Origin of the sequence: Mesorhizobium sp. B1-1-8 (assembly GCF_006442795.2) — a bacterium.
GTDB lineage: Bacteria > Pseudomonadota > Alphaproteobacteria > Rhizobiales > Rhizobiaceae > Mesorhizobium.
The window spans coordinates 4,120,019-4,177,689 of the sequence record NZ_CP083956.1; the positions used below are offsets into that span (position 1 = coordinate 4,120,019).

The 57,671-nt window shown below is 63.5% G+C and carries 34 protein-coding genes and 2 pseudogenes (1 of these 36 cut by a window edge); 6 read left to right on the forward strand and 30 right to left on the reverse strand.

The genetic code is table 11. The features are described from left to right. The 3 genes from FJ974_RS20090 to FJ974_RS20100 form a co-directional block, all read right to left on the reverse strand. Positions 1-844 carry the 5' portion of an ABC transporter permease gene (locus FJ974_RS20090; protein WP_226891639.1) on the reverse strand. 101 nt of this gene lie to the left of the window's left edge, so 844 of the gene's 945 nt are visible here — the first part of the coding sequence; its start codon is at positions 842-844; its stop codon lies off the left edge, out of view. 210 nt (positions 845-1,054) lie between these two features. Continuing rightward, complete coding sequence (locus FJ974_RS20095) at positions 1,055-2,020, reverse strand: sugar ABC transporter substrate-binding protein (protein WP_181177266.1); 966 nt, start codon at positions 2,018-2,020, stop codon at positions 1,055-1,057. 95 nt (positions 2,021-2,115) lie between these two features. Beyond that, positions 2,116-3,162, reverse strand: a complete 1,047-nt coding sequence (locus FJ974_RS20100; RefSeq protein WP_140537751.1) for a sterol desaturase family protein — start codon at positions 3,160-3,162, stop codon at positions 2,116-2,118. 193 nt (positions 3,163-3,355) lie between these two features. On the opposite strand from FJ974_RS20100, the gene FJ974_RS20105 reads away from it, so the two are divergent. From FJ974_RS20105 to FJ974_RS20115, 3 genes are all read left to right on the forward strand, one after another. After that, on the forward strand, positions 3,356-4,390 hold the full coding sequence (locus tag FJ974_RS20105) for a LacI family DNA-binding transcriptional regulator (protein WP_140537749.1): 1,035 nt from the start codon (positions 3,356-3,358) through the stop codon (positions 4,388-4,390). Between the two features lie 150 nt (positions 4,391-4,540). Continuing rightward, entirely contained in the window at positions 4,541-6,001 is a 1,461-nt protein-coding gene (locus FJ974_RS20110) for a phospholipase D-like domain-containing protein (protein ID WP_140537747.1), read from the forward strand. 25 nt (positions 6,002-6,026) lie between these two features. Next, on the forward strand, positions 6,027-6,830 hold the full coding sequence (locus FJ974_RS20115) for an endonuclease/exonuclease/phosphatase family protein (RefSeq protein WP_140537745.1): 804 nt from the start codon (positions 6,027-6,029) through the stop codon (positions 6,828-6,830). Positions 6,831-6,836: 6 nt separating this feature from the next. Here the strand turns inward: FJ974_RS20115 and FJ974_RS20120 are convergent, their stop codons facing one another. The 9 genes from FJ974_RS20120 to FJ974_RS20160 all read right to left on the reverse strand — a co-directional run bounded on the left by FJ974_RS20120 (position 6,837) and on the right by FJ974_RS20160 (position 19,041). Then, complete coding sequence (locus FJ974_RS20120; protein ID WP_140537743.1) at positions 6,837-8,792, reverse strand: glycoside hydrolase family 127 protein; 1,956 nt, start codon at positions 8,790-8,792, stop codon at positions 6,837-6,839. 27 nt (positions 8,793-8,819) lie between these two features. Then, a complete protein-coding gene (locus FJ974_RS20125) occupies positions 8,820-9,677 on the reverse strand; it encodes a carbohydrate ABC transporter permease (RefSeq protein ID WP_140537741.1) in 858 nt (285 codons plus the stop codon). Next, positions 9,677-10,603 (reverse strand): carbohydrate ABC transporter permease, encoded by a 927-nt coding sequence (locus FJ974_RS20130; RefSeq protein ID WP_140537739.1) that lies wholly within the window; start codon positions 10,601-10,603, stop codon positions 9,677-9,679. The genes FJ974_RS20125 and FJ974_RS20130 overlap by 1 nt, the downstream gene beginning before the upstream one ends. 367 nt (positions 10,604-10,970) lie before the next feature. Beyond that, positions 10,971-12,218, reverse strand: a complete 1,248-nt coding sequence (locus tag FJ974_RS20135) for an ABC transporter substrate-binding protein (protein ID WP_140537737.1) — start codon at positions 12,216-12,218, stop codon at positions 10,971-10,973. A gap of 88 nt (positions 12,219-12,306) precedes the next feature. Beyond that, complete coding sequence (locus FJ974_RS20140; RefSeq protein ID WP_140537735.1) at positions 12,307-13,362, reverse strand: LacI family DNA-binding transcriptional regulator; 1,056 nt, start codon at positions 13,360-13,362, stop codon at positions 12,307-12,309. Between the two features lie 337 nt (positions 13,363-13,699). Further along, positions 13,700-14,380, reverse strand: coding sequence for a hypothetical protein (locus tag FJ974_RS20145; RefSeq protein WP_140537733.1), 681 nt, complete (start codon positions 14,378-14,380; stop codon positions 13,700-13,702). Then, positions 14,377-17,529: a class I SAM-dependent DNA methyltransferase gene (locus FJ974_RS20150; RefSeq protein ID WP_226891641.1), complete on the reverse strand. Its 3,153-nt coding sequence runs from the start codon at positions 17,527-17,529 to the stop codon at positions 14,377-14,379. The genes FJ974_RS20145 and FJ974_RS20150 overlap by 4 nt, the downstream gene beginning before the upstream one ends. Positions 17,530-17,605: 76 nt before the next feature. Then, positions 17,606-17,932 carry a hypothetical protein gene (locus tag FJ974_RS20155; RefSeq protein ID WP_210240727.1) on the reverse strand — a complete coding sequence of 109 codons (327 nt, stop codon included), beginning with the start codon at positions 17,930-17,932 and terminating at the stop codon, positions 17,606-17,608. Between the two features lie 461 nt (positions 17,933-18,393). Next, positions 18,394-19,041 (reverse strand): class I SAM-dependent methyltransferase, encoded by a 648-nt coding sequence (locus FJ974_RS20160; protein ID WP_140537728.1) that lies wholly within the window; start codon positions 19,039-19,041, stop codon positions 18,394-18,396. A gap of 413 nt (positions 19,042-19,454) precedes the next feature. Here FJ974_RS20160 and FJ974_RS20165 point away from each other — a divergent pair, with 413 nt between their 5' ends. Both FJ974_RS20165 and FJ974_RS20170 read left to right on the forward strand, forming a co-directional pair. Beyond that, the gene (locus FJ974_RS20165) at positions 19,455-20,093 is read left to right on the forward strand and encodes an outer membrane protein (RefSeq protein WP_140537726.1); all 639 of its coding nucleotides are present in this window, start codon (positions 19,455-19,457) and stop codon (positions 20,091-20,093) included. Between the two features lie 353 nt (positions 20,094-20,446). Then, entirely contained in the window at positions 20,447-20,986 is a 540-nt protein-coding gene (locus FJ974_RS20170; RefSeq protein WP_140537724.1) for a dihydrofolate reductase family protein, read from the forward strand. A gap of 180 nt (positions 20,987-21,166) precedes the next feature. Here FJ974_RS20170 and FJ974_RS20175 read toward each other — a convergent pair whose 3' ends face one another. From FJ974_RS20175 to FJ974_RS20260, 16 genes and pseudogenes are all read right to left on the reverse strand, one after another. Further along, positions 21,167-21,454 (reverse strand): hypothetical protein, encoded by a 288-nt coding sequence (locus FJ974_RS20175; RefSeq protein WP_140537722.1) that lies wholly within the window; start codon positions 21,452-21,454, stop codon positions 21,167-21,169. Between the two features lie 112 nt (positions 21,455-21,566). After that, positions 21,567-27,029 (reverse strand): beta strand repeat-containing protein, encoded by a 5,463-nt coding sequence (locus FJ974_RS20180; RefSeq protein WP_226891307.1) that lies wholly within the window; start codon positions 27,027-27,029, stop codon positions 21,567-21,569. An 86-nt stretch (positions 27,030-27,115) separates the two neighbouring features. Beyond that, complete coding sequence (locus tag FJ974_RS20185; protein ID WP_140539312.1) at positions 27,116-28,417, reverse strand: HlyD family type I secretion periplasmic adaptor subunit; 1,302 nt, start codon at positions 28,415-28,417, stop codon at positions 27,116-27,118. A 1-nt stretch (position 28,418) separates the two neighbouring features. Beyond that, positions 28,419-30,137, reverse strand: coding sequence for a type I secretion system permease/ATPase (locus FJ974_RS20190; protein WP_413468361.1), 1,719 nt, complete (start codon positions 30,135-30,137; stop codon positions 28,419-28,421). Positions 30,138-31,221: 1,084 nt separating this feature from the next. Continuing rightward, positions 31,222-32,559, reverse strand: a complete 1,338-nt coding sequence (locus FJ974_RS20195; RefSeq protein WP_140539313.1) for an HlyD family type I secretion periplasmic adaptor subunit — start codon at positions 32,557-32,559, stop codon at positions 31,222-31,224. Next, positions 32,556-34,229, reverse strand: a complete 1,674-nt coding sequence (locus FJ974_RS20200; protein WP_226891309.1) for a type I secretion system permease/ATPase — start codon at positions 34,227-34,229, stop codon at positions 32,556-32,558. Before FJ974_RS20200 ends, FJ974_RS20195 begins: the two co-directional genes overlap by 4 nt. A gap of 206 nt (positions 34,230-34,435) precedes the next feature. Next, a complete protein-coding gene (locus FJ974_RS20205; RefSeq protein ID WP_226891310.1) occupies positions 34,436-38,188 on the reverse strand; it encodes a beta strand repeat-containing protein in 3,753 nt (1,250 codons plus the stop codon). 94 nt (positions 38,189-38,282) lie between these two features. Continuing rightward, positions 38,283-39,152: pseudogene (locus FJ974_RS30425) on the reverse strand (cadherin repeat domain-containing protein); the annotation flags it as partial. Continuing rightward, a complete protein-coding gene (locus FJ974_RS20225) occupies positions 39,149-40,498 on the reverse strand; it encodes a cadherin repeat domain-containing protein (protein ID WP_226891313.1) in 1,350 nt (449 codons plus the stop codon). The pseudogene FJ974_RS30425 and the gene FJ974_RS20225, both read right to left, overlap by 4 nt. 56 nt (positions 40,499-40,554) lie before the next feature. After that, on the reverse strand, positions 40,555-45,525 hold the full coding sequence (locus tag FJ974_RS20230; RefSeq protein ID WP_226891643.1) for a beta strand repeat-containing protein: 4,971 nt from the start codon (positions 45,523-45,525) through the stop codon (positions 40,555-40,557). A 261-nt stretch (positions 45,526-45,786) separates the two neighbouring features. Further along, positions 45,787-45,930 (reverse strand): annotated as a pseudogene (locus tag FJ974_RS30430) (calcium-binding protein); the annotation flags it as partial. A gap of 474 nt (positions 45,931-46,404) precedes the next feature. Further along, positions 46,405-47,322 carry a patatin-like phospholipase family protein gene (locus tag FJ974_RS20240; protein WP_140539214.1) on the reverse strand — a complete coding sequence of 306 codons (918 nt, stop codon included), beginning with the start codon at positions 47,320-47,322 and terminating at the stop codon, positions 46,405-46,407. Then, positions 47,319-48,578, reverse strand: a complete 1,260-nt coding sequence (locus tag FJ974_RS20245; RefSeq protein WP_413468315.1) for a M16 family metallopeptidase — start codon at positions 48,576-48,578, stop codon at positions 47,319-47,321. Before FJ974_RS20245 ends, FJ974_RS20240 begins: the two co-directional genes overlap by 4 nt. A 278-nt stretch (positions 48,579-48,856) precedes the next feature. Further along, positions 48,857-50,218, reverse strand: coding sequence for a M16 family metallopeptidase (locus FJ974_RS20250; RefSeq protein WP_140539216.1), 1,362 nt, complete (start codon positions 50,216-50,218; stop codon positions 48,857-48,859). A 119-nt stretch (positions 50,219-50,337) separates the two neighbouring features. Beyond that, the gene (rsmD, locus tag FJ974_RS20255; RefSeq protein WP_140539217.1) at positions 50,338-50,892 is read right to left on the reverse strand and encodes a 16S rRNA (guanine(966)-N(2))-methyltransferase RsmD; all 555 of its coding nucleotides are present in this window, start codon (positions 50,890-50,892) and stop codon (positions 50,338-50,340) included. Next, positions 50,873-52,870: a pseudouridine synthase gene (locus FJ974_RS20260; protein WP_140539218.1), complete on the reverse strand. Its 1,998-nt coding sequence runs from the start codon at positions 52,868-52,870 to the stop codon at positions 50,873-50,875. The genes rsmD and FJ974_RS20260 overlap by 20 nt, the downstream gene beginning before the upstream one ends. Positions 52,871-53,149: 279 nt before the next feature. Here FJ974_RS20260 and FJ974_RS20265 point away from each other — a divergent pair, with 279 nt between their 5' ends. After that, positions 53,150-53,611, forward strand: coding sequence for a nucleoside deaminase (locus tag FJ974_RS20265; RefSeq protein WP_140539219.1), 462 nt, complete (start codon positions 53,150-53,152; stop codon positions 53,609-53,611). 77 nt (positions 53,612-53,688) lie between these two features. Here FJ974_RS20265 and FJ974_RS20270 read toward each other — a convergent pair whose 3' ends face one another. Beyond that, entirely contained in the window at positions 53,689-54,363 is a 675-nt protein-coding gene (locus FJ974_RS20270) for a hypothetical protein (protein WP_140539220.1), read from the reverse strand. Positions 54,364-54,567: 204 nt separating this feature from the next. Next, on the reverse strand, positions 54,568-57,546 hold the full coding sequence (gene ileS, locus FJ974_RS20275; RefSeq protein WP_140539221.1) for an isoleucine--tRNA ligase: 2,979 nt from the start codon (positions 57,544-57,546) through the stop codon (positions 54,568-54,570). Between the last annotated feature and the right edge of the window lie 125 nt (positions 57,547-57,671).

The window sequence follows — 57,671 nt, forward strand, 5'->3', positions numbered from 1 at the left end:
TGCCGACATTGGGATCCAGGCTGGTGAAATAGATGCCCTGGTTCACGATCGAAAAGGTCAGCGTGCCGAACACGATGCCGACGATCGAGCCGAAGCCGCCCGTGAGCAAGACGCCGCCGATGACGACGCACATGATGGAATTGAAAATGAAAGACTGCCCCGCCAGAACCTGCGCGCTTTGGTAGACCATCACCTCGCTGACCCCAACGAAAGCGGCGCTGAAGCCGGACAGCATGAACAGGCCGATGGTGAGCCGCTTGGTCGGGATGCCGACATTGCGCGCGCTCTCCTTGTCGCCGCCGAGCGCATAGATCCAGTTGCCGACGGGCGAGACATGCAACAGCCAGAACAGGCCAATGACGAACACCACCCACCACAGAATCGTCACCTGGAACATGCCGCCGAGATAATCGCCGAGTATCTGCTTGGTGAAAGGATCCGGCACGAGCGAGACGCCGGTGCTGCCGGCGATCTTGACGGTGAGGCCCAGCGTCAGCCCCATCGTGCCGAACATGGTGCCGATGGTGATGATGAGCGACGGGATGGTCGTCCTTGTCACAAACAGCCCATTGATGAAGCCGACCGCGAGGCCAAGGCCAAGCGCTGCCGTTATGCCGAGCCAATCAGGCAGGCCATAGTGGCCCGAGACGATGGCAGCCGTGAGTGACGCCGCAGGGATCACCGCGCCGACCGAGATGTCCAATTCCCCGGCGATCATCAGCAGCCCTATCGGCAGCGCAATGATCCCGATCTCGGAAGCGATATTCAGCCAGCTCGCGGCACCGGCCGCGGAGAAGAAGCCGCTGCCGCCGACCACGCCAAAGAAAAGCAGGACCGCGAGCATGCCGAGGAACGAGCCCGACTCCGGTCGCCGCGCCAGCCGGCCGAGGGCCAGTCCGGACTGCCTGCGGTCCGGCGCTGGAATTGATGTGGACGTCACGGGATGTGCCATTGGGGTAATCCGCGAACACACGGCCGGCCAGGATGTGGCCGACGCCGAGAGAGGGAAAAGGGGCCGCCCGCAGCAAAGGCGAGGACGGCCCAGGCGGGAGGATTATCGCGTCCCTGCTTTCACGCCGGCGATGGTGGCGTCGACATTTGCCTTGTCGATGATGCCTGGTCCCGTCAGGATCTCGCGGGTGGGCACCGACAAACCATAGTTGACGTGGCCGTTCAGGATTGCAACCGCGAGATAGCCCTGCAGATAACCCTGCTGGTCGATCGCGCAGTCCTGCTGGCCGCCCTTGATGTTGTTCAGGATGGTCTCGTCGAAATTCATGCCGCACAGGTGCACTTTTCCGACCTTGCCGGCCTGGGTAATGCCGTTCATGGCAGAGTTCGCATCGACGTTGCCGATCGTGAAGACGGCGTTCACATCCTGATGCTGCAGCAGGTAGGCCTTCACCGCCTGCGCGACGGCCGTGGCCGAGCCGAAGGAGGTGGCCGGCAACGGCAGCACATCGGCTTCGCCGCCGCCGTTCTTCATCCCCTCTTTGAAGCCACCGCAAAAGGCCTCGATGTTGGCGGCGCCTGGCAGCGTGTTGATGCAGACGCCTTTCTTGTTGCCGGCCTTGGTGAGGTACTCGCCGGCCGCGACGCCGCCTTTATAGTCGTCCGAGCCGACATAGTTCATGGCGCCGAGACGATCGGCCGCTTTCAGCCCGCCGGCATTGTAGATAAGCAGCGGAATGCCTGCGTCTCTCACTGCCTTGAACGCAGGGTCCATGGCTTCCGGCACCCAGTCCGGCCCGACGATGGCGTCGGCCTTCTGGTCGATGGCCTGGCGGATCAGTTCGGCGGCGTCGACACCCAGATTGTCGTAGTTCTGCGGACCGAGCCAGGTGACCTTGCCGCCTTGAGCCTCGACCACCTTGCCGGCGTCTTCGGCGCCGCGCTTGACGATCGACCAGAACGGATCGTCGGGCTTGCCGCCGACCACGAATATGTTGGCGGCGAGCGTCGCGCCGGTGCTGAACCCGATCAGCATCGCCGTCGAGACGAGTGTCTTGAAAAGCTTCATGGTATTCCTCCCAGATTACCCCGCAGGGTTTCAATAAAAGTCTTCCTGTTCCGGGCCCGCTCCTCACGGGCTTAGCCGAAACAGCGTTTGCTTGGTTATTCCGCCGGCATTCCGGACGCCGGATCACCGCGGCCTTCCTGGCGGCCTCGCATCTTTTCCTTCTTCTTGCGGAAGCGCGCCTTCATGGCCTCGTCGGCCTCTTTGCTGCCGTCGTGCCAGGTCCCGAACAGCTTATCGAGGGGCACCAGCCCATCGCCGCCGTAATTTACCTCGAAATACTTGTGGTGCAGGTAGTGTATATAAGAATGGCTATCGAGGTTAACTTTGTCGGTGATTTCGAATATTTCAAAACCGAGGTGTCCGTTGACCGCGCCGAAACCCGCTCCGTGCAGCGTGAAGTAGGCGCAGACAGGGTTGGAAGGGATCAGCAGGTGCAGCCAGGCTTCGGCATGATAGAGAAACCCTTCGACCGGGTGCATCGACAGCGACGACCACGGGCTCGGATTGATCGAATTGTGATGGACCGAATGCACCCATTTGTAGAGCGGCGGCCAATGGATCGCCCTGTGCAGGAAGAAGAAATAGACCTCGTGCACGGCCGGCGCGACAAGCACCAGAAACGATAGATAAAGCCAGTTCGTAGTCCAAGGCAGCCAAACCGCCCAGCTGTTTGCATAGGCCCACAGCATCACGATCTCGACCACCGTCCACAGCGGTATGGTGACGAAAAACGAGCGGGCGAAATTGTCGATGTTCTGGCTTTGGAACCAGAACACGTCGGACGGCGCGTCCGACGGAAATTTCGGATTGTATTTGAAACGGTTCTGCTGCTTGCGCTGGACGTAGTAGCGCAGCTCGAAGAAGCCGTAAAAGAGAAAAATCCCGGCGGCGTTGAGGCCGTATAGCCAAAGGTAGTTGAGCAACGAGAAGCGCGCGAGGCTCTGCCAGCTCGGGATAAGCAGATTTACCCAAATGAGCGCCGTCGCGAGATGGAACGTGTTCCACGGCCAGAAGAATTCGGGGATCCACGCCACCACCTTCCTCGCATTGAGCGGACGGTGCCAGATCGGCGCCGGCTCGGCCCGCCGGTGCGGGGCCCAATTGCCGCGTTTGTCGCGGGTTCCATACTGAAGGTCATCCATCGCGACAGCGCCTCCTCGCCTAGATCCGCCTGGGGTTTGGGGTTCGGACCTTGCCCTGAGGCTCAGCCGACCGAGCCCTCACTCGGCGCAATTCATATCGGAGGGTTGATATTTGGAGAAGGCAGAAATAATATCAAAATTGCATTTGTATCATTTAGTTTCAATCATGATGATACGACAGGGATGGACGTTCATGAAGCGGCCGACAATCCACGATCTCGCTACCGCGGCAGGGGTATCGGTGGCGACGGTGAACAGAATTCTGGGTGGCACCGTTTCGGTTCGGCCGAAAACTGTCCAACGCGTGCAGAGCGCGGCGGAAGAAATTGGCTTCTACGGTGTCGGGGCGATTGACGATCGAGCTCGAAAAATATCGCCGCATTACCGATTGGGTTTCCTGCTCCAGCAGTCCACCCGTGACCTCTACCAGCTGTTCGGAAAGAAGATCGTCGCCGCCTGTCGCGAGCGGCGGGACGAGGTCATCGACCCTGTCGTCGATTTTGTGGATATTTTGACACCGGAGACAATTTCGAACCGTCTTATCGCGCTCGGCGAGGAATGCGACGCTGTCGCGGTGGTCGCGGCGGATCACCCGATCGTTGGCCAAGCCATCCGTTCCCTGAAGGAGATGGGCAAACCGGTCGTCTCCTACATCACGGATCAATCCGCGCCGGAAAGGGCGGCTTATGTCGGCACCGACAATTGGAAGCTTGGGCGGACCGCGGCCTTCCTGATCACGCAAACGACCCACGGCCCAGGTCGCATTGCGGTTTTCATAGGCAATCACCGGTACCAGTGCCAGGATGTCTCTGACGCCAGCTTCCGCTCCTATCTGCGTGAGCACGCGCCTCGGCTCACGGTCGAGGAAAGCCGCCCCACCCACGAGGAATCGAGCGAGGCATACCGTATGGTGACAGAGCTTTTGGAATCGACAAATGATCTCGTCGGCATTCTGATCGTCGGCGGTGGAATAACCGGAGTACTTCGTGCCTTGAAGGAAGTGTCCCCGGAGAGGCGGTCGGGCATCAAGGTTGTTTGCCGTGACATTGGTCCCGAAACTCGAAAGGGGCTGTCCGAAGGCCTGATCACCGCAGCTCTTTGCCATCCACTCGAAGCTGCTTCTGCCCTTCTTGTGCAGACAATGATCGATGTGATCGGACCGCAGAGACCATTGGCCACCCTTCAGCGGTCGATACCTTTTGAGATCGTCACGCCGGAGAATATCTGATGGAAATGTCTGCTACGGAGTCGCCGTCGGCATGCCACGACCCGAATGAGGAATGTCCGCTTTAAGGCGAGCACCCGCAATGAACCCGCCCCAAACTTCTGCTGAACCGCCGCATTGCCTTCCGCGACGACCCGCACAATAGTCGGGACGATGTTTGAGGCGATAGCGAGTCACTGGTCCACGCTGATCCTGATCCTTTCCCTGGCCATGGCGGCTGTCGGCATCGTCCACGCCATCATGACCAAGGAAGACGTGCGGGCCGCCACCGGCTGGGTGGGCGTGATGCTTTTGTCGCCCTTCCTCGGCGCGATCATCTACGCCATCGCCGGCATCAACCGCATTCGCCGCGCCACGATCAGCGCCATGCGGCCGATTGCCGGCGAGGCCGCCGAGGCAAGGCACGACCGCGACGTGGCGCTGGAGGCGCTGATCGGCGCCGAGTACGGCGAGCGCTTTATCGGCCTCAAGACACTTGGCGACAGGGTGACGCGGCGCGCGCTGACTTCGGGAAACACGATCGCCGTCCTGAAGACCGGCGACGAAGCCTACACGGCGATGTGCCGGGCGATCGACGGGGCGAAAAGAAGCGTCCTGCTAGAGACCTATATCTTCGACAATGATGCGGTCGGACAGCTCTTCGCCCAGACACTTGGCAACGCCGTCAAACGCGGCGTCGCCGTGCGGGTGCTGATCGATGCCGTCGGCGTGCGCTATTCGGTGCCCAGCATCCTCAAGCATCTCAAGGAAGCGGATGTCACCGCCGACCTTTTCAACGGCAATATCGTCATGGGGTTGAGGCTTCCCTATGCCAATCTGAGGACCCACAGGAAGATCCTCATCGTCGATGGCGCGGTGGCGTTCACCGGAGGGATGAACATCCGCAAGGGATTCTCCGCCGAATTCGCCGGTTCCGACAGCTCCAGGGATACGCATTTCGAGGTCACCGGGCCGGTGGTGGCCGACCTGTTCTCGGTGGCGGCCGAGGACTGGCGCTTCGCCGGCAACGAGGCGCTGAAAGGCGATATCTGGCAGGTCGAGAGAGCCTTGCCTCCGCCCGGGCAGCCCATGCTGGTGCGCGCGGTGGCGACAGGACCCGATGCCTCGAACGAGACCAACCACAAGTTGCTGATGGGGGCGTTTTCGGTTGCCCGCAAATCGATCCGCATCATGTCGCCCTATTTCCTCCCCGATCGGGAGCTGATCAGCGCGCTGACGACGGCCGGCCGGCGCGGCGTCGAGATCGACATCGTCGTGCCGGCGGTGAACAACCTCTTCCTCGTCGACCATGCCATGACGGCGCAATTCGACCAGGTGCTGAAGCATTATTGCCGCGTCTGGCGCCATGAAGGCGCGTTCGACCATTCGAAGCTGATGTCGATCGACGGCGTCTGGGCCTATATAGGCTCCTCCAATCTCGATGCGCGCTCGCTCAGGCTGAATTTCGAAATCGACATGGAGGTTCTGGACCCAAATTTCGCCGCCGAGATCGACGCGCGCATCGAGTCGGCGATCGCCACGGCCAAACCGGTGACACTGCAGGGATTGAAAGATCGGCCGTTCGTCATCCGCGTTTTCGACCGTTTGTTATGGCTGGGATCGCCCTATCTTTAATGCAGACAAAAAGAGCACCAGGCGCATGGAAATAAACGGACGCAACCTCCCGGAGACGGTGCTTCTGTCGATCCGCAGCAGACATGCGCGCAAGGCAAAAGCGACGCCGCGCAAGCGGGTCAATGATGCCGAAATGGTTGTCGCCTCCTACAACGTCCATAAATGCATCGGCACCGACCGCAAATTCGACCCCGACCGCACCGCGCGCGTTATCCGCGAAATCAGCCCCGACGTCATTGCCCTGCAGGAGGCCGACAACCGTTTCGGCGACCGCGCCGGGCTGCTCGACCTTGCCCGCCTCGAAATGGAAACGGGCCTGGTGCCGGTGCCGGTTTCCGGAAACGGCAAGGGGCACGGCTGGCGTGGCAATGTGCTTCTGTTCAAGCGCGGCAGCACGGTGCGCGACGTCCACCAGATCAAGCTGCCGGGCCTGGAGCCGCGTGGGGCGCTGGTCGCCGAGATCGACCTCGACGAAAAACGCACGCTGCGCGTCATTGCCGCCCATCTTGGCCTGCTGCGCCGCTCGCGCTCCGAACAGGCGCGCGTCGTGCTCGACATCATGAACAGCGCCGATGAGCGGCCGACGCTTTTGCTCGGCGACCTCAACGAATGGCGGCTGGGTAATCGCTCGGCGCTCAACACGCTGCACACCACTTTCGGCCCGACGCCGCCGGCGGTCGCCACCTTCCCCTCGGGGCTGCCGGTGCTGGCGCTCGACCGCATCATGGCCAACCGCAACGGCATGATCTCGGCGGTGGAAGCGCACGACACGCCGCTGTCGCGCGTCGCCTCCGACCACCTGCCGCTGACGGCTTTCGTGCATTTGTAACCCGGCTTACCCCTCCCGCAGCCAGACCAGCATCTCGCCGGGATCGCGATTGTCCCAGGCGAAATAAGGAACCGCCTTGAGTTTCGTCTCTGCGGCCGTCGGCGGCTCGGGGCGGTAGAGATCGCTGCCCCAGTTGTCCGTCTCGGCCCGACTGCCGATGGCTGAAAGGGTGACGATGCCGCCGAGCAGGTTCGGCTCGGCATGCGCCTCGATGCTTGCCGTGCGCGGCAAGGCGATGCGGTGCAGGCCGCCACCATTGTCGGTTTCCTCGACACAGTAAATCAGCGGCCCGCGCGCCAGCGCGACGCGGCCGATATCCTGGCGCACTTGCGGGTTGGCGAAGAGGCGGGCCATTGACATTTCGAGGTCGAGCTCGATCCGGTCGCCCTGGCGCCATTCGCGGCGGATGGCGGCGTAGCCGCCGCTCGTCGCCTGGTCGAGATCGACCGGCTTGCCGTTCACCCGAAGCGCGGCCTTGCGGCACCAGGCGGGCATGCGCAGGTAAAGCGTGAACTCGACCGGCGCCTCGGCCTCGATCGCGATCGAGACCGCACCGTCCCACGGGTAATTGCTGGTCTGGACAAGGCTGACCGGCCGGCCGGCGATTTCGAAGCGGGCGGTGGAGTCGCCATAGAGATGCACCGCCAGCGCATCATCCGACAGGCCGTAGAAATAGCTGCCGATGGACGCCACCATGCGGCCGATATTGGGCGGGCAGCAAGGGCAGCGATGCCATTTCCAGCGGTGGTGGCCGCCCCGGCTTTCCAGCGGGTTCTCGTAGAAGAACAGCGAGCCGTCGAGCGACAGGCCCGAGATCGAGCCGTTGTACAAAGCCCGCTCCATCATGTCGGCGTAGCGGGCGTTCGGCCCCATGCCGAGCATGCGGCTTGCCCAGAACACCAGGCCGACGGAGGCGCAGGTCTCGGCATAGGCGGTTTCGTTGGGCAGGTCGTAGTCATTGGTGAAGCCCTCATTGTCGGCGGACGGGCCGAGACCGCCGGTGACATAGAGGCTCCTGGTGGTGAGATCGTCCCACAGCCGCTCGAGCGCCACCTTGAGGGTGTCGTCGCCATATTCGGTGGCGATATCGGCCATGCCGGAATAGAGGTACATCGCCCGCACCGCGTGGCCGACGACCTTGTCCTGCTCGCGCACCGGCTTGTGCGACTGGTTGTATTCGTAGGTCTTGAAGTGGAAATCCTTGGGGTCGGCGCCGCGCGCCAGCGCCTCCTCGTCGAAATAATGCGGCTGCTGCCCGCGCTGGTCGATAAAGTACTTAGCCAGCTCCATATATTTGCGTTCGCCGGTGACGCGCGAGAGCTTGACCAGCGCCAGCTCGATCTCCTCATGGCCGCAATAGCCTTTTTTCTTGCCCGGCTCAGGGCCGAACATCGAGGCGATGTGGTCGGCAAAGCGGCTCATGATGTCGAGCAGCTTGCGTTTTCCGGTCGCCTGGTAGTAGGCGACGGCGCCCTCGATCAGATGGCCGGCGCAATAGAGCTCGTGGCAATCGCGCAGATTGGTCCAGCGCAGGCCGGGCTGGATGCGCTGGTACCAGCTCGACAGATAGCCGTCTTCCTGCTGCAGCTTGCCGTACATGTCGATGACGGCGTCGATCTTCTTCTCCAGATCGGGATTGCGGCGCCGGTAGAGCGAATAGGCGGCGGTCTCGATGGTCTTGCCCCAGTCGGAATCCCAGAACATCTGCGTCGTCACGGTGCTGGCGGTGAAACCGTCATTGACATGGAACGGGATGACGACGCCCGGCGACGGCACATCCGGATCGATCTGCTCCAGCATGCGCGCCTCGACGCAGCGGTCATAGAGGATGCCGGCGGTCTTGGCGGCGACCGCGTCGACACGGTCGCCCCAGAAACCGCGGACATCGACTTGCGGCACAGGCAACGGCCGGAACGCGAGCTTCGGCTTGGCGCCGGTCTGGGCGGGTTGCGGTGCGGTCATGACGTCACTCCATTCGAATTCAGGGAATTACTTGACGGCCCCGGCCATCAGGCCGCGGATGTAGAAGCGCTGCAGCGCCAGGAACAGGATCAGGCAGGGCACCATCATCACCGTGACGCCCGCCTGGACAGCACCCCAGTCGATGGCGCCGAAGCGGCCGGACTGAAGTGCCGTCATCATCACCGGCAGGGTGAACTTCGATTGGTCGGTCATCAGCACGAGCGCGGCGAGGAACTCGTTCCAGGCGCCGAGGAAGGCGAACAGCGCGATCGTGACGACCCCTGGCCAGACCAGCGGCAGCATCACCTTCAAAAGCATGGTGACGTTGTTGGCGCCGTCCATGCGCGCCGCCTCCTCGATCTCGCGCGGCACGGCGTCGAAGGCATTGCGCATCATGAAGATCGAGAACGGCAGCTGCAGCGTGACGTAGACGCAGACCAGCCCGGTCAGCGTGTTGTGCAGACCGAGCCTGGTCAGCACCAGGAAGATAGGCGTCAGGATCGACTGGAACGGGATCATGATCGTCGACAGGATGAGGATGAAGAAGAAATCCCTGAAGGGAAAGCGGAAGCGCGAGAAGCCGTAGCCGGCGAGCACGCTGACCAGCACCGACAGGATCACCGTCATCACCGAGACATAGATGCTATTCTGCGCCGAGGCCCAGAGCCCGTCGCCAAAGGTGTTCAGCGTTTGATAATTCTCGATCGAGAAGCCGGTGGTCGGCCAGGGCGGCAGCGGCGGCTGGCGCGCTTCCTGCGCCGGCTTGAAGGTGGAGAGCACGGTCCACACGATCGGCGCCAGGAACAGCACCGAGGCGATCACGCCGGTGGAGTGCCTGGCGAGGCTGAAGGCTGCCTTGCGGTTCTGCGACATCGCCTCGGCCATCAGTCGAGCCCCTCGGGTTTGCGCAGCAGCCAGAGCTGAATGAGGCTGAGCGCCACCAGGATGACCAAAAGCACCATGGAAAGTGCGGCGCCGTAGCCTAATTTGAATGACACGAAGGACTGGTTGAAGATCCAGTAGACCGCGGTCAGCGTCTGGTTGCGCGGGCCGCCGCGCAAGATGATGTAGAACTGGTCGAAGGCAAGGATCGAGCCTGCGACCGACAGGATCAGCGCCAACGCCAGCGTGCGGCGCATCAGCGGCAAGGTGATCGCCCTGAACCTGGCGAAAGGCCCTGCCCCATCAATGACGGCCGCCTCCTGCAAATCCTGCGGGATCGACTGCAGGCCGGTCATCAGGATGATCATGGTGAAGCCGGCGACCTTCCACACCACCATGGCGATGATCGACCAGAAGGCCGGCTGGAAGGTGGCGAGCAGGTTGAACTTCTTGTCGATCAGGCCAAGATCGTAGGCGGCCGGGCTGAACAGGCCGGAATCGACATTCAGGAGCCACGACCAGAGCAGGCTCGCCGAGGCGAAGCCGACCACCGCCGGCATGAAGAAGGCGGTGCGGTAAAGGTTGGTCAGCGGACGCGGACGCTCGATGAAGATCGCCAGCGGAAAGGCGACGGCGAAAATCGCGATGGTGACGATCACCGTATAATAGGCGGTGAACCGGAGCGCGTTCCAGAAGCGGGTGTCGCGCAGGATGGCGAAGTAATTGTCGAGGCCGACGAAGGCATGCTCGCCCATCAGAGGCCAGTTGTGAAGCGACATCCACGCCGTCATGCCAAGCGGGATGACGAAGAAGACGGTGACGAGGGCCACGGCCGGCAAGACATAGAGCAGGCCCACCCATTGCCGGCGGCCGGCGCCGACGAGCTTTCTGGCGCGTACCGGAGCGGAGGTTGCTGCGATGGTGGTCATGGCCGGCCACTCGCCTCCCCTTCTCCCCTTGTGGGAGAAGGTGGATCGGCGCGCAGCGCCGAGACGGATGAGGGGTGTTCCAGCGGAGTGAGACGTTGGCTTTCCCTGGAGCACACCTCATCCGACCGAGCTTCGCTCGGCCACCTTCTCCCACAAGGGGAGAAGGGGGAGCCAGCCCGCCGGCGCCCCGAACTGCCGACCGCAATCCGGTTGCCCATCGAGATGTATAAGTGTTGTCTCAACACGATAATCCCTGTCATTCAGCGATACAGTCCCCGGCCGCCCGGCCAGGGAGACGGGGCGGGCGGCCGGTCAGAGCCTTGGCGGCGAGGCGTTGCGCAATCCTCGCCGCCGGCTGGCCCTGGTGTTACTTGTTCGGCGCCTGGTCGATGATCGATTGCATGGTCTCCTGCGCGTTTTTGATGGCGCCGTCGACATCGTCGCCGAAGAACACCTCGTTGACCATCTGCGTCCACGGGCCGTTGGCGGAGTTGATCAGGTCGTTGAACACCACCGAATAGGGCGTCTTGCCCTTGGCCATCGCCTCGGCCGCCACCTGGTAGCGCGGGTCGAGGTCCTTCAACGCCTCCTTGGCGATGTCGCCCCGCACCGGCAGGCTGCCATATTTGGCAAGGATGGTCTGGCCCTCCAGCGAATAGGCGAAGTCGAGGAACTGCTTCACCACCTCGATCTTCTTGGTGCCCTTGGTAACGACAAAATTGTCGCCGCCGGCAAAGGACGACCAGCCGCCATCCTTGCCCGGCAGGAAGGTGATGCCGTAGTCGACATTGGGATATTGCGTGTTGAGCGCGCCGATGGCGAAAGCGCCGGACGGCGAAATGCCGATATTGCCGCCGGCGAAGGCAGCGAAGAAGTTGGCGCCGGTGTCGGTCTGGGCGCCTTCCGGCACCAGGCCCTTCTTCACCATCGAGCGGTAGAGGTCGATGGCGCCGCGCAGCTGCGGGCTGTCCAGCGTCGCCTTCGAGCCGTCCTCGGACAGGATGTCACCGCCGGAGGCCCAGATCAGCGGCGTGAAGGTGAAGATATTGCAGCCGCCGCAATTGCCGGAAAAGTAGAAGCCCTTGATGTCGCCGCCGAGCGCGTCGACCTTCTCGGCGTCGGCCTCGATCTCGGCCCAGTTGGTCGGGCCCTTTTCAGGGTCGAGCCCGGCCTGCTTGAACAGCTTCTTGTTCCAGATCAGCACCGAGGCGTCGGCAGAGAAAGGCAGGCCGTAGATGCGGTCCTTATAGGTGCCGGTCTTGACATGCGCCGGCGACAAGCTGGCGAAGTAAGGCAGGGATTTCGCCCAGTCGGTGATGTCCTCCAGTTGGCCCGCGGCGGCGAAGGACGGCGTGTAGATCAGGTCGAGCGAGAGCGCGTCGGGCGCGGTGCCTCCGGCGGCCGCCGCGCCGTATTTCGGGATGATCTCGGCATTGGGGATGATGTCGAGCTTGATCTGGTCCTTATGCGCCTTGTTAAAGGCATCGACGATGCGCGGCATGAAATTCGAGCCGTCGGCGCGCACCCAGATGTTGGCGGTCTCGGCGGACGCCGCCTGCAGGCCGCAGCCGATCATTGCGGCGGCGAGCGCCAGTTTGGCAATCATGGTCTTCACTTTATTCCTCCTCATGGTTCTCCTCCCAGTTTTAGTCGTGCCACCCGCGGGGGTCGGATGCGTCACGGCCGTTTTCTTCCTTCACGTCTCAGCCGCCCACTGGACGGCCGCATGACTGACGCACCACCAGCCGGCACGGCAGTTTCCGGATGCCCGGCGCGGCCGGCTGGCCGCCCACGAGCGAAAGCAGGGCGAGCCCGGCCTCGCGGCCGAGCGTCGAAAGATTCATGTCGACCGAGGTGAGCGGCGGGCGCGTCGCCTCGGCCACGATCTCCCAATTGTCGAAGCCGATGACGCCGACATCGTCGGGCACACGGATGCCGCGTTCGCGTAGCGCATCGATGACGCCGCGGGCGATCTGGTCGTTGCCGCAGAAGACGGCGTCCGGCCACCCTTCCCTGCCTCGGCCGTTGCCGAACAGTTTCGCCACTGCATCGTGGCCCCAGGCTTCCGACCAGGCGCCCAGCAGCGGCTCGCCGACCGGCAGGCCGTTCTCCCTGAGAACATCGCGATAGGCCTCAGCTCGCGCGTGCACCACGGCGAAGCTCGCCGGGCCGCTGACATGGGCAATGCGCCAGCGCCCGAGCCGCAAAAAGTGCTCGACCGCCAGCCGCGCGCCGCCGGCATCATCGGAGACGAGGCCGACCGCGCCGGGATCCGGCTGGGTGAAGGCGTAGACCACGGGCACGCGCAGGTCTGCGAGATCGACCGGCAGGTGGCGGTCGATGCGTTTTCCCGTGGCGATGATGCCGTCGACGCGCTTGTCGAGCATGGCCTCGACATGCAACTGGGCGAGCCGCATGTCGTCCTCGACATTGCACAGGAACACCGACACGCCATTGTCGACCAGCGCATCCGAAACGCCGGCCATCAGCGGCAGCGAGAAGCGGCCATAGGTATCGTTGGTGAGCAGGCCGACGGTGAAGGAGCGCTTGCGCAGCAGGCTCTGCGCCAGGCCGTTCGGCCGGAAGCCGAGCAGCCGCGCCGTCTCGCGAATGCGCTCACGCGTCTCCGCGGTCATGCGCCCCTGCCCGTTCAGCGCCTTGGAAGCCGTCGCCACGCTGACGCCGGCCGCGGCGGCCACCTCGCGCAGGGTGACCGGGGTCTTGGCGGAGACTGGCGCTGGCTCGGCGTCGGCGGACATAGGCGCGGTGGATTCCCCCCCGTTGGGAAAAGGTTTTCTCTTATCGGCCTGCGCGGTGATGACCTGGTGAGGTCAGCGGGCGCGGTGCGGGTTGGGAAAAGGTTTTCTCAGAGGGAGATTAGGGGAAGGTGGCGGGGTTGGCAAGGGGATGATAAGCAGCCGACACGGTTGTTCGTCAATGACCGCTTTCGCCATAAGCGGTCATCGCCACCAGTTCTCGGGGACAGGAGAATGTCCTCCTTTTGGAAAGATTTTCCGTCACCGAGCCTGTACACGAGCGTTTAAGGACTATAGGCGCCGGCATCATGATCTCCTCACCTATCGGCCTGTTGGCAGGCTAGCAACTTGCTGTAGAAACCACGGGCCAGAAGACATGCACCAATACGATCCGATGAGGACCGCCAGCCTGTGCATGCTCGCTTTCGTGTGCCGAGCCGAGGCGCCACCGAGGCGCAGGCTTGAGACCCTGATCTGATCCATATCGTTGCGTTAGACGCTCGTTAATGTTCTCCACCGTCCGAGTAATTGGCCCGACCCGTTCCAGTCCCGCCATGACTGCAAAACCATGACCGCGCGCATAAGCGCCGGTTACAATTCGATCTACTCCTTCAGTAACATATTCATCATCGAATCGGCGATTGTCCGCTTCAAGGTATTTGCATTCTATGCAAAGATAATCTCCGCGGCGTCCAACTTGCTGGCTGAATAGAATGCGGATGTCCAAGCGGCGGAACGCGACGACTCGCCCATCCGCATCGACGATCGGCAACTCACCCTGATGCTCGATGTGATAGCGGAGGCCTCCCGTCGCGTCGCGGGCGTCTTCGAAACACGATGCTAATTGCCGCGTGAACCGTGGTTCTAGATGACGTACATCACCAAGTAGCGCTGTAGTAGCTGTGACGGCCTCGTTCATTGCGGCAAGAACGCGGCGTAAAATTTGCGGCTGAACACGATAAAAGTTGTTAGCAAGAGTTGCTGAACCGGTGGCGCCAAGATGGTCACTAAGGACGCTCACGCTATCGCACCACCAAAATCTACGCTCTCCACAGGTTGCATCAGGTCAGCGAGCACGCGATCACCATCTGTCCACGCGGCAGCCGGCGTGAAACAACGGTAACGTGCCGGCTTTGCAACAATCAGCGTGTCCTGCACATAGAGGCGCAGACTGCGAAGCGCCTTGAGATAAGGCAACTCGGATCCACCCAACGCAGCCGAAAGGTTCTCAGGCGCAACTTCTGAGAGAGACGCAGAAATAGGATTAGAGATTTCTGCATATCTTCGGCTCAAGCTGAAGCGTATAACCACCATATCGTTGGAGGCAGGCGCGTAGTATTGTGGAATGAGCGCGAGATCGTTCGGATCATCGGCATATTCGTTGAATGCTTGGCATAAGTTGCGCGCATAGGCCATGATTTCTGTGTCGGTAGGGGCAATGTCCATGGACGCCCGGTCGTTGTGCGTTTCAAAAATGACCGCGCGAGCACGACGAACCGCATCCCCAAGCAACGCTCGTTCTGCAGGAACTAAGCCGCAGATTTCGTAGACGAGTAAGTCAAGCCTGTTCAGGACAGAGCTTGGTGCCGACGTGGTTGCCAACTCGCCTTCAATGTCGACAAGTTGCTTGAGCTCCGCGGAGCTCAGAAGGTCGAGGCGAGGGAGTCGAACATTATCTAGATCGACACGCTCAACCTTTGTTTGTTTGATGCCGAGTGTACAGCCAATGAATGCCAGTTGATATGCAATAAGCGAAGAATTCATCACTGCGCTGAATGCACGGGCAAATGTTTCTCCCACTCCGGCGTACGACACTCCAATAAAAGACTCATTATAGACGACGTCTCGCTTGTCGAATGCCGCCGTGTACCGACCTCGTTCCAATGCTGCGGTCAGCCCCCCTTCGGGAAGAATGACCAGCGGGCCAGCATACCGCTCACGGCTGTATGCGCGGTAAGCGCGGTATGCCTCGAATTGGGGGAGGTTGCGCTCAACGCGCATCGCGCGGAAATCGCGGGTGGTCAACAAGGGCAAACCTCGAAGATGGTCGGCGGAGTATTTGCTGCCCGGCTGATAGCCCTGCCCTGCGGGGAGACCGAATTCCGATAGCATTGCCGCAAAGGTCACCGTGCGTTTGTTTCGTGCGAGCCGTTCTAGGAACCACGAGTCGCGCTCCTCGCCGTAGGCGGCAGTCTTAAGCAGCTCCGGACGTGTTGCGAGCAACGTTAGACGCATACCCTTCGCCGGATCTGCTGGAAGCTCGAAAATGCCCGTATTCTGAAACGTCGGCGTCCACGGTAGGTTGATTACGGTCACCGTACCGGCGTCAACAGGCAAGCAATTGGAGAAGAAAAGCAGAGCCGGACCGGCTGCGGCTTTGGCTTCGCCCTGCTCAGCCTCGTACTCTTGGAATAGTCGAGAAAGCCGCAATTGGGCGAGGTTTACGAGACTGACGTTCGGGAATGCGCGAAACAGTTGATCTCGCCGCTCTGCAGCGCCGCGTTCGAGGCTAAAGAAGGGCGTGGCCTTCATTACCAGCGCAAGTCGTGTGTCAGGGTTCGAGAAATCGAGGCAGCGCCACAGAAAAGCCCAGTCGTTCGAGCGTGGCGGAAGGGGAACACCAGCACGACGAGCGTACGTAATGCCAGATCGGCGTTCAGGCTCAGCTTCGACCTGCTCGGAATCCTCTCCGCGCGCAGTAGCCTCCCGCTCTCGCTTCGCTAGAGTTTTATCAGCATGTTTGGCTTTGGGGTCGTGGGTCCAAGGTGGATTCCCGACGATGGCGTCAAACCGTGTCTCACCTAAAAGTCCGCTATCATCGAGACGCGTGGATAAATGTGGGTTGAACGTACTGGTGGGAAACAACACTCGATTGTGGAGAGGTTCGAACTTCAAGCAATCAAGCGCATCGAGCCCGCGTGGCGGTGCGGGGTCGAGTTCGAGAAGTGCCAGGTAAAGACTGAAGGCGGCGACCGAAAGAGCAGCCGGACTGATATCTACACCGCGGATTTGACACATGAGGGTGTCGCGGACCAGGTCGCGGGTTAGTGGCATCTCGCGGGAGCGGAGCCAAACAAGGCGGCGCAGGCTTTCCACCAGAAACACACCTGATCCGCAAGCTGGATCTAATATGCGAGCCGACGGGGCAAGGCTCTCGAATACTGGGTCAAGAACAAGGTCGACCAGATTGATTGGTGTATAGTGAACGCCGAGCTTTTGCTCGCCGTCGGTGTCCGCCATGTGGACAAATTTCTCGTAGATCGAGCTGATCAGTTCGACTGGGATTGCATCAAAGCGAAACGGAAATAATCGTCCTTGTTTGTCCGAAATATTAAAATGGCCGAAGAAGTCGCTTAGCGGCGTCAGAAGCGTCGCGGAATGGCCGAGTTGCTCACGTTCGGCCGCCTCGTCCTCAATTGGGAAGAGGTCACCGTTGAACGTAGTTCGGATCCAACGAAAAAGTGCATAAGTGTTGTCGAGATTCTGCAAAATACTGTGCAGCCTGCTGCCGCCGAAGCGAGCTTCGAGCTCGGTGTCCAGTACATAGCCACGATGCACAAGATATTGGAAGAAGATACAGCGGCCGACAAGCTTCTGCGCCAGAGCAGATCGGACACCTCGCCTAACCAGATCGCGGAGGAGCGCGGTTAGTTCATGTAGAAGGATGTTATCTATTCGTGAACGCCGATCGACGGGGCGCGCGAATTCTGAACGCCAGAACCCACCCATAGCTACATGACGGCGTCCGCAAACCGCGCCAACCTGCGACAACGCAGTTTCGATGTCGACAGAGAGTGGGAACTCACCCAGCAAAGGCGTTTTATGCCCAAAGGCTTCCGGTGGTTGATACGCATTGTAGATTCGGACATATTGCGGTGTTGTTACCCACAGAAGCGGAGCGACCCCAAAATTCCATGCTAGACGGTGCCACTCGGTTTCAAGATCGGACGTCCCATCAGATGACTTGAACACGATGACCGGTGCGGTTCCAACTTTGAACACGGCCTCGGCCCCCAATCCGCCTTGGTTGCTCGACATCAACGGTGCCACGCGCGCGCCATCGCCCGCGGACAGACGCTCGCGGCCTGGGAGAACGAGACCTTCCGACGGCGTGCCGTCCGGCTCGAGATAGCCGACGCCTTTGAGGACCAACGCGGCAAGTGGGGTCATTGCGTTCAAAGCAACGACCCTTCTTGCGCGCACAGTGGTAGATGCCCGACACGCGCCGCTGAGTTCTCTTGAAATGTCATGACCGGCTCCGCTGGCTCGCGACGACAGAGGGCGGGAATTGGAAGTGACCTTGCATTTCCTCGATCTCAACTGCAGTCAGATTTCTGCGCAGACGTCGGACGATCTCGGCACAAGGCACTATGAGAGTGGGCGTGTCCAATACAGGCCGCATCACTGCTTCCATTGCAGAGACTTTGGCGGACTCGATCCCAATCTCGACGCAGCATGATTCTAAGACTAACCAAGACAGACCGTGGCAGGCTTCGACAACTTCGTTGAGCCGTTGAGCAATAGTTCCGATACGCAATCCAAAAGTGCGAACGATTTCGACGATCACTGCCATCGCAACAACGTCCCCTGGGGTGAACGTCGGGCTATGGCCTTTGTGTCTCGACAGGGCTGGAAGCGCGTCACGCCATGTCCGGAAAGTTTCCACCGGGATGTCAAGTAGCTCGCGAATCTGTCCTTGTGTGTAGCGCATACCACAAATTAGCTCGGCTTTCGTCCCGAGACAATCCGTTGTAGGGGACGGGATTGTTCCCTATGCGTTCGCTGTCGCACTTACAGCGACGGGCTTATGTTGAGACCCACGTCGGCATCGCCCGCCATTCCACTCCACCCCGCTTTCTGATTGAATACCGCCTCCGCCCTACTCTGGAGCATCACCCATCTCTCCTGACCCCTTTATCCCCCTGCGCCAACGCTTCCTCGCCCGTTGCGCCGATCGGCTCACGGAGCTGAAGGCCATCGCGCGTGAGGGGGCCCCTGCCCGGTTCTTCCTTCGCGGGGCGGATGGAAACTCGCCTATAGCTTCCTGAAAAACCCCGACAGAATGTTCGGGCCCGCTTCGCCGGGCCGCAGCCTGATCCCGTCCTCGAATCCGTTCAGCGTCACGCGTTCGAAGCCGTTGTGCGCAAGCAGCGCCACCAGCGAGTCGCGGTCGAAGTGGTGCAGGTGCTCGTTGGGGAGACGCATACGCCAGGTTCGGAACCACGCGTCGCCGTCGGCGCCGAGCTCACGCCAGCGGCAATAAGGGACGGCGACGGCTAGGTGCCGGGTCTTTAGGCGGCCGAGGAAACCCAGATCCGGGATGTGCTCGAGCACATCGAACATGGCGACGAGATCCCACGAGCTGGCGAGCGCCTCGTCCCAATCGACGAAGCGGACGCCCTTGGGCAGCGGGAATTCGGCGATGTCGCAGCCGGCGCAATCGGCGACCCCGGTTATCTTCGCGGCTTCGATGAATGTGCCGGTGCCGTAGCCAATCTCCAGCACGGAGCGAGGGATCTCGCCGGTTACTCCCAGCACCCAGCCAAGCCGCTGATAGCCGAGCTTGATGGTCCGGTCGCTCAGGTCCTCGTAATAGGAAATATACCGCTTGTCGTATTTGATCGGCGTGAAGTCGATCTGGTGGATCACGCCAAACCCGTCCACCTCGTAGTTGTCCAACATCGCCCTGCCCCCTCCGGATACCGCATCCCTTACACGGTGGTGCTAAACGCAGCGTCAACGGCCGCCCGAAGACATGGTCACCCGCGGGTGGTCGGGATCGACGTCACGGCACACTTTCCAGGCTGTCGCCAACCACCGCTTCAACGCCGCCACTTGCGAGCCGCCCGTTCCGAGCATGTGTGACTTTCCCGCACCTCCTGAAAAAAATACTGGCGTCTTCGAATTGGCAAGATTGACAACCGGGCGCGTTCGGCGAAAAGGCTACTCGCGCTTAGGTAGCATGCAGGCCCTTCTGGGGGGCATCATCCAACCTGGCATGGAAGCAGACCGAGAGGTTTGTGGGGCGTATCGCACGAAGTCCGGCGGTCAGGTCCTTCCAGCTTTGCAGTTTTTGACAACGAAAGGGCCATCCCGTGAAACAGCTTCTTCTTGCAACCGTTCTCGTCCTCGCCACTGGCACCGCCTATGCGGCCGATGTCTTGCAGGAGGCCCCGGTAGCCGCCTCCTTCGATTGGACCGGCGCATATATCGGCGCCAACGCTGGCGGTGGCTTCGGCACCTTCAAATTGGAAAGTCCTGCTGGCGGCGGTTTCAGCTTCCATTCAGGTGGGTTCCTGGGGGGTATCCAGGCGGGCTACAACTGGCAGTCTGGCCAGATGGTTTACGGCGTGGAAACCGACTTCCAGGGTTCGGATGTTAAGGCAACCTTTTCGAGCGGCGGCGGGGAAATCGAAACAAAGGTTGACTGGTTTGGCACGTTGCGTGCTCGCATTGGCTTTACGCCCGTCGACCGCTTCATGGTCTACGGCACCGGCGGCTTGGCCTACGGCCATGAAAAGACAACCATCACCGGCGGCCCCAGCTTTTCCAAGACCAGGGCCGGGTGGACCGTTGGAGCGGGCGCTGAATACGCCATCAACACAAATTGGACGATCAAGTCTGAATATCTTTATACCGACCTGGGCAAAGAAACGTTCAATGTTGGGCCGACCAGCATCGACGTCAAAGTGCCCTTCCATACCGTTCGCGTCGGCTTGAACTACAAATTCTAATCTATTAGCGGACCAAGATACAAAGCTCCGGCAGGTGCGAATCGGACGGAGCTGATTCGTGATCTCAGCGACGCCGTCCTTCCACACCGTGCGGATCGACGCCAAGTACAAGTTCAACTAAGCCCTCCAGGCAAAAAACCTCAGAAAGCCCGCCACCGGCGGGCTTTTTTCTTTTCAGCCGGGCCATCTGTCACCCGCCCGCGCCTCAGCCTATGCTTCGGCAGCGGACTGTCTATGCGATGCGCGGTTCTCGCTGCGGGTGGGTGGCGTTACGTCCAACACTGATTTTAAGCATGTCTTATCCCGAAACCGCCGCACACTTTCGGGAGACATGCTCTGAAGGGAGGAGCACCATGAGAAAGGTTATCGTCACCGAATTCATCACCATCGACGGCATCGCCGAGCACGAGAAACTGCCAAGCGTGACCTGGAACAACGAGATGCAGGCCTTCAAGGAGGATGAGCTTGCCGACAGCGGCGCCATGCTTCTCGGACGCGTGACCTACGAAATCTTTGCCGGCCACTGGCCTGCCGAAACCGGCGACTTCGCCGACCGCTTCAACGCGCTGCCGAAATATGTCGCCTCGACGAGCCTGAAAGCGGTCGACTGGAAACCGGCCGAGCTGCTCGGCGGCCCCCTGCCCGAGGCGGTCGCGAAGCTGAAGCAGGAGAGCGGCGGCAACATCTATGTGCATGGCAGCCTGAGCATCGCCCGGCAGCTGCTCGGCCACGGCCTGGTCGACCGGCTACGGCTGCTCGCCTACCCCGGCAGCGCCGGCCAGGGCAAGCCGCTGTTCCCGCCCGACAAGCCGCTTGGGCTGGAGCTGATCTCGGCCGTGCCGTTCAGCAACGGCGTGGTGGCGCTGGAGTACAGGCCGGTGGCGAAAGCCTAGAGCAATTCCAGGAAAAGTGTGACACGGTTTTCCGTCCGGAATTGCGTAAAAAAGAGATGGAGCGGTTCGCCTTTTCCGTGAAAAGGTGAAACACTCTAGGGGCCGGCTGCCTGAAAAAAGCTCGGTATCTCCAGATCAGAGCGCGCGCAGGATTAGTGGAAGCGGCACACCGCTCAACCTTCAGGAAGGCTGTTGTGCGGGCTGTTCGACCTGATGCACCTTTCCGGCCTGCGTCAGTCGCGCCATGACCGAGGTCATCTGATTGTAGAGATCGACGAAACCCGCCGACGGCATCGCCAGTTGCCCGACAACGACGCGATTGACGTTCGCGCGGTCTTCGGCATCGATGCGATCCGAATAGAGCGCAAGGCGCAGCACGCCCTGGCGAAAACTTATGGCCAGCGCGCCGTCGCAAAAAATCTCCGGCGCATCGAGCCGGTCGGTGATCTTTTCAGTGCGCTGGTTCATATCGGCCCTCTTTGAAGTTGATCGCGCGCGGGTGTCGATTGCGTTTTGTGACCACACGATCGGGGGCAAGGTGCCCCCGATCCCTGTTTGGACGAGATTTGCGCACAGCTCGCTAAAAGAGGAAGACGCTAGCGTCTGGATGCAGCTGGTTATTCATCGCGTCGAAGGCGTTGGCGATATCCTCGATCCCCGGTTGACCGGACAGGCCGAAGTTGGAGGTTGGGGCGTTGGTGTCGTTAAGGACGTCCCGCACCGCGGCGCTCACCTCTCCCGGTTGGAGCGTGTGGTCGTGGTTCGTGTCAATCTGATTGAGAATCGCGATGATGGCGAGGTTCGAACTGGTCGCCGCGGAGAAGCTGAAATTGAGCTCCGGTTTACCGCCGGAGCCGTCGGGCACGGCAGTGACGGCAGCGGAGAGAAATGCCGCCGCCGAGGAGCGTTCGAGGTGGTTGATACCGCCACCATTGGCTCCCAACGCGTCCGCGATCGAGGGCGTTCCGTGGATCTTCGACAGGTTCTGGAAACCGAAGATGGTTTCAAAGGAGGTCTTGGAGGTCCAACCCGAATGGAACTCGCCCAACTCCTGGTTCAAGATATCGATGTGGTTCTTCCAGAAGCCCGGCGTCAAACCCTGGCCGGCCGGTGGCAGGAAGTTGGTGAAGTCGTTGCCGGTATCGGTGCCGCCGCTGCCGGGATTGTCGACCGTCTGCACGAGGATGCCGGTCTGCTGCGAGCCGGTCGGCACCACTTCGTAGATATTCTTGCCGACATCCGCGAGCGTCAGACCGCCGATCGACCAGGCGCCGCCGGCCCCCGTCGTCGTCGAAAGGTCGCCGGCGTCAAACACGTGGTTGCCGTTCACGTCGATGTAGATCGTCACAGGATCGTGCGACCATGGAATGTCGTCCGCCGTCTTGCCGTCGCCGGTCAGGTCCTCATACTTCGTGCCGGAGACCGAGAAGGACTTGAAGTTGGCGAAGTCGAGATCGTCCTGGTTGGTGCCCGAGGTGCCGGTGATGGTGCAGCCGGCGCTGCCCAGCGTCTGCTCCGAGCCGCCCGGCAGGACCTCGTAGACCGTGTCGCCGGCATAGCTGGCGTCCAGGCCGGTGAACTGCCAGAAGCCGTTGGCGTCCGTCGTCGTCGACAGCTCGCCGCCGTCCAGCGTCTTGTTGCCGTTGGCGTCGATGAAGATGGTCACACCGGCCCAGGCCTTGTCGTCGAGCCCGACGCCGTTCGTGCCGTCGTCGCCATTGACGTCCTCATATTTGTGGCCGGAGATCTCGAACTTCTCGAAGTTGGCGAAGTCGAGCCCGGTTTGGTCGTGGCCCGAGGTGCCGACGATCTGGTAGCCTGCCGCCCCAAGCGTCTGCACATAGCCGTTCGGCAGCTGCTCGTAGACCGTGTCGCCGGCATAGGTGTAGTCGAGGCCGGTGAACGACCACTGGCCGCCGTCATGCGTGACCGTCGACAGTTCGCCGCCGTCCAGCGTCTTGTTGCCGTTGGCGTCGATGAAGATGGTCACACCGTCCAGGCCGGCATCGCCCGTCGTCTGGCCGTCGCCATTGGCGTCCGTGTACTTGGTGCCCGAGATGTCGAACTTCTCGAAGTTGGCGAAGTCGAGCCCGGTCTGGTCGTGGCCCGAGGTGCCGACGATCTGGTAGCCTGCCGCCCCAAGCGTCTGCACATAGCCGTTCGGCAACTGCTCGTAGACCGTGTCGCCGGCATAGGTGTAGTCGAGGCCGGTGAACGACCACTGGCCGCCGTCATGCGTGACCGTCGACAGTTCGCCGCCGTCCAGCGTCTTGTTGCCGTTGGCGTCGATGAAGATGGTCACACCGTCCAGGCCGGCATCGCCCGTCGTCTGGCCGTCGCCATTGGCGTCGGTGTACTTGGTGCCCGAGATGTCGAACTTCTCGAAGTTGGCGAAATCGAGCCCGGTCTGGTCGTGGCCCGAGGTGCCGACGATCTGGTAGCCTGCCGCCCCAAGCGTCTGCACATAGCCGTTCGGCAGCTGCTCGTAGACCGTATCGCCGGCATAGGTGTAGTCGAGGCCGGTGAACGACCACTGGCCGCCGTCATGCGTGACCGTCGACAGTTCGCCGCCGTCCAGCGTCTTGTTGCCGTTGGCGTCGATGAAGATGGTCACACCGTCCAGGCCGGCATCGCCCGTCGTCTGGCCGTCGCCATTGGCGTCGGTGTACTTGGTGCCCGAGATGTCGAACTTCTCGAAATTGGCGAAGTCGAGCCCGGTCTGGTCATGGCCCGAGGTGCCGACGATCTGGTAGCCTGCCGCCCCAAGCGTCTGCACATAGCCGTTCGGCAGCTGCTCGTAGACCGTATCGCCGGCATAGGTGTAGTCGAGGCCGGTGAACGACCACTGGCCGCCGTCATGCGTGACCGTCGACAGCTCGCCGCCGTCCAGCGTCTTGTTGCCGTTGGCGTCGATGAAGATGGTCACACCGTCCAGGCCGGCATCGCCCGTCGTCTGGCCGTCGCCATTGGCGTCCGTGTACTTGGTGCCCGAGATGTCGAACTTCTCGAAGTTGGCGAAGTCGAGCCCGGTCTGGTCGTGGCCCGAGGTGCCGACGATCTGGTAGCCTGCCGCCCCAAGCGTCTGCACATAGCCGTTCGGCAACTGCTCGTAGACCGTGTCGCCGGCATAGGTGTAGTCGAGGCCGGTGAACGACCACTGGCCGCCGTCATGGGTGACCGTCGACAGCTCGCCGCCGTCCAGCGTCTTGTTGCCGTTGGCGTCGATGAAGATGGTCACACCGTCCAGGCCGGCATCGCCCGTCGTCTGGCCGTCGCCATTGGCGTCGGTGTACTTGGTGCCCGAGATGTCGAACTTCTCGAAGTTGGCGAAATCGAGCCCGGTCTGGTCGTGGCCCGAGGTGCCGACGATCTGGTAGCCTGCCGCCCCAAGCGTCTGCACATAGCCGTTCGGCAGCTGCTCGTAGACCGTATCGCCGGCATAGGTGTAGTCGAGGCCGGTGAACGACCACTGGCCGCCGTCATGCGTGACCGTCGACAGTTCGCCGCCGTCCAGCGTCTTGTTGCCGTTGGCGTCGATGAAGATGGTCACACCGTCCAGGCCGGCATCGCCCGTCGTCTGGCCGTCGCCATTGGCGTCGGTGTACTTGGTGCCCGAGATGTCGAACTTCTCGAAATTGGCGAAGTCGAGCCCGGTCTGGTCATGGCCCGAGGTGCCGACGATCTGGTAGCCTGCCGCCCCAAGCGTCTGCACATAGCCGTTCGGCAGCTGCTCGTAGACCGTATCGCCGGCATAGGTGTAGTCGAGGCCGGTGAACGACCACTGGCCGCCGTCATGCGTGACCGTCGACAGCTCGCCGCCGTCCAGCGTCTTGTTGCCGTTGGCGTCGATGAAGATGGTCACACCGTCCAGGCCGGCATCGCCCGTCGTCTGGCCGTCGCCATTGGCGTCCGTGTACTTGGTGCCCGAGATGTCGAACTTCTCGAAGTTGATGAAGTCCTGGTTGGTCAGGTCCTGGCCGCCGGTGACGCTGTTCTGGTTGATCTGCACCGGGCTCAGATGCGTCCAGCCCGCCTGGTTTTCTTCCTTGATAATGTAGTCGCCCGGCACCAGCCCGGTGAACTGGTAGACGCCGTTGGCGTCGGTCGTGGTCTGCGCCACCTGCTCGCCGGCATCGGCGACGTCGTTGTGGTTGGCGTCGTTGTAGAGGGTGATCGTCCAGCCGCTCACCGCGGTCTCGTCGCCGGTCGTAGCCAGGCTGCCGTCGGCGTCCACATATTTGTGACCCGAGATCGAGCTGAGCTGTGTGTTGATGAAGTCCTGGTTGGTCAGGTTCTGGCCGGAGGTGAGATTGCTTTGGTCGATCTGCACCGGGCTCAGATGCGTCCACCCCGTCTGGTTCTCTTCCTTGACCAAGTAATCGCCGGGCAGCAGTCCGGTGAACTGGTAGAGGCCGTTGGCGTCGGTCGTCGTCTGCGCCACCTGCTCGCCGGCATCGGCGACGTCGTTGTGGTTGGCGTCGTTGTAGAGGGTGATCGTCCAGCCGCTAACCGCGGTCCGGTCGCCGGTCGTCGCCAGGCTGCCGTCGGCGTCGAGATATTTGTGGCCTGATATCGAGGCCAACTGGAAATTGCCGAAGTCGTTGTTGTGGCTATCCTGGCCGGCCGCCAAAGTGACGGTATACTCGCCCTGCGCGTTGTTTGGCGCATCCTGCGACCATCCCGCTTGCGGCACTTCGCGGATAGTGTAGGTGCCGGGCGTGACGGTGAATTTATAATACCCGTTCGCATCAGTGACCGCAAACGGCTCGCCCGCATCCAGCTGGTTGTTGTTGTTGGCATCGAGATAGATCGTCCAGCCGCTGAGAGCCGGCTCCCCGGCCTCCCAAACATGGTCGGCGTTCAGGTCGTTGAATTTGTGGCCATCGATCACCTGGCCGATCTGGCGATTCCACTCCTCGAAGCCGGAATCGGCGGTCCAGGTGCTCTGTGCCGTCTCCGTAGGACCTTGATAAGTGCCGCCCTGGTAGCCGAACGCGGAATAGAGATAGATATAGGGCTTGGTCGGATCGAAATCGCTGACGGGAACCAGGAACGACATATCAGTGGTATTGCCGCTGCCCGGCTGGAGCTCACCGTTCAGCCCGACAAACGTGTCGCCGCCGGCGTCCATATCGTAGATCTTCGAAGCGTTGTCGCCCGCCGGAAAGCCGCCGGTGCCTTGAGCAGGGGTTGCTCCGGGTGCGTAATTGCTCAAATTGCCGACACTGGCCTGCCAGATCTGGAGCGAATCCAGGGAAAGGTTCTGTTCAGCGGCAGTGTTGGACTCGTTGATGTCGAGATCAAATCGATAATAGCCGACACCATTTATGAATTGAATCGGAATATCGGCAATGTTCACTGAGTGAACATACTGACCGCCACCCTTCGTGGTGTCATCGAGCACGACAGTGTTGGCGTCGGTGTTATACCCTTGCTCCGATGTGTTGTTTCCCGTAGTCGAGATTCGAACGAATGGGTCAAGCAGACCCGTTCCCGCACCGGTGATGACATCCGAGGAAGAAAAGATTGCGCCGTTGATCGTTACGGTGTTTGCAAAGGTCAGATCATAGGGTGGCGGGTTCAGCGGCGGCGGCGGCTTCGGCGCATCGGTGAAGTTCACCGATGCTGAGGCGCCGGTCGCCGCGTCAGATGCGGTGAGCACGAACGCCTGATTTGCCGCGTCACTGTCGACGTACCATGACGTCTGGATCGTACCGTTGACGACGCCGTCCAGATCGCCGGCGCCGCCGTCGGTGACGGTCCAGGGCGTGCCGGTGCCGGTCAGATCGTAGGCGAGCACATCGTCCGCGGTGCCGAGGAAGCCGTCCGCGCCGGCGCTGAGGTGGGCAACCTGGAATGTGAACGTGCTGCCATCCGAGACATTGGTGGTCGTGATCCCCACCGTCTCGCCGGGTGCGTAATCCGCATCCGCCTGGTCGAGCGAGATTGCAAGCGGTACGGGGTCTGTGCTTGAAGTCGTGGTGGAATCAGGTGTCGCGAGTGGATCGGTCGTCAGATTGTCGGTGATATCGCTGGAGGCCATGACATTTCCCCTTAAATCTGGACGCGGCAACTTTGGGTTCAATTACTCAACGTCGTTTCTATTTTCATTTCCCGCGGGAGGCGGGCTCACTGTCTGAAGGCTCTGGTGATCTGGTCCTGCAAAGGCTTCACCAGGTAGGACATCACCGAACGGTCCTCGGTCTTGATGAAGGATTCCACCGGCATGCCGGGCACCAGCTTGACCTCGCCGAGCCGCGCGACCTCGGTGGCGGTCGTCCTGATGCGGACGGTATAGTAGCTGACGCCGGTGCGCTGATCGGTGGTGATGTCGGGGGAGGTTCTCTCGACCACGCCATCGATCTGCGGCGTCGTGCGTGTGTTGAATGCCGAAAAGCGCAGCGATGCCGACTGGCCGACCCATAGCTTGTCGATGTCGCTGGGTGCGATCCTGGCTTCCACGGCAAGGCTGTCATTGTCCGGCACGACCTGCATGATCGTTTGGCCGGGCGTGACCACGCCACCGATCGTGTAGGCGATCGACTGCTGAACGATGCCGTCCTGAGGGGCGCGAATGTCGACCCGCTTCAACTGGTCCTCGGCGGCGACCTTGCGCTCCAGAAGCTCGCCCACCTTGCCGTCGATGTCGCGCAGGTCCTTGTTCACTTCGGTACTGAGGTCAAGGTCGATCTGGATGATCTGCAGCTTGATCTCGGCGATCTTCCCCTGCGCCTGCGCCTGCGCGGCAACGAGCTGGCCGCGTTCGCCGTCAAGGCGCGTGGCCTCGCGCTCGGCCGAAGTCAGGCGATCGATGGAGATGAGCTTCTTGGCCCAGAGCGTGCGCACTGAAGCGAGCTCCCTTTGCTCAAGTTCGATCTCCTTGCTCTTGGCATCCGCCTGGGCGACGTCGCCGGCGATCTCCTTCTCGAGCTGGGCAATGCGCTCCCCGAGTTGGTCCTTCTGGCCGGCGCGAGATGTGCGGCGCGTCTCAAAGTGCTGCTTTTCGCCAGCCACCGCCTCGGCAACATCAGGATCGGCGACGCGGTCCAAAAGCTCGCCTGGAAAGAAGATGGAGTCGCTCCCCTGGCGCTCGGCATCGAGCCGCGCCTTGCGCGCCGCGAGCTGGTCGAGCGCCTTGCTCACCACCGCAAGATTGGCGGCCGGCACGGTGCGGTCCAGACGCAGCAAAAGGTCGCCGGCTTTCACGCGATCGCCGTCGCGGGCATCGATCTCCGCGACGATCCCGCCGGTTGCATGCTGCACGTTCTTGACGTGGGAATCGACGACGAGCGTGCCGGGGGCGATAACCGCACCGGCAATCTCGGTGACCGTGGCCCAGCCGCCGACGCCTCCGCCAAGCAGCAGCACTGCTCCGAGCCCAAGCCGTATGTAGAAGCGGATCGATGCATGGGAGGCGCCCAGCGCAGCCATGTCAGTTCCCTCCCCCGGTTCCGTTGGCGGAAGCCTGCGGGGTGCCTTCCGTTGCCACTCTCAAGGGTGGATTGGTCCCCCGAACCGGCTTCAAGGGTGGATTGGTCCCCGGAACCGGCCGTAGCGTCGGGAACATCTTGGCGAAGACCTCGTCCTTCGGGCCGAAGTCATGGATGCGCCCCTGGTTCATTGCCAGGACGAAATCGACGGCGGTCAGCACGTTCGGGCGATGGGCGACGATGACAACCACGCCGCCGCGCTCGCGGACGCCAAGCATCGCCCGGATCAATGCCTGCTCGCCGTCCATGTCGAGGTTGGAATTCGGCTCGTCGAGCACCACCAGGAACGGATCGCGATAGAGCGCGCGGGCCAAGGCGATGCGCTGGCGCTGGCCGGCCGAAAGGGCCTCGCCATGCTCGCCGATCTCAGTCTCGTAGCCTTGGCGGAACCCCACGATCAGCTCATGCGCGCCGGCTGCCTTGGCGGCGGCGATGATTGCGGCAGAGTCGGCGTCCAGCTCGAAGCGGGCGATGTTTTCGGCAACGGTGCCGGCAAACAGCTCCACGTCCTGCGGCAGGTAGCCTACATGGCGCCCGCGCTCTTGCGAAGACCACTGGTCGAGATCGGCGCCGTCAAGCTTGACGCGGCCGCTTACAGGCTGCCAGGCCCCGACGAGAGCCCGCACCAGGGTGGACTTTCCCGAGCCGCTCGGGCCGATGATGCCGAGCCCGTGGCCTGCCTCCACGGCGAAGCTGGCATCCTGGACCAGCAACCGTTGCGTGCCCGGAGCCGCGATGGCGGCGTTGTACATCACGACATTGGCGCTTGGTGCCGGCAGCAGCATGGGTTCGGCCTCGGCGGGCATGGCCGCGAGCACTCTGGTCAGCCGTTGCCACCCCTGACGCGCGCTCACGAAGCCTTTCCAGTTGGCGATCGCGAGATCGACCGGGGCCAGCGCGCGGCCACTTAGGATGGACGCGGCAATGATGACGCCCGCAGTCGCCTGCTGCTCGATTACCAGCCAGGCGCCGATGCCGAGCATGGAGGACTGCAGCAGCATGCGCAGTACTTTCGATACCGCGCCGAAGCTGCCCGCAACGTCGCTGACCTTGCGCTGGTCGGCAATGAATTCGAGGTTGGCATCTTGCCAGCGCGACGCCAGCCCGCCAGCCATGCCCATGGCGGCGACCACTTCAGCATTGCGAGTGCCGGCAGTGATAAGCCCACCGCGCCGGTTCCCGCTCAAGGTGGCGGCCGAGACCGGTTTCCGCGTCAGCCGTTCGGCAAGCATCGTCAGCACGACCAGCACGATCGACCCGAACAGCGCCGTCACGCCAAGCACCCAGTGGAACATGAAGATGATGATCAGGTAGAGCGGCATCCATGGCAGGTCGAAAAGCGCCGTCGGACCCATGCCGGACAGGAAGCCGCGCACGCTGTCGAGATCGCGCATCGGCTGCAGGCTGTCGCCCTGGCGCCCGGCTCTTAGCGGCAATCTCAGCATCGACGTATAGACGCGGCGACCAAGCGCCTCGTCGAGAGCGCCGCCGATCCGCACCAGCACCCGCGCGCGCACGAAATCGAGAAAGCCCTGCCCGCAATAAAGGACGATGAGCAATATCGAAATGCCGACGAGCGTCGGCAGGCTGCGGCTTGGCAGCACGCGATCGTACACCTCGAGCATGTAGAGCGAGCCTGCAAGCATCAGAACGTTGAGCATGCCGCTGAATAACCCGACCGCAAGGAAGGCCGACCGGCAGCTGGCAAGCGCCGCGGCAAGCTCCGAGCAAGCGGAGCCGGCCGCCGGCCGCCCGATCGGTCTCGCAAACGGCTTGCCACGTGCCACGGTCGGACGATGTGCGTCGCCGACGGCATTTTGCACGGCGTCGCCGCGAGCGCGGAAAATGGCCAGGCAACCGAAACTCGCCATCGCCACCGCGCCGAGCATCGAGCCCGGCGATGCATGCCGGCCGGAGCCGAGGAGAAAGAAACTGGCGACGCATGCGACGAGGGTCAGACCGAGAAGCCTGATTCTTGCCTGTGCCGAACCAAACGTTGCCTTGCCCAGCATACCCGGAGCGACCCCTTACAGAACCCACAGTCACGACTTGCCTTGGACATTCCGGACACGTAAGCCGCCGTCATTGGCGTGTTGGCCGCGCAAACCGCCGGCCACCCCATGCCGAAAAACGTTCGGCGCCTAATTTCGCTGGAGAAGAAAGACCAAAGTGCCATGCGGACCAGGCGCCACCGGGCGGCTCGGCCCGTGAAAGGGCCAGCCCGATGGCGGTTCGCAGACAGGCGGTGGCTCAATGGTAATGGCTGTGACGGCTATAGAAGCCGCGCTTCATACCTCCCCAAAGTCAGTAGCGCCGAAACTCGTTGTTGCCGGTCGGGAGATTATTTGCGCTACCTTATATTAGGACATTGTTAACTCTACCGGAGCGTGCGTCAACGGGCGCTTCAATGAAAAGGCACAAATTTAAGCGCGAATACGGGCGGCAGGCATAAAGAATACTTCATGTTATTCTTAGGTCCGACTTTTACAGGCGACCTATGCGCTGGTCTGTCAGACTTCAGTTGTTGGACCTCAGTCGCGAACGCACCCACCTGGAAGCCGGCCGAACTGTGCAGCGCCCCCTGCCCGACGCGGTACCCGACGCCGCCAGCGAGCGCGAGCCGCTATTCTCGCCCGGCGAGCCGCTTGCACCGGGAGCGGATCTCGGCGGCGCCGTTCAGCAATGGGTGGCGCTGGAGTATAGGCCCGTGCGGGCGAAGGTGAGGGATCGAGCCCCTTGCCATGCCTACTTCTGCCGGAACGCCGTGTGCAGCGACGTCGTCAGCGGGCTGAGGATGTAGTCGAGCGCGGTGCGCTCTTCGGTGACGATCATCACCGAGGCCGGCATGCCGGGGTAGAGCTGGATCTGCGGGGCGGCGGCGAGTTCCTTTTCGTCCACTACGATATCGGCGACATAATAGGGAAATCCGGTCTTGGCGTCGGTGACGCGGTCGGCCGAGATGCGGGCCACTCGGCCGTGGATGATCGGCATCGTGCGCTGTTTGTATGAGGTGAAGCGGACTTCCGCCGTCATGTCGGCGCGCAGGCTGGAGATGTCCTCGACGCGCACCTGCGCCTGGACGATCAGCGAGTTGCGGGCCGGCACGATGTCCAGGATCGTCTGGCCGGACGCCACGATCGCGCCGGTGGAGAATACGGTGAGATCCATCACCTGGCCGTCATAGGGCGCGCGCACCTCGGCTCTGGTCATCGTGGCCTGGGCGGCAAACATCTTTGGCACGAGGTCGGCAAGGTTCGACTGCGTGTCGATCAGCATCGACGACAGCTTTGCGCGGCGCTCGTTGGTCAATTGTGCGATCTGGCTTTCGAGCTCGGCCTTGGTCTGGCGGCTGCCGGCGATGGCGCCGAGGTTCTCGTCGATAAGGCCCTGCAGGTCGGACGCGGAGCGGTCGAGTTCCAGGATGCGCGTGCGCGTCGTCAGCCCGGCCTTCAGAAGCTTCACGAGGCCGACCTTCTCGTCAACGGTCGATTTGATCTGCGCCCGGTAGGATTCGACGCGCGCCTGCTTGCCCGCGATCTGCTCGTCGAGCTCGGCGATCCGCTTCTGCAGGATCTTCGTGGCGCCAGCTATCGAGGCGCGCTGCGTTTCGAGGTCGGCGATCTGGTTGGCCATCGCATCCTGGAGGTAGGCCTGATGCTCGGCGGTGATGTCCTTCGGGAAGGCGACGGCGTCGCTGCCGTCGAGCTCGGCGCGGATGCGGGCGTCGGTCGCGCGCAGCAGCGCATATTGCTGGGAATAGAGGTTGAACTCGGCGCGGGCGCGGGTGTCGTCGAGGAGAACCAGCAGATCGCCGGACTTGACGATGTCGCCGTCCTTGACCCTGATCTCCTTTACCGTGCCGCCGTCGAAGTGCTGGACACTCTTGCGGTTGCCCTCCACCTTCACCACCGCGTCGGCGAGCACGGCGCCATTGAGCGGCGCAAGGGCCGCCCAGCCGCCGAAGACGCCGAAGAAGGCGACGACGATCGCCACGCCGATCCAGACCGGCGCCCTGATGGAATCCGGCTCGCCGGCCGCATCGGCGCCGGACAGGCTGCTATAGGTGGCGGCGATGTCGGTCATTGGGTTGCCACGGCCATCGGCGCCGCGCGCTGGTTGAGCAGCGCCACGATTTCGTTACGCATGCCGAAGGCCTCGACGGCGCCATCCCGCAACAGCAGGATCTTGTCGACATTGGCTAAAGTCGAGGGCCGGTGCGAGACGATGATGACCGTGCTGCCGCGGCGCTTGAGCTCGAGCGCGCAGTCGCTCAGCGCGCGGTCGCCGTCGGCGTCGAGATTGGAGCTCGGCTCGTCGAGCACGATCAGGTTCGGCATCCCGAAAACGGCGCGGGCGAGCGCGATGCGCTGCCGGTAGCCGCCGGACAGCACCGCCCCGCCCTCGCCGATCTGCGTCTCGTAGCCCTGCGGCAGGCGGATGATCATGTCATGCACGCCGGCGAGCCGCGCCGCCTCGATCACCTGGTGGTCGACATCGGTCTTGAAGCGGCCGATGTTGGCGGCGACGGTGTCGGAAAACAGCTCGATGTCCTGCGGCAGGTAGCCGATATGATCGCCGAGCGCCTCACGCCCCCATTGCGTGAGGTCGGCGCCGTCCAGCCGGACGGTGCCGCGGCTCGGCTGCATGATGCCGGCGAGATGGCGGGCAAGCGTCGATTTGCCGGCGCCCGAAGGGCCGACGATGCCCAGCGCCTCGCCGGCATCAAGCCGGAAGGAGACGTCGCGCAGCAGCACCTTCTGCAGGCTGGGAATGGCGAAGCTCAACTGCTCGACGGCGATCTTGCCGGTAGGTTTCGGCAGGTTGAACGAGCGCTCGTTCAGCGCGCCGCCGTCGACCAGCTTCTCGACCCGCACGAGCGCTGCCCGCGCCAGGATCAGGCTGCGCCAGAGGCCGACGATCTGCTCGACCGGCTGCAGCGCCCTGCCCAGCAATAGGCTCGCCGCGAACATCGAGCCGCCGGTGATCTGCCGCTCGATGACCAAATAGGCGCCGAGGCCGAGGATGAGCGACTGCATGGTGAGCCGCAGGAACCGGATCAGCCCGGACATCAGCGCGGCGCGGTCGCTGGCCTGCCCCTGGCGCCTGAGCGCCAGGTTGCGGTCGCGCCCCCAGCGGCGCACGAGACCGTCGATCATGCCCATGGCGCGAACGACCTCCGCGTTCCTCAGGCTCATCTCGGTGAAATTGTAGTTGGACGTCGCCAGATCATTGGCCTGCTTCAGCGGCGCGCGCACGACATATTCGTTGAGCACGGCCATGGCGATCAGAATGAGCGAGGAGGCAAGCGCGAAGAAGCCGAGCCAGGGGTGCAGCAGGAAGATGATGCCGATGTAGATGGGCGACCACGGCAAGTCGAAAAGGGCATGGACGCCGCTGCCGGTGATGACCTGCCGGAACGTGTCGAAATCGCGGATCGGCTGGCTTTGCGAAGAGCCGGGCGACGGGGTCTCGACGGAAGCGGCGAGGATCTTTGCCGACAGCAGCCGGTCGAGCCGCGCGCTTACCCGCGTCAGGATCCAGGCGCGCACCAGGTCGAGCCCAGCCAGCGCAAGGAAAGCCGCCAGCAGTACCAAGGTCAGCATCACCAGTGTGGTTTCGCTGCCGCTGGTGACAACCCGGTCGTAGATCTGCAGCATGTAGAGCGGCGAGGCGAGATAGAGCAGATTGATCGCCAGGCTGAACGCCGCCGCCACCAGGAAATAGCGGCGGCAGGCGAGCAGCGCATCCTTCACGATTCGAGATTTGCTATCGAGATTCACATACCCAGCGGAAAACCGCCCCCTGTCCAAACTGCTTGCCCGGAACCGATAGTACTCCCGATCCTTCGACCTGCCACGCGACCACTTCCTATTCCTGCCGTAAACCTTAATTCGTAAGCTGAATCAGGAACCGGCTTGTACAAAGCGAGCCGCGCATGTCGACGCGGCTCGCCTCTGGTTCACGCCACAAACTCGCTCGTTGTCAGCTGCACCACCGTCCGGCCGGTGCCGTCGTCGGCAAGTGTGAAGCTAGTGGTATCGTGGACGCCGAGGAGATGGAGCGTCGCATTGTGTATGCCGTCCGTGACGGTCAACGTTCCGCCAGCGCCGTCCAGGTCTGCCTGATAGGCAGCGGTGGTTCCGGTGCCGAACAGGATATCTTCAAGGTCGATCTTGTCGTCGCTGGTCATGCCGCCGATCCGGCCGCTGAAATCGAACGAGTCGTCCAGTTGCAGCGTGCCGGCCGCATTCTGCGCGAAGGTCACGTCCGTCGACGAGGCTGCGCCGAATTCCAGCTTCGACAGATTGCCGATCGTGGCATCGCCGTCGCCGGTGACCTGGCCGTGGATGAAGATGTCGCCGCCATTGGCCAACAGCATGCCGGAATTCGCCAGCGCGCCGGTGACTGTCAGGCCGCCCGAACCGGTCGCCTCCAGCGTCCCGGAATTGGTGACGACGCTGCCGCCCGTGTCGATGACCAGCGCGTTGGCGCCGGACGCGATGATGGTGCCCTGGTTGTCGAGGCTGAGCATCCCGCCGCCCAGCTGGCCAGCGCCCGAGATGGTGTTGTCGACATTGGTCAAAGTAACATCGGGTCCGGTGCCGGAGATCACATTCCAATAACTGTCGGAGAGCGCGATCTGGCCGCCGCCCTGCAGCGTGATGCCGTGCTGGATGAGCTCAAGCAGCGTTTCGTTGCCGGTCGAGTCCAGCGCGATTAGGCCGCTGTTGTTGATCGTGCCGCTCAGCGGCAGCATCGCGCCGTCACCGAGCGTCACGGTGCCCGGATTGTTGACCACCGGCGTCTGGTCGAAGGCGAAATTGCCGGCGCCGAGCGCGGAGGAATGAACGCCCTCCAGCGTGATCGACTGTCCGTCGCCGAGCGTGATCACCGCATTGCCGTTGGTATCGTCGACCATATGCGCCTGAACGTCGGCGAAGCTCTGGAAGCCGGAATAGCCGATGAGGTCGACCTGGTCGGCGGCCGCGTCGAAGCTGTGCACCGTATCGTTGCCGATCGGCTGCGAGAAGACAAAGAGGTCGTTGCCGCTGGACCCGGTCAGCACGTCGTCACCCGACCAGGCGAAGATCGGCGAACCCGGCGCATAGGCCTCGACATTGTCGGCGATCCAGGCGCTTCCCGTGGTGCCGTCGGCATTCACCCAAGTCATCTGGACGTCGAGCACTGCGGCGCCGGTGAAACTGGCCGGCGTAGTGACGGTCAGATCGTGGAGGTTGGTGGACTCGATCGTCCAGCTGCCGTCGGCATTATGGGTCGCGCCGTCGATGGTCCAGCCGGACGGCACGTCCTTCACCGTGACGGTGACGAGCGCGCCTTCGTGCGACGGATCGGTGAGGGCGAGATTGATCGGCTCGCCGGAGGTGCCGGCGGGGGCTACTAACGACAGGCCACCGGTATCCAGGAAATCACCAACTGCCACCGACGAGGTGCCTGCCAGATGGATTTCGAGCAGCCCAGAGTTACCTTGCGCCAATGCACCAGAGGTTTGGTTAGCATAGACGATCGTCTGATTGTTGGCGCTGTCAAAATGCCAGGCGATAGTGTGCGCCGCGATACTTGCGGCTCCCACGTCACTCGTTTTGAACGTCGTGAAAGCGGCAGCGGTAAAGCTCGTCAAATCGATCTTGTCGGTTCCGGAAGTGAAATCGGCGATCGTGTCATAATTGGCAACATTGTTGACAACGCCCGACTGGGAGTCGGTGATCGCATTGTATTTGAACGTATCGCTTTGCCCACCCCCTGCCAGAAAATCGCCTCCCCCATTTCCGGTAAGGGTGTCGGTGCCAGCACCAGCGACAATTCCATCGAAGCCTGAGCCGCCTGTGATGACATCGGTATTATTCAGTCCATAGAATAGATTTATTCCGTTTGTCGCCGATAAGGTATTATTTCCGGTATCACCAACGATGATATTTACCGGCACGGACAACGAGATGCTACCCGAGGTCGCATTCACCGTTACGTGATAGGTTTGATTGGTGCCAACATTGCTTCCACCGACCGACAGTAGCCCCGTGCTGCTGTCTACGCTGAACTTGCTGCTGTCCCCTCCCGCCGCGAGAGTGTATGTATATGTGTGGCTCCCGTCTGGGTCTCCGATGATTTTGAAAGTCCCCAGCGAGAGATTCTTGTTTAATTGGTTTCCCGTCTCGAGCCCACCAATTTGAGCATCTGTGAGCGACGCACTAATACCGGCGACCGCGACGGTAAAGTTGCTGCTAGGACCGGCTAGGCCGTGATTATCGGTGGCCTGAACCCCAATCGTGTAAGAGCCCGCGTTGAGATTCGAGCCGTCGGCGACGGTTACGACTCCGGTTGTCGAGTTGATTGCGAACAGGTTGCTGGGATTGCTCGTAAAGCTATAGGTAACCGTATCTCCGGCGTCGGGATCGGTCGAATTTGCCGTGACCCCTATGACCGTGCCATTCGCGGCGTTTGCGGCGACAAAATTGTTCGCGCTGTTGGCATCGGTAGGCACCGTCGGCGCCTCGTTGACATTGGTGATGCTCAGCACCACAGCCTTGCTGCCGGTCAGGCTGCCGCCGTCAGTGTCCACCACATTGAAGCTGTAGGAATTCTTCGCCTCGAAGTTGGCCGAAGCGTTGAGCGTGACCGCTCCGGTGCTGGCGTTAATGGTCAGCAATGATGCATCCGTGCCGGTCAGACTCCAGGTCTTGGTGTTGTTCGGCGCTGTGGTGTCTGGATCGGTCGCCGTGGCGGTGTAAACCACCGTGCTGGCCGGCGCGTTCTCCGCCACGCTCGCCGTCGCGGCCGAGGTCACCGTCGGCGCCTCGTTGACGTCGGTGACGCTCAGCACCACGGCCTTGCTGTCGCTCAGGCCGCCGCCGTCAGTGTCCACCACATTGAAGCTGTAGGAGCTCTTGACCTCGAAGTTGGCCGAGGCGTTGAGCGTCACTTGGCCGCTGGAATTGATGCTCAACAGCGACGCGTCGGTGCCGGTCAAGCTCCAGGTCTTGGTATTGTTCGGCGCCGTGGTGTCTGGATCGGTCGCCGTCGCGGTATACACCACGGTGCTGGCCGGAGCGTTCTCCGCCACGCTTGCCGTCGCACCCGAGGTCACCGTCGGCGCCTCGTTGACGTCGGTCACCGCAATGGTGAAGGTCTGGCTGCTGGTCAGGGTCCCGTCGGAAGCCTGAACCGTGACGCCATAGGCGTGGCCAGGTGCGCTCTCGAAGTCGATCTTGGTGGCGTCCGCCACCGTCACGATGCCGGTGACGCTGTCGATCGTGAACCCGCCACCCGAGGTGTCGCCGGTCAGCGAGTACGTGACCGTGCCGCCGTTGACGTCGCTCGAGGCCGCCGTGATCCCGACCGTCGCCCCGTTGGCGACGCCTTCCGAAACCGTGTTGGTCGCCGCATCGCCGTCCGTCGGCTGCGACGGCGCAACGTCGGTCACCGCAATGGTGAAGGTCTGGCTGCTGGTCAGGGTCCCGTCGGAAGCCTGAACCGTGACGCCATAGGCGTGGCCAGGTGCGCTCTCGAAGTCGATCTTGGTGGCGTCCGCCACCGTCACGATGCCGGTGACGCTGTCGATCGTGAACCCGCCACCCGAGGTGTCGCCGGTCAGCGAGTACGTGACCGTGCCGCCGTTGACGTCGCTCGAGGCCGCCGTGATCCCGACCGTCGCCCCGTTGGGCGACGCCTTCCGAAACCGTGTTGGTCGCCGCATCGCCGTCCGTCGGCTGCGACGGCGCAACGTCGGTCACCGCAATGGTGAAGGTCTGGCTGCTGGTCAGGGTCCCGTCGGAAGCCTGAACCGTGACGCCATAGGCGTGGCCAGGTGCGCTCTCGAAGTCGATCTTGGTGGCGTCCGCCACCGTCACGATGCCGGTGACGCTGTCGATCGTGAACCCGCCACCCGAGGTGTCGCCGGTCAGCGAGTACGTGACCGTGCCGCCGTTGACGTCGCTCGAGGCCGCCGTGATCCCGACCGTCGCCCCGTTGGCGACGCCTTCCGAAACCGTGTTGGTCGCCGCATCGCCGTCCGTCGGCTGCGACGGCGCAACGTCGGTCACCGCAATGGTGAAGGTCTGGCTGCTGGTCAGGGTCCCGTCGGAAGCCTGAACCGTGACGCCATAGGCGTGGCCAGGTGCGCTCTCGAAGTCGATCTTGGTGGCGTCCGCCACCGTCACGATGCCGGTGACGCTGTCGATCGTGAACCCGCCACCCGAGGTGTCGCCGGTCAGCGAGTACGTGACCGTGCCGCCGTTGACGTCGCTCGAGGCCGCCGTGATCCCGACCGTCGCCCCGTTGGCGACGCCTTCCGAAACCGTGTTGGTCGCCGCATCGCCGTCCGTCGGCTGCGACGGCGCAACGTCGGTCACCGCAATGGTGAAGGTCTGGCTGCTGGTCAGGGTCCCGTCGGAAGCCTGAACCGTGACGCCATAGGCGTGGCCAGGTGCGCTCTCGAAGTCGATCTTGGTGGCGTCCGCCACCGTCACGATGCCGGTGACGCTGTCGATCGTGAACCCGCCACCCGAGGTGTCGCCGGTCAGCGAGTACGTGACCGTGCCGCCGTTGACGTCGCTCGAGGCCGCCGTGATCCCGACCGTCGCCCCGTTGGCGACGCCTTCCGAAACCGTGTTGGTCGCCGCATCGCCGTCCGTCGGCTGCGACGGCGCAACGTCGGTCACGCAATGGTGAAGGTCTGGCTGCTGGTCAGGGTCCCGTCGGAAGCCTGAACCGTGACGCCATAGGCGTGGCCAGGTGCGCTCTCGAAGTCGATCTTGGTGGCGTCCGCCACCGTCACGATGCCGGTGACGCTGTCGATCGTGAACCCGCCACCCGAGGTGTCGCCGGTCAGCGAGTACGTGACCGTGCCGCCGTTGACGTCGCTCGAGGCCGCCGTGATCCCGACCGTCGCCCCGTTGGCGACGCCTTCCGAAACCGTGTTGGTCGCCGCATCGCCGTCCGTCGGCTGCGACGGCGCAACGTCGGTCACCGCAATGGTGAAGGTCTGGCTGCTGGTCAGGGTCCCGTCGGAAGCCTGAACCGTGACGCCATAGGCGTGGCCAGGTGCGCTCTCGAAGTCGATCTTGGTGGCGTCCGCCACCGTCACGATGCCGGTGACGCTGTCGATCGTGAACCCGCCACCCGAGGTGTCGCCGGTCAGCGAGTACGTGACCGTGCCGCCGTTGACGTCGCTCGAGGCCGCCGTGATCCCGACCGTCGCCCCGTTGGCGACGCCTTCCGAAACCGTGTTGGTCGCCGCATCGCCGTCCGTCGGCTGCGACGGCGCAACGTCGGTCACCGCAATGGTGAAGGTCTGGCTGCTGGTCAGGGTCCCGTCGGAAGCCTGAACCGTGACGCCATAGGCGTGGCCAGGTGCGCTCTCGAAGTCGATCTTGGTGGCGTCCGCCACCGTCACGATGCCGGTGACGCTGTCGATCGTGAACCCGCCACCCGAGGTGTCGCCGGTCAGCGAGTACGTGACCGTGCCGCCGTTGACGTCGCTCGAGGCCGCCGTGATCCCGACCGTCGCCCCGTTGGCGACGCCTTCCGAAACCGTGTTGGTCGCCGCATCGCCGTCCGTCGGCTGCGACGGCGCAACGTCGGTCACCGCAATGGTGAAGGTCTGGCTGCTGGTCAGGGTCCCGTCGGAAGCCTGAACCGTGACGCCATAGGCGTGGCCAGGTGCGCTCTCGAAGTCGATCTTGGTGGCGTCCGCCACCGTCACGATGCCGGTGACGCTGTCGATCGTGAACCCGCCACCCGAGGTGTCGCCGGTCAGCGAGTACGTGACCGTGCCGCCGTTGACGTCGCTCGAGGCCGCCGTGATCCCGACCGTCGCCCCGTTGGCGACGCCTTCCGAAACCGTGTTGGTCGCCGCATCGCCGTCCGTCGGCTGCGACGGCGCAACGTCGGTCACCGCAATGGTGAAGGTCTGGCTGCTGGTCAGGGTCCCGTCGGAAGCCTGAACCGTGACGCCATAGGCGTGGCCAGGTGCGCTCTCGAAGTCGATCTTGGTGGCGTCCGCCACCGTCACGATGCCGGTGACGCTGTCGATCGTGAACCCGCCACCCGAGGTGTCGCCGGTCAGCGAGTACGTGACCGTGCCGCCGTTGACGTCGCTCGAGGCCGCCGTGATCCCGACCGTCGCCCCGTTGGCGACGCCTTCCGAAACCGTGTTGGTCGCGCCGCATCGCCGTCCGTCGGCTGCGACGGCGCAACGTCGGTCACCGCAATGGTGAAGGTCTGGCTGCTGGTCAGGGTCCCGTCGGAAGCCTGAACCGTGACGCCATAGGCGTGGCCAGGTGCGCTCTCGAAGTCGATCTTGGTGGCGTCCGCCACCGTCACGATGCCGGTGACGCTGTCGATCGTGAACCCGCCACCCGAGGTGTCGCCGGTCAGCGAGTACGTGACCGTGCCGCCGTTGACGTCGCTCGAGGCCGCCGTGATCCCGACCGTCGCCCCGTTGGCGACGCCTTCCGAAACCGTGTTGGTCGCCGCATCGCCGTCCGTCGGCTGCGACGGCGCAACGTCGGTCACCGCAATGGTGAAGGTCTGGCTGCTGGTCAGGGTCCCGTCGGAAGCCTGAACCGTGACGCCATAGGCGTGGCCAGGTGCGCTCTCGAAGTCGATCTTGGTGGCGTCCGCCACCGTCACGATGCCGGTGACGCTGTCGATCGTGAACCCGCCACCCGAGGTGTCGCCGGTCAGCGAGTACGTGACCGTGCCGCCGTTGACGTCGCTCGAGGCCGCCGTGATCCCGACCGTCGCCCCGTTGGCGACGCCTTCCGAAACCGTGTTGGTCGCCGCATCGCCGTCCGTCGGCTGCGACGGCGCAACGTCGGTCACCGCAATGGTGAAGGTCTGGCTGCTGGTCAGGGTCCCGTCGGAAGCCTGAACCGTGACGCCATAGGCGTGGCCAGGTGCGCTCTCGAAGTCGATCTTGGTGGCGTCCGCCACCGTCACGATGCCGGTGACGCTGTCGATCGTGAACCCGCCACCCGAGGTGTCGCCGGTCAGCGAGTACGTGACCGTGCCGCCGTTGACGTCGCTCGAGGCCGCCGTGATCCCGACCGTCGCCCCGTTGGCGACGCCTTCCGAAACCGTGTTGGTCGCCGCATCGCCGTCCGTCGGCTGCGACGGCGCAACGTCGGTCACCGCAATGGTGAAGGTCTGGCTGCTGGTCAGGGTCCCGTCGGAAGCCTGAACCGTGACGCCATAGGCGTGGCCAGGTGCGCTCTCGAAGTCGATCTTGGTGGCGTCCGCCACCGTCACGATGCCGGTGACGCTGTCGATCGTGAACCCGCCACCCGAGGTGTCGCCGGTCAGCGAGTACGTGACCGTGCCGCCGTTGACGTCGCTCGAGGCCGCCGTGATCCCGACCGTCGCCCCGTTGGCGACGCCTTCCGAAACCGTGTTGGTCGCCGCATCGCCGTCCGTCGGCTGCGACGGCGCAACGTCGGTCACCGCAATGGTGAAGGTCTGGCTGCTGGTCAGGGTCCCGTCGGAAGCCTGAACCGTGACGCCATAGGCGTGGCCAGGTGCGCTCTCGAAGTCGATCTTGGTGGCGTCCGCCACCGTCACGATGCCGGTGACGCTGTCGATCGTGAACCCGCCACCCGAGGTGTCGCCGGTCAGCGAGTACGTGACCGTGCCGCCGTTGACGTCGCTCGAGGCCGCCGTGATCCCGACCGTCGCCCCGTTGGCGACGCCTTCCGAAACCGTGTTGGTCGCCGCATCGCCGTCCGTCGGCTGCGACGGCGCAACGTCGGTCACCGCAATGGTGAAGGTCTGGCTGCTGGTCAGGGTCCCGTCGGAAGCCTGAACCGTGACGCCATAGGCGTGGCCAGGTGCGCTCTCGAAGTCGATCTTGGTGGCGTCCGCCACCGTCACGATGCCGGTGACGCTGTCGATCGTGAACCCGCCACCCGAGGTGTCGCCGGTCAGCGAGTACGTGACCGTGCCGCCGTTGACGTCGCTCGAGGCCGCCGTGATCCCGACCGTCGCCCCGTTGGCGACGCCTTCCGAAACCGTGTTGGTCGCCGCATCGCCGTCCGTCGGCTGCGACGGCGCAACGTCGGTCACCGCAATGGTGAAGGTCTGGCTGCTGGTCAGGGTCCCGTCGGAAGCCTGAACCGTGACGCCATAGGCGTGGCCAGGTGCGCTCTCGAAGTCGATCTTGGTGGCGTCCGCCACCGTCACGATGCCGGTGACGCTGTCGATCGTGAACCCGCCACCCGAGGTGTCGCCGGTCAGCGAGTACGTGACCGTGCCGCCGTTGACGTCGCTCGAGGCCGCCGTGATCCCGACCGTCGCCCCGTTGGCGACGCCTTCCGAAACCGTGTTGGTCGCCGCATCGCCGTCCGTCGGCTGCGACGGCGCAACGTCGGTCACCGCAATGGTGAAGGTCTGGCTGCTGGTCAGGGTCCCGTCGGAAGCCTGAACCGTGACGCCATAGGCGTGGCCAGGTGCGCTCTCGAAGTCGATCTTGGTGGCGTCCGCCACCGTCACGATGCCGGTGACGCTGTCGATCGTGAACCCGCCACCCGAGGTGTCGCCGGTCAGCGAGTACGTGACCGTGCCGCCGTTGACGTCGCTCGAGGCCGCCGTGATCCCGACCGTCGCCCCGTTGGCGACGCCTTCCGAAACCGTGTTGGTCGCCGCATCGCCGTCCGTCGGCTGCGACGGCGCAACGTCGGTCACCGCAATGGTGAAGGTCTGGCTGCTGGTCAGGGTCCCGTCGGAAGCCTGAACCGTGACGCCATAGGCGTGGCCAGGTGCGCTCTCGAAGTCGATCTTGGTGGCGTCCGCCACCGTCACGATGCCGGTGACGCTGTCGATCGTGAACCCGCCACCCGAGGTGTCGCCGGTCAGCGAGTACGTGACCGTGCCGCCGTTGACGTCGCTCGAGGCCGCCGTGATCCCGACCGTCGCCCCGTTGGCGACGCCTTCCGAAACCGTGTTGGTCGCCGCATCGCCGTCCGTCGGCTGCGACGGCGCAACGTCGGTCACCGCAATGGTGAAGGTCTGGCTGCTGGTCAGGGTCCCGTCGGAAGCCTGAACCGTGACGCCATAGGCGTGGCCAGGTGCGCTCTCGAAGTCGATCTTGGTGGCGTCCGCCACCGTCACGATGCCGGTGACGCTGTCGATCGTGAACCCGCCACCCGAGGTGTCGCCGGTCAGCGAGTACGTGACCGTGCCGCCGTTGACGTCGCTCGAGGCCGCCGTGATCCCGACCGTCGCCCCGTTGGCGACGCCTTCCGAAACCGTGTTGGTCGCCGCATCGCCGTCCGTCGGCTGCGACGGCGCAACGTCGGTCACCGCAATGGTGAAGGTCTGGCTGCTGGTCAGGGTCCCGTCGGAAGCCTGAACCGTGACGCCATAGGCGTGGCCAGGTGCGCTCTCGAAGTCGATCTTGGTGGCGTCCGCCACCGTCACGATGCCGGTGACGCTGTCGATCGTGAACCCGCCACCCGAGGTGTCGCCGGTCAGCGAGTACGTGACCGTGCCGCCGTTGACGTCGCTCGAGGCCGCCGTGATCCCGACCGTCGCCCCGTTGGCGACGCCTTCCGAAACCGTGTTGGTCGCCGCATCGCCGTCCGTCGGCTGCGACGGCGCAACGTCGGTCACCGCAATGGTGAAGGTCTGGCTGCTGGTCAGGGTCCCGTCGGAAGCCTGAACCGTGACGCCATAGGCGTGGCCAGGTGCGCTCTCGAAGTCGATCTTGGTGGCGTCCGCCACCGTCACGATGCCGGTGACGCTGTCGATCGTGAACCCGCCACCCGAGGTGTCGCCGGTCAGCGAGTACGTGACCGTGCCGCCGTTGACGTCGCTCGAGGCCGCCGTGATCCCGACCGTCGCCCCGTTGGCGACGCCTTCCGAAACCGTGTTGGTCGCCGCATCGCCGTCCGTCGGCTGCGACGGCGCAACGTCGGTCACCGCAATGGTGAAGGTCTGGCTGCTGGTCAGGGTCCCGTCGGAAGCCTGAACCGTGACGCCATAGGCGTGGCCAGGTGCGCTCTCGAAGTCGATCTTGGTGGCGTCCGCCACCGTCACGATGCCGGTGACGCTGTCGATCGTGAACCCGCCACCCGAGGTGTCGCCGGTCAGCGAGTACGTGACCGTGCCGCCGTTGACGTCGCTCGAGGCCGCCGTGATCCCGACCGTCGCCCCGTTGGCGACGCCTTCCGAAACCGTGTTGGTCGCCGCATCGCCGTCCGTCGGCTGCGACGGCGCAACGTCGGTCACCGCAATGGTGAAGGTCTGGCTGCTGGTCAGGGTCCCGTCGGAAGCCTGAACCGTGACGCCATAGGCGTGGCCAGGTGCGCTCTCGAAGTCGATCTTGGTGGCGTCCGCCACCGTCACGATGCCGGTGACGCTGTCGATCGTGAACCCGCCACCCGAGGTGTCGCCGGTCAGCGAGTACGTGACCGTGCCGCCGTTGACGTCGCTCGAGGCCGCCGTGATCCCGACCGTCGCCCCGTTGGCGACGCCTTCCGAAACCGTGTTGGTCGCCGCATCGCCGTCCGTCGGCTGCGACGGCGCAACGTCGGTCACCGCAATGGTGAAGGTCTGGCTGCTTATCCCGCCGTGGCCATCGTTCGCCTGGACTGAAATCGTATGGCTGATTGCCGTCTCGTAGTTGAGCAGCGAGGCGTTGGCCACCGTAACCACGCCGGTGATGGTGTTGATCCCAAACCGGCCGCCGGCATTGTCGGTCAGGCTGTAGGTGACCGTGTCACCGTCAGCATCAGTTGCAATCGCCGTGATCCCGACCGTGGTGCCATTGGCAGCGCCTTCCGAGACACTACCGCCAACGACACCGTCGCTGTCGGTCGGCGTCGAGGGCGCGTGATTTGTGGTTCCCTGCGCATTGAGAACCACAACCTTCTCAACACCGGTTACCTTGAGATCAAGCGTCTTGAACGTGTAGACAGCGCTATCGGCCTGGCCAGTTTGTGCGCTGATGTGTGCCGGAAGCCAAACGTTCTTGAAGTATGCGATCTCCGCCGTAATCGCAGCATCGTTCAGCTGGGCCGTGCTGAGCCATATCTGCAAAGTGTCGGCGTCTGGGGTAGATCCAGCTTTGCCGAGCTGTACGGCGCCGTTTCCACCGTCATAAGAATCGTAGCCAGTAAAAGTGCTTCCGCTTAGCGTCGTCTGGGTGGGTACATCCCCAAAGGTGGTCTGGTCTGTTCCAGAATACAGCGTCCCACCCGTTACCGTCTGCGTGGAACTGGTAAATGTGCTACCTAGCCAATATTGGTTCTCAAAGGCCTTATAGATCAGGATGTCTGACCCTGACCCGCCAAGAACGGTGTCAAAGCCGCTGCCGCCGTTGAGAATGTCATCGCCAGATCCGCCATTCAGGCGATCGTCTCCAGCGCCCCCATTCAATATGTCGGCTCCGCTGCCGCCAACCAGATTGTCGTTGCTGCTCGTGCCAACAGTCGAAGAAGCCATCTTTCATCCCCCTGGCCGACGCGCGCCGCGCCTGCTCATTGGCCGTCCGAGACGGCTGACAACCCCATGCCGAAACGGCGTTCGGCGCCCAGTCATGTGAGGCGGGAAGATCAGTGCACCAAGCCGCAACCCCTCGCTCCCGGCCGCGAATGGCCCGCGCAGGTGCGGCGATTCACAGCCAGGTGGTGGCTCGATGGTGATGGCTACGACGGCTAATTGAAGCCGCGCTGCGTTTCCCCTACCCCGGTAGCGCGGTAACTCGTTGTTGCCGGTCGAGAGTCTTTTACGCTACTCGTATATTAGGATATTATTAACTCTATCGGAGTCAACGGCAAACTTGATGAAGAGTTAATGACAAAACATCAACTTAAACTAAAATGCGACCAAACTGCATCAAGGACAGTTCGTATTCCGCGTTGGCCAACCGGCGTAAGGGACCTATGCAACGACCTCTCAGACTTTGGTGGTCAGACCTCAGTCGCGCTTACGCGCTGAATGGCTGAGAGGCAATGTGCTGTTTCCGTTCCGCGACATGAATCGCACTGCCTTCTTGCCGCGTTGGCCGCTGTGCTCCGCCACCGCCTTCTCGACGGCGCGCTTCAGCTCGTCCTTGATCCCGACTGTGTCGGCCATCAGCGTCTCGATCTTCAGGAAATCGAGCACGCGGTATTTCGAGACGGCCGGGCGGATCAGGATGTCGGGCGGGTTTTGCGTCAGCTTGTGGGCGATGATCGACTGCATCATCAATTGCGTGGCGCCGTACATCAGGTCGACGGTTGTCGGGTGCTTGCGCTCGACTTCGCTGGGCGCGCCCACCACGTCGATGGCGATGATGATGTCGGCGTCCTTCTCGATAAGATCGAAGGGCACCGGGTTGTAGATGCCGCCGTCGATCAGCACGCGGCCGTCACGCGTCACCGGGCGGAATACCGCCGGAATGGCGGCAGAGGCGGCAAGGGCCGAATGCAGGTCGCCTTCGCAGAAGACGGCGAGCTTGTGGCCGAAATAGTCGGTCGCCGTCACCTTGAGCGGGATCTTCAGCGCCTCGAACGTTTCGGGGATCGCCGCCGGCAGGAAGGCCCTCAGGATGCGCTCGACATTGAACTGGCCGACGCGGATGCCGCCTTGCATGGCCTCGGCGATCGTGCCCGGCCGCGAGCGCCACATGCGCGCCGCCACCTCGGCGCGGCGACCGAGGATGGAGCGGGCATAGTCGTGCATCTCGGCTCCGGTCATGCCGGCGGCCATGCCGGCGCCCATGATGGCGCCGATCGAGGAGCCGGCGATCGCCACCGGCCTGATGCCAAGCTCGTCCAGCGCCTCGATGGCATGGATATGCGCGAGTCCGCGCGCGCCGCCGCCGCCGAAGGCCACGGCGAACGTCGGGCTCATCCCTTGCCGCCCCCGGCGATCTGGACAAGCGGCGGACCGACCACCATGACCGCCGGCTCGGCCGACAGCAGCTTCTTCGCCGCCGCCTTGACGTCGGCAAGCGTCACCGCGTCAATCAGCGCGGCGCGGCGCTGCACGTAGTCGATGCCGAGCTTGTCGAGTTGCAACTCGACAAGCGTCGCAGCAATGGAACTGGAGGAATCCAGATTGTTGATGGCGTAGGCGCCGATCATGTGTTTTTTCGTCGCGGCCAGCTCTTCCTCGGTCGGCCCAGTCTCCGCCATCTCCTTCACCACCTTGCGCACGATCGAAAGCGTCTCGGCGGCGCGGTCGGAGCGCGTCGCCGTCGTCACCAGCAGCGCGTGGGAATGCTCGTGATCGACCAGATCGGAGCTGACGCCATAGGCAAGACCGCGCTTTTCGCGCACCTCTTCGAACAGCCGCGAGGTAAAGGTCGAGCCGCCGAGGATCTCGTTCATCAGCACCGCGGCGAAGAAATCCGGATCGCTGCGTTTCACCCCCGGCCAGGCAAGCTGCAGCGAGGTCTGCGGCAGGTCGTAATTGACCTCCAGCTGCTGGCCGAGCTTCGGCGCGATGTCGGCCACCGGCGCCAGCGTCTGCTTTTCCGGCAGGTCGCCGAACACCTCGTCCAGCTTGCCGGAGAGCGTTGCGGCATCGATGTCGCCGACCACCGCCACATGCAGGCCAGCGCGGGCAAAATTCGCCTTGTGAAAGGCCTTGAGGTCTTGTGGCGTGATGACGCCCAGGCTTTCCTTGGTGCCTTGGTCGGGCCGCGCATAGGGGTGCTCGCCATAGATGGCGCGCAGCCAACGCTGCTGGGCGATGGTGTCGGGATCGCGCTCGTTGGCGAGAATGCCGGACAGCACCTGGGCGCGGATGCGGTCGATCGGCGCCTTGTCGAAACGCGGGCTGTTTACCGCCAGCCTCAGCAGGCCGAAGGCCTCGTCTTTTTGGTCGGACAGCATGCGCATCGAGCCATAGGTGCCGTCGCGCGCCGCCTGAAAGCTCATCTCGGCGCCGGCATCATCGAGCTTCAGCTGGAAGGCCTCGCTGTCGAGGTCGCCGGCGCCCTCGTCGAACAGGCCGGTCATCAGATTGACCAGGCCCTCCTTGCCGGCCGGATCCTGCGCAGTGCCGCCGTCGAAGACGAAGCGGATGGCAATCAGCGGTATCGAATGGTCCTCCACCAGCCAGGCGGTGATGCCCTTCTTCGACTTGACCTCCTGGATGTTCATCCCGGCATGCGCGGCAAGCGCCGGAAGGAGAAGGAAGAAGAGGGCGAAGCATAGAGTGGCGAGAGCGCGCTTGAGCTTCCCTTCTCCCCGCCAGGCTCCCCCTTCTCCCCTTGTGGGAGAAGGTGTCGCCGAAGGCGACGGATGAGGGGTGCTGGAAGGAATGAGACGTTGGCGATCCCTGGAACACCCCTCATCCGTCTCGGCGCTACGCGCCGATCCACCTTCTCCCACAAGGGGAGAAGGAAACGTGCTCATCTGTCCGGAAGCCAAAATCATCATCAATTCCCCGCCTGTTGCTGCGGCAAGAGATAGCCGGTGGTGGCATGGTCGAGCACCAGGTAGCGGGTAGCGACCGCCTTCACCTCATCGGCGGTGACCTTGCGGATGCGGTCCGGCCATTCCTGGACGTCCTTGACATTGCCGCCGGTGGCAAGCGTGGAGCCATACATATTGGCCATGTCGTCCTGCTTGTCGCGGGCAAAGATTATGGAGCGCACATAGCGGGTCTTGGCCCGCTCCAACTCATCGTCGCTTACGCCGTCCTTGACGATGCGGGCGATCTCGGCGTCGACCGCCGCCTCGACATCCGTGAGCTTGGCGTCGCCGCGCGGGGAGCCATAGACGGTGAAGTTGGTGTCATCGAGCATGGTGCCCTGGAAATAGGCGGCCGCGTCGGAGGCGATCCCCTGCTTGACGACCAGCTCCTGGTACAGCCGGCTGCGGTTGCCGCCGCCAAGGATCTCGGCAAGCAAGTCCAGCGCCTCGGCCTCGCCGGGCTTGGCCGTGTGATAGGACGGCACCACCCATTGCGTGGAAAAATTCGGCACCGAGACGCGCGCGTCGGTGAGCGTCACGGTGCGCCTGGTGTTCTGCTCAGGCTCGACCGGGCGGATGCGCGGCGGTAGGTCCGGCCCGCGCGCGACCTTGCCGTAGGTTCTCTCGGCCATCGCCTTCACAGCGTCGGGATCGATGTCGCCCGCCACCACCAGCACCGCATTGTTCGGCCGGTAATAATTGTCGTAGTAGGCCTTGGCGTCGGCGCGGTTGAGCTGCTCCATCTCCTGCATCCAGCCGATCACCGGAATGCGGTATGGCTGGTTCTGCCAGAGTGTCGCATCGACTTCCTCTTCGAGCACCGCCTGCGGATTGCTGTCGATGCGCGAGCGGCGCTCCTCCAGGATCACGTCGCGCTCGGTCTTGATGACGTTGTCGGTGAGGATGAGATTGCGCATGCGGTCGGCCTCGAAACCCATCATCTGCTCGAGCGCCGCAGGCGGCACCGTCTCGTGGAAGGCGGTATAATCGTAGGAGGTGAAGGCGTTGTTGGAGCCGCCGATGTCGGACACGGCGCGGTCGAACTCGCCGGCGGCGTGATTGGCCGTGGCCTTGAACATCAGATGCTCGAAGAAATGCGCGATGCCGGACTTGCCGGGAGGCTCGTCGGCGCTGCCGACCTTGTACCACACCATGTGCGTGACGATCGGGGCGCGGTGGTCCGGAATGACGACAATCTCCATGCCGTTGTCGAGCAGGAAGTCCTTCACATTCTCGCCCCCGGCGGCGCGCGCCGGGCCAATCGCGGCAAGCGCCAGCGCACTGGCGAGGAGCGCCGCGCGCAGCCGTCTGGTGCTCGATGTCATGAAGTGCTCCGGTTCCGATTGCGTGACGATAGGCAAGGTTGGTCAGCGAAGGAAAGTGAATTTGTGCGTCATTTTCGAGGCGTTGCTCCTACAAGGGAAGAAGGAAGAGCTCGCACCGTTCACCCAACCTCGACGAACCGAATGACCGTCTCGCCATAGTTGCGTTCGTCGAGGATGGAAAAGCCTGGGCCTGGCTCGAACGGCGCGGGGGCCGCCTCCTCGACAACGCAGAGTGCGCCGGGCAACAGCCAGCCGCCGGCCTTGGCCGAGCGCAGGGCGCGCTCGCCGAGCCCCTTGCCATAGGGCGGATCGGCAAACACCAGGCCGAAAGGTGAAAGCGTTCCGGCTTCGCCCAATCCGGTCGCGTCACGGCGAAAGATTTTGGTGCGGCCGGTCAGCCCGAAGGCCTCGACATTATCGCGGATCAGGCCGCGCCCTTCGGCCGATTCCTCGATGAAGACGCAGTAAGATGCGCCGCGCGACAGCGCCTCCAGCCCGAGCGCGCCGGTGCCGGCGAAGAGATCGAGCACGCGGCCGCCTTCGAGCTTTGCGGCAAAGCGATGCGCCAGCACATTGAATACCGCCTCGCGGGTGCGGTCGGTGGTCGGGCGGATGGCATTGCTGCGCGGCGTCGCCAGCGGACGCCCGCGAAACTCACCGCCGACGATCCGCATTGCCACCACCCTTGGGACCGCGCGGCCTGTCGCCGCTGTCGGGGCGATCGCCCCTTGGCTTGCCGAACGGTTTCGCGCCGGCTTTGCCCTGCGGCTTGCCGCCCGGCTTGAACGACGCCTTGCGCGCCTTCGCCTCGGCCGCTTTGGCGGCGTCGGCCTCCGCCCTGCCCTTGCCGATCGGCCGCGCGCCGGGCGCCATCCAGACATTGGCCTTGCGCTGGCCGGGCGGCTCGATCGGCCGCTGCTCGCGCTCGCCCTTCTTGCCGCCTGGCTTGCCGCCAAAGCCGCCGCGCTCCGGCTTGGCGAAGCCGCCGCGTTCGGGCTTCGGACCGTGCTCGCCAAACGTCCTTTCCGGTTTCGTGGACAGCTTGCCCAGCGCCTCGTCGCGGCTGCCTTCGCGGCGCTTGCGGTTCTTGATCAGCCCGCCCTCGCCGATCGGCCGGTGGTCGCCCTCGCGCATGATCTTCGGCCGCTCGGCCTCGTCGCGGCGCGGCTCGGTGCGCCGCACCGGCTTGTTGGAGAAAGGCTTGGTGATCTCGGCATCGAAATTGGCGCCGGCTTCCTCGATCAGCCGCTCGCCGAGCTGGTCGCGCAGCACGCGGCCCTTGATCTCCAGCACGTGTCCCTCCGGCAGGTCCTCGAGCTGGAACGGGCCGTAGGAGATGCGGATCAGCCGCGTCACGTCGAGGCCGAGCGCGCCGAGGATGTTCTTCACCTCGCGGTTCTTGCCCTCGCGCAGGCCGATGGTCAGCCAGGCATTGGTGCCTTGCTCGCGGTCGAGGCTCGCCTCGATCGCACCATAGAAGACGCCATCGACGGCAATGCCTTCGCGCAGGCCGGCGAGCGCGCTTTCCTCGACCTTGCCGTGGACGCGCACGCGGTAGCGCCTGAGCCAGCCCGTGGCCGGCAGTTCGAGCACCCGCGACAGCCCGCCGTCATTGGTGAGCAGCAGCAGGCCTTCGGTGTTGATGTCGAGGCGGCCGATGGTCATCAGCCTCGGCAGATCGGCCGGCAGCACGTCGAATACGGTCTTGCGGCCTTCGGGATCGCGGTTGGTGGTGACGACGCCGGCTGGCTTGTGGAACAGGAACAGCCGCGTGCGCTCGATCGGCGGGATCTCGGTGCCGTCGAGATGGATGACGTCGTCGGCCATGACGTTGAAGGCCGGCGAGGACAGCACCTTGCCGTTGACCTTGACGCGGCCGGCGGCGATCAGCTCCTCGGCATCGCGGCGCGAGGCGATGCCGGCGCGCGCCAGGCGCTTGGCAATGCGCTCGCCGGCTTCCGGCGCTGCCTCGGCGGGACGCGGCCGCGGCTTGAAGCCGCCCTCCGGCTTCCGCGCGGCGCCGCGCGGCGAACGGTCACTGAAGTCGCTGCTTGGACGATCGCTGAAATCGCGCCTTGGACGCTCGGCGAAATCGCGCTTGGGGCGGTCGAAGCGCCTTTCGCCGCGCTCGCCCTCGGCGGCCATCGGGCGATCGCCACGCGGTGCGTAAGGTTTGCGCGGCGCCCCTTCGCGCTTCTCGAACGGCTTGCCTTCGCGTGGCGGTCCCTTGCGGAACGGCTTCTCGCCGCGTTCCGAGCCCACCTCACGCGGCTTGTAGCTGCGCTTGAAGTCACGCTGCGGCCGCTCGCCATCCGCCGCCATCGGGCGATCGCCGCGCGGTGCGTAAGGCTTGCGCGGCGCCCCTTCGCGCTTCTCGAACGGCTTGCCATCGCGTGGCGGTCCCTTGCGGAACGGCTTCTCGCCGCGCGGCGTGCCCTCACCCGCTTGACGCGGCTTGTAGCTGCGCTTGAAATCGCCCGCCGGCCGTTCGCCATCAGCCGCCACCGGCCGGTCGCGCTTTGCAAACGGTTTCTTGGCGCCGAAGGACGGCTTGCCGTCCTTGCCGGCGGCACGGCCACGCGGGCTCACTGGCTTCGGTCCGCTTTTGTCCGGACCTTTGCGGCGCGGAAATTTCTTGTCGTTGTCGTCCATGTGGCCTTTGCTCGTTTGCACTACAGCGCCGCGCGCCCATTCGGACGCGCAAAGGACGCTGTAGGACTTTGATTTGGCGCATGATTGCTTTCCGAATACCGATTCCGGTTTTCGGGGTCATGCGCTAGATCGGTTCACAGTTTCACGGAAACGGCGAGCCGATCTATCTCTTTGTTTTTACGCAATTCCGGACGGAAAACAGTGTCACACTTTTCCTGGAATTGCTCTAGATAACAGGATCACTCTCGGCTTGCGAGGAATAATCGGAATGGAAACCGCGTGACGAGGCCGGATTTCATGGCCCTGGCACTCCAGGAGGCCGAGGCGTCCGCGCGCCGCGGCGAAGTGCCGGTCGGCGCGGTGGTCGCCGGCGGCGGCATGGTGGTGGCGAAAGCCGGCAACCGCACGCGCGAACTTGCCGACCCGACCGCGCATGCCGAGATGCTGGCGATCCGCGAAGCCTGCCGGAAACTAGCCAGCGAGCGGCTTACCGGCCATGACCTTTATGTGACGCTGGAGCCTTGCGTCATGTGCGCCGGCGCCATCTCCTTCGCGAGACTGCGGCGGCTCTATTTCGGCGCCGCCGACGAGAAGGGCGGCGCGGTGGTCAACGGCGTGCGCTTCTTTGCCTCACCCACCTGCCACCACACGCCCGACATCTATCCGGGCATGGGCGAAAGCGAAGCCGCGCTTATCCTCAAGGATTTCTTTCGCGAGAGACGGAATGGCGGTGAATGGTGAAGTGAGTAGTGGTTAGTGAGTAGTGAGGCAGCAGGTCACTATTCACTATTCACTATTCACTATTCACTATTCACTATTCACAGGCCGAGCCAGTCGAACCAGCCGCCCTTCTTGCCTTCCGCCTGCGCCTTGAGGCGGCGCTCCTTCTTGTACTCGTCCTCGCCAAGCTCGTTTTGCGGCGCGGTGTCGGCGGCGGCGCGATAGGCAAGCGGCGGCTCGCTGAGATATTTGCGGGTGTTTGGATCGCCCTGCTTCTGCTCGGCCAGGCGACGCTGGATCTCGGCGGCGCGGCCCTTGTCGGAATCTTCCGGCGACCAGCGTGGCGGGTGGCTCGAGGCCGAATCGGCCATCGCCTTCTTCACCGCCACCGGATCGGTCTGAACGTCCTCGACCGTCTCAGGCTGGTAGCTCGGATCGTTCTGGTGTGCCGTGGCGTCGGCACGGATGCGGGCGCGGCGCGCCTCCGGCGATTCGGGCCAGTCGGCGCTCGCCGTCTGGATGCTCTCCTGCGGCGCCGGCAGCGCTTCCTTTTGCCCCGGAGCGGGCTTCACCAGATCGGGGCGCGGCTTGTAGTCGATCGGATCGCGATGCTTCGGAGTAATCGCGGCGGCGCCGGAAATATCATCCGCCAGCTGTGCGACAGCGGTCTTGTCGGTTCCGTAGGTCGGGGAACTCATGCAGCCGGATAAAGCGATGGCCGATGCCACAAGCGGCGCCAGCAGCGCGGCGCGCGCATACGTTTTCTCGCTCATGCCAAAAAGTCCCACTCTAGCAACCTCTAATCGCCACCGGCCCAACGGCGCGGTCCCCGTCGTCAACGCACTTGCGATGAAAATCCGGCGAGAATTTGTCTGCCGGAGTTTCGCGTATTTACCTCAACCACTTGTTAAGGGCAACGCACGGGCGGATATGCGCCGCCCGGCGTGGTATTTATGCACCGGCTTATAAACAAGCCTCTACAAACGCCCGAGCGCCCTGAGCTCGTGCAGCACGGCGGCGTCGCGGGCCGAGACGTCCGGGAATTCCGGGTCCTGCCCGACATCGGCGGTGTAGCGCCAGGAGCGCGCGCATTTGACCAGCCCGCGATCCTCGGCCTTCTCGACCACGACCGCCACGCCCTTGACGTCGTCGAGGCTGAAAGCGCCTTCGGGGACCTTGCCATGCTTGATGACGAGGTCGCTGGTGATCGCCATTTCGGCCATGTCGACATCGGCGATCGCCGCTTCCAGCGCGGCATCGTCGATCGTGACCACCGGCACGGCCTCGAGCGAGGAGCCGATCAGCTTCTCGGCGCGCGCGATCTCGAGCGCGCCGGTGACGACGCGGCGCACCTGGCGGACCTTGCGCCATTTCTCGGCCAGCGCTTCGTTACGCCAGTTCTGCGGGATCGTCGGGAACTGGTCGAGATGCACCGAGCCGGCATCCGGATGGCGGTCGAGCCAGGCCTCCTCCATGGTGAAGGGCAGCATCGGCGCCAGCCATTTCACCAGGCACTCGAAGAGATGACGCACCACCTGCACCGCAGCCTTGCGGCGCAGGCTGGAAGGCCCGTCGCAGTAGAGCGCATCCTTGCGGATGTCGAAGTAGAAGGCCGACAGCTCGACCACCATGAAGTCGAGCAGTGCACGGGTGATGCGCTTGAATTCGAAGGCGTCATAGCCCTGGCGCACCACCTCGTCGAGTTCGGACAGCCGGTGCAGCATCAGCCGCTCCAGCTCCGGCATCACCTCCAGCGGCACGGTCTCGCCATGGTCATGGGCAAGCGTGCCCAGCATCCAGCGGATGGTGTTTCTGAGCTTGCGGTAGGCGTCGATATTGGTCTGCAGCACGTTCTTGCCGAGCCGCTGGTCTTCCCAATAGTCGGTCGTCACCACCCAGAGCCGCAGGATGTCGGCGCCGGACTGTTTGATGACGTCCTGCGGCACGACGGTGTTGCCGAGCGACTTCGACATCTTGCGGCCTTCCTCGTCCATGGTGAAGCCATGGGTGATGACCGTGTCGTAGGGCGCCCTGCCCCTGGTGCCGCAGCTTTCGAGCAGCGAGGAGTGGAACCAGCCGCGGTGCTGGTCGGAGCCTTCGAGATAGACGTCGGCCGGCCACTTCAGGTCGGGACGGTCCTCCAGCGTGAAGACATGCGTCGAGCCGGAATCGAACCAGACGTCGAGGATGTCCTTCACCTGGTGCCATTTCGTGGCATCGTGGTTGCCCAGGAAACGCTCCTTGGCGCCGGGGGCGAACCAGGCGTCGGCGCCTTCCTGCTCGAAGGCATCCATGATGCGCCGGTTGACCGCCTCGTCCTTCAGCACGTTGCCGTCCTCGTCGGCGAAGATGGCGATCGGCACGCCCCAGGCGCGCTGGCGCGACAGCACCCAGTCGGGACGTTCCTCGATCATGGCGCGGATGCGGTTCTGGCCGGCCGCCGGCACGAAGCGGGTGTCGTCGATCGCCTTCAGCGCACGGCTGCGCAGCGTCGTGCCGTCGCCGAGGTCCTTGTCCATGTAGACGAACCATTGCGGCGTGTTGCGGAAGATGATCGGCTTCTTCGAACGCCAGGAGTGCGGATAGGAGTGCTTCAGCCGGCCGCGCGCGAACAGCGCGTTACGCTTGATAAGCTCGTCGATGACCGCCTGGTTGGCATTGCCCTTCTTGCCGTTGTCGTCGATGACGCGCGCTGCCCCGCCCTCGCGGTCCGGACCGAAGCCAGGCGCGTCCCTTGTGAAGAAGCCGGCATCGTCGACGGTGAACGGGATCGCGGTGTCGACGCCGCGCGCCCTCAGTTCCGCCCCGGCGTCCATCCAGGCGTCGAAATCCTCGCGGCCGTGGCCGGGCGCGGTGTGGACGAAACCTGTGCCGGCGTCGTCGGTCACATGCTCGCCGGCGACCAACGGCACCGGGAATTCGTAGCCGCCGCCAAGCCCCTTGAAGGGGTGCGAAAGCGTAAGCTTCCCAAGCTGTTCGGCCGAGACGCTGTGGAGCCGGTTCAAGGTAACTTTCGCTTTCGCCGCGCATTCTGGCGCCAGCGCGTCGGCGAAGATCAGCTTTTCGCCGGGCTGTGGCCCGAAAGCGTTCTCGGCCGCGGTGATCTCATAGAGGCCATAAGCGATGCGCGGCGAATAGCTGACGGCGCGGTTGCCGGGGATGGTCCAGGGGGTCGTCGTCCAGATGACGACATGCGCCTCGACGAGATCGAGCGCGGCCTCGTCGAGCGCCGGGGCGGCGCCGGCGACCGGCTGGGCGAGGCTGGCGACCGGGAACTTCACCCAGATCGTGTCGCTCTCATAGTCATGGTATTCGACCTCGGCCTCGGCCAGCGCGGTGCGCTCGACCACGCTCCACATCACCGGCTTCGAGCCGCGATAGAGCTGGCCCGACATGGCGAACTTCAGCAACTCCCCGGCGATGCGCGCCTCGGCGTGATAGGCCATGGTCGTGTAAGGGTTGTCGAAGTCGCCGATGACGCCGAGGCGCTGGAACTCTGAGCCCTGCACCTTGATCCAATGCGCGGCGAAGTCGCGGCATTCCTTGCGGAACTCGTTGACCGGCACCTCGTCCTTGTTCTTGCCCTTGGCGCGATACTGCTCCTCGATCTTCCACTCGATCGGCAGGCCATGGCAGTCCCAGCCCGGCACATAATTGGCGTCGTAGCCGCGCATCTGAAAGGAGCGGTTGATGACGTCCTTGAGGATCTTATTCAGCGCATGGCCGATATGGATGTTGCCGTTGGCGTAGGGCGGGCCATCATGCAGCACGAATTTCTCGCGGCCGGCTGACGCTTCGCGCAGCTTGCGGTAAAGGTCCATGTCCTGCCAGCGCTCGACCAGCACCGGTTCCTTCTCGGGCAGGCCCGCGCGCATCGGGAAATCCGTCTGCGGCAAATAGAGCGTTGTGGAGTAGTCGATCGTTTCAGCGGTATCGGTCGTGGTCTTGTCGTTCATTGGTTTGCCATGTGCGTTACCCGGAGGCGAAGAGGCTCGGGCGTTCAACTATCATGTTCTGAAAAAAGCGCGAGGGTCGCGCGCAAGAGTCCCGGCGGCTCCAGCGGCGCTCAGGCCACCCGGAA

Bases quoted from the DNA above. Each gene is read 5' to 3' on its own strand.
- FJ974_RS20095 (WP_181177266.1), bottom strand. From the start codon at position 2,020: ATGAAGCTTTTCAAGACACTCGTCTCGACGGCGATGCTGATCGGGTTC.
- FJ974_RS20100 (WP_140537751.1), bottom strand. From the start codon at position 3,162: ATGGATGACCTTCAGTATGGAACCCGCGACAAACGCGGCAATTGGGCC.
- FJ974_RS20105 (WP_140537749.1), top strand. From the start codon at position 3,356: ATGAAGCGGCCGACAATCCACGATCTCGCTACCGCGGCAGGGGTATCG.
- FJ974_RS20110 (WP_140537747.1), top strand. From the start codon at position 4,541: ATGTTTGAGGCGATAGCGAGTCACTGGTCCACGCTGATCCTGATCCTT.
- FJ974_RS20115 (WP_140537745.1), top strand. From the start codon at position 6,027: ATGGAAATAAACGGACGCAACCTCCCGGAGACGGTGCTTCTGTCGATC.
- FJ974_RS20120 (WP_140537743.1), bottom strand. From the start codon at position 8,792: ATGACCGCACCGCAACCCGCCCAGACCGGCGCCAAGCCGAAGCTCGCG.
- FJ974_RS20125 (WP_140537741.1), bottom strand. From the start codon at position 9,677: ATGGCCGAGGCGATGTCGCAGAACCGCAAGGCAGCCTTCAGCCTCGCC.
- FJ974_RS20130 (WP_140537739.1), bottom strand. From the start codon at position 10,603: ATGACCACCATCGCAGCAACCTCCGCTCCGGTACGCGCCAGAAAGCTC.
- FJ974_RS20140 (WP_140537735.1), bottom strand. From the start codon at position 13,362: ATGTCCGCCGACGCCGAGCCAGCGCCAGTCTCCGCCAAGACCCCGGTC.
- FJ974_RS20150 (WP_226891641.1), bottom strand. From the start codon at position 17,529: ATGACCCCACTTGCCGCGTTGGTCCTCAAAGGCGTCGGCTATCTCGAG.
- FJ974_RS20155 (WP_210240727.1), bottom strand. From the start codon at position 17,932: ATGGCAGTGATCGTCGAAATCGTTCGCACTTTTGGATTGCGTATCGGA.
- FJ974_RS20160 (WP_140537728.1), bottom strand. From the start codon at position 19,041: ATGTTGGACAACTACGAGGTGGACGGGTTTGGCGTGATCCACCAGATC.
- FJ974_RS20170 (WP_140537724.1), top strand. From the start codon at position 20,447: ATGAGAAAGGTTATCGTCACCGAATTCATCACCATCGACGGCATCGCC.
- FJ974_RS20175 (WP_140537722.1), bottom strand. From the start codon at position 21,454: ATGAACCAGCGCACTGAAAAGATCACCGACCGGCTCGATGCGCCGGAG.
- FJ974_RS20180 (WP_226891307.1), bottom strand. From the start codon at position 27,029: ATGGCCTCCAGCGATATCACCGACAATCTGACGACCGATCCACTCGCG.
- FJ974_RS20185 (WP_140539312.1), bottom strand. From the start codon at position 28,417: ATGGCTGCGCTGGGCGCCTCCCATGCATCGATCCGCTTCTACATACGG.
- FJ974_RS20190 (WP_413468361.1), bottom strand. From the start codon at position 30,137: ATGCTCAACGTTCTGATGCTTGCAGGCTCGCTCTACATGCTCGAGGTG.
- FJ974_RS20195 (WP_140539313.1), bottom strand. From the start codon at position 32,559: ATGACCGACATCGCCGCCACCTATAGCAGCCTGTCCGGCGCCGATGCG.
- FJ974_RS20205 (WP_226891310.1), bottom strand. From the start codon at position 38,188: ATGCGGCGACCAACACGGTTTCGGAAGGCGTCGCCCAACGGGGCGACG.
- FJ974_RS20240 (WP_140539214.1), bottom strand. From the start codon at position 47,322: ATGAGCCCGACGTTCGCCGTGGCCTTCGGCGGCGGCGGCGCGCGCGGA.
- FJ974_RS20245 (WP_413468315.1), bottom strand. From the start codon at position 48,578: ATGAACATCCAGGAGGTCAAGTCGAAGAAGGGCATCACCGCCTGGCTG.
- FJ974_RS20250 (WP_140539216.1), bottom strand. From the start codon at position 50,218: ATGACATCGAGCACCAGACGGCTGCGCGCGGCGCTCCTCGCCAGTGCG.
- rsmD (WP_140539217.1), bottom strand. From the start codon at position 50,892: ATGCGGATCGTCGGCGGTGAGTTTCGCGGGCGTCCGCTGGCGACGCCG.
- FJ974_RS20260 (WP_140539218.1), bottom strand. From the start codon at position 52,870: ATGGACGACAACGACAAGAAATTTCCGCGCCGCAAAGGTCCGGACAAA.
- FJ974_RS20270 (WP_140539220.1), bottom strand. From the start codon at position 54,363: ATGAGCGAGAAAACGTATGCGCGCGCCGCGCTGCTGGCGCCGCTTGTG.
- ileS (WP_140539221.1), bottom strand. From the start codon at position 57,546: ATGAACGACAAGACCACGACCGATACCGCTGAAACGATCGACTACTCC.